This is a genomic window from Paraburkholderia susongensis, assembly GCF_900177725.1.
GTDB lineage: Bacteria > Pseudomonadota > Gammaproteobacteria > Burkholderiales > Burkholderiaceae > Paraburkholderia > Paraburkholderia susongensis.
This window is the reverse complement of record NZ_FXAT01000009.1, coordinates 1-56,704: the sequence shown is the minus strand read 5'-3', so window position 1 is coordinate 56,704 and position 56,704 is coordinate 1. Positions and strand designations below refer to the sequence as shown.

Genomic DNA, 56,704 nt, shown 5'->3' with positions numbered 1-56,704 from the left:
AACGGATTGGCGTAGCGCGCATCGCGCGCCTCGTCGAGGTCCGCCGCGTGCGCCGTAGCGCGGTCAGCGCGTGCGGACATGGCTGGCCTCTATTTGTAGTGGTGGCTCGCCGGCATCGCGGCGGATGGCTGCACGGCGGCTGAGGTGGGCGGCGAGGCGGATGACGCTGCCGATGCGGACGGATTGGGCCCGGCGGGGGCGGTGGCCGTGGGCCCCGCGGTGGTATTGGGATTCGCGCTGGCGCTGGCGCTGCCGCTGCCGCTCGCGCTTGCCGCGCTCGTGTTCGCGGGCGCTTTTTCGAGGCAGTAGCCGAGCCCGCGCACGGTGATGATGCGCACGCCGCTCGGCTCGATCTTCTTGCGCAGCCGGTGCACGTAGACCTCGATCGCGTTGTTGCTGACCTCTTCGCCCCATTCGCACAGGTGATCGACGAGCTGTTCCTTCGAGACCAGCCGGCCGATCCGTTGTAGCAGCACTTCGAGCAGGCCGAGCTCGCGCGCCGAGAGATCGATGACCTGTTCGTTCACGTAGGCGATCCGGCCCACCTGGTCGAACGACAGCGAGCCATGCCGCACGACCGTCGGGCCGCCGCCCGCGCCGCGCCGCGTGAGCGCGCGCACGCGCGCTTCGAGTTCGTTCAGCGCGAAGGGCTTCGCCATGTAGTCGTCGGCGCCGAGATCGAGACCTTTGACGCGTTCGTCGACGCTGTCCGCGGCGGTCAGGATCAGCACCGGCAGGTTGGAATTGCGCGCGCGCAGGCGGCGCAGCACCTCGAGCCCGGACATGCGCGGCAGGCCCAGATCGAGGATCAATAGGTCGAACGTCTGCATTGACAACGCGGTATCGGCTTCCACGCCGCTTTTGACGTGATCGACGGCATAGGCCGATTGGCGGAGTGATCGAATCAGACCGTCCGCGAGTATGCTGTCGTCTTCGGCAATCAGAATTCGCATGATGCGCCAGCCTGGCTTCGCCGGCACCGTGGGGTCGCCCCGGCGCGCAGCGGTCTCCGAACATTTGTGGGTAGTTGAGGCGGCGCGACAGTAAAAATGCGCGTTCGCATGACAATCGTGCTTGCCAAAACTACTGTTTTTTTATACAGTGTCTGCGTTTCGTGTGCTGTTCTTGACGGGCAACTCAAGAATGCCTTGAATCCGGTTGAAATTCGGGCCGCACACCTGCCTCAGACGCCGTTCATCATAGCAAAGGACGATTCATGGAAGAAAGCAAGAAAGGCCCAGCTGGACTGACTGCTGAAAAGAGCAAGGCACTGGCCGCCGCGCTCGCGCAGATCGAAAAGCAGTTCGGCAAGGGGTCGGTCATGCGGCTCGGCGCGGGTGAGGTAGTCGAAGACATCCAGGTGGTCTCGACCGGCTCGCTCGGTCTCGACATCGCACTGGGCGTCGGCGGTTTGCCGCGTGGCCGCGTGGTCGAAATCTACGGTCCGGAATCGTCCGGTAAAACCACGCTGACGCTGCAGGTCATCGCCGAAATGCAGAAGCTCGGCGGCACCGCGGCGTTCATCGACGCGGAACACGCGCTGGACATTCAATACGCGGGCAAGCTCGGCGTGAACGTGTCCGACCTGTTGGTCTCGCAGCCGGACACCGGCGAGCAGGCGCTCGAAATCGCCGACGCGCTCGTGCGCTCGGGCTCGATCGACATGATCGTGATCGATTCGGTCGCGGCGCTCGTGCCGAAGGCGGAAATCGAAGGCGAAATGGGCGACTCGCTGCCGGGTCTGCAGGCGCGCCTGATGTCGCAGGCGCTGCGCAAGCTCACCGGCACGATCAAGCGCACCAACTGCCTCGTGATCTTCATCAACCAGATCCGTATGAAGATCGGCGTGATGTTCGGTAACCCGGAAACCACCACGGGCGGCAACGCGCTGAAGTTCTACGCGTCGGTGCGTCTGGACATTCGCCGCATCGGTTCGATCAAGAAGAACGACGAAGTGATCGGCAACGAAACGCGCGTGAAGGTCGTCAAGAACAAGGTGTCGCCACCGTTCCGCGAAGCGATTTTCGACATCCTGTACGGCGAGGGTATCTCGCGTCAGGGCGAAATCATCGACCTCGGCGTGCAGGCGAAGATCGTCGACAAGGCTGGTGCATGGTACAGCTACAGCGGCGAGCGGATCGGCCAGGGCAAGGACAACGCGCGTGAATTCCTGCGCGAAAATCCGGACATCGCTCGCGAAATCGAAAACCGTATCCGCGAATCGCTGGGCGTCAATGCGATGGCGGATGCCGTGGCCGGCGCAAACGCTGAAGTCGCGGGCGAAGAAGAGTAAGCATCACGTGATACGCAAAGGCCGGCCGCTGTCCCACTCCGGACGTTATCCGGACGGCCCGCGCGACGCAGCGGATGGTTCGGGCGATCCATTCGATCCGTTCGAATCATTCGACGCACACGATCGCGCTGCGAGCCACGGCCCGCAGCGCACGCAACCGCAATCACACCCATCGTCTTCCGGCCCGGATTTTTCCGGGAACGCTTCCGGGCCCGCCTCCGAAGCTATCCCGGAAGTTACTTCGGAAGTCACCTACACCCGCTCTCGGCGCCAACCCGGCGAAGCGAGGCCGGGGCAGCAGGACCCGCTGGACCGTGACGAAACCAGAAAATCCCAACGCCCAGCCCGTTCGCTGAAAGCGCGCGCACTCGGCTATCTGTCGCGCCGCGAATATAGCCGCGCTGAACTCGCGCGAAAGCTGAAGCCCTACGTCGAGGAAACCGATTCGCTCGACACGGTGCTCGACTCGCTGGAAGCCGAGAACTGGCTATCCGATTCGCGTTTCGCGGAAAGTCTGATGCACCGGCGCTCGTCGCGATTGGGCTCGACCCGGATTCTCGGAGAGCTGAAGCAGCACGCGCTCAATCCGGAGCTCGTCGAAGAGGTCGGCGCGCAGCTGCGCGAAACGGAACTCGCGCGGGCACAGGCCGTCTGGCGCAAAAAATTCGGCCAGCTTCCCAGCACGCCGGCCGAGCGCGCGAAGCAGGCGCGCTTTCTCGCGTCGCGCGGTTTTTCCGGCACGACGATCGGCAAGATCCTCAAGGGCATCGACGAGACGTGGGACGGCGGTTAGCAGCGCGGTGAGCGGACAGCAGGCAGACACCAAGCGGACAACGCGGGGAGAGGCCGGGCAGGGCATCGCTCCCCGCGCCATAGCCCGCCGGCCGCACGTGCGCATTCCGGGCTGTCCCAAATACCCGTTATGCTAAAATCCATAGGTTTTCCAATCCGGCCTTTCCTTCCCGCATGTCGCTTTCCCCGCCAGTGTCCCGCCAGTTGCGCCATCGTCGCGCAATCAGAGCGGAAGCCTATGAGCGAGCCGACGGCCTGTGGGATGTGGAAGCGTGCCTGACCGACGAAAAGCCGCGCGATGTCGCGCTTGCGTCGGGTGTCCGGCCCAATGGTCAGCCGATCCATGAACTCTGGCTTCGCATCACCATCGATCGCAAGCTCAATGTCGTCGACGCCGAGGCGTCGTCCGACTGGGTGCCCTATCCCGGGTTGTGCCAGGCCAGCAATCCCGCCTACCGTGCCCTCATCGGGCTCAATCTGTTCCACAACTTCCGTCGCGATGCTGCCCGTTTGCTGGCCGGCACGGCCGGTTGCACGCATCTCACCGAGTTGTGCGCGATCCTGCCGACCGCCGCGATCCAGGCGTTCGCCGGCGACGTGTGGAATACCGATAAAGGCACGCCGGGCGCGAACAAGGATTCAGGAGACGAGTCGTCTGACAGCACGGGCGAGCATTCCAACGACAAACCGCCATTCCAGCTGGGACGCTGCCACGCGCTGCGTTTCGACGGCGAGGCGGTGCAACAGTTTTATCCGCGCTGGTATGGCCACGCGCCGCGTTCCGAGCAACGCGCGGCCTCGCCGGGCAATGGAGCGGTTCACGCGGCGGGCGAAAGCGGCAACGCGTCCGGCATGACCGGCGGCAGCGGAAACGAAGTTCAATCCAACTCTCAGACTGAAGGGAATCACGCATGAAGATTCACGAGTACCAGGGTAAGGAAATCCTGCGGAAATTCGGCGTCGCGGTACCGCGCGGCAAGCCGGTCTTCTCGGTGGACGATGCGGTCAAGGCCGCGGAAGAGCTCGGCGGCCCGGTGTGGGTCGTGAAGGCTCAGATCCACGCGGGTGGCCGTGGCAAGGGCGGCGGCGTGAAGGTCGCCAAGTCGCTGGAGCAGGTTCGCGAGTACTCGAACCAGATCCTCGGCATGCAGCTCGTCACGCACCAGACCGGTCCGGAAGGCCAGAAGGTGAACCGCCTGCTGATCGAAGAAGGCGCTGACATCAAGAAGGAACTGTATGTCGGTCTCGTGATCGATCGCGTTTCGCAGAAGATCGTCGTGATGGCATCGAGCGAAGGCGGCATGGACGTCGAAGAAGTCGCGGAAAAGACGCCTGAGCTGATCCACAAGGTTGCGGTCGACCCGTCGACCGGCCTGAAGGACTCGGAAGCCGACGACCTCGCCACGAAGATCGGTGTGCCCGCTGCTTCGCTGCCGCAAGCGCGCGCGATCCTGCAAGGCCTGTACAAGGCATTCTGGGAAACCGACGCATCGCTCGCCGAAATCAACCCGCTGATCCTGACCGGCGACGGCAAGGTCATCGCGCTCGACGCGAAGTTCAACTTCGACTCGAACGCGCTGTTCCGTCACCCGGAAATCGTCGCTTACCGCGACCTGGACGAAGAAGATCCGGCTGAAATCGAAGCGTCGAAGTTCGACCTCGCGTACATCTCGCTCGACGGCAACATCGGCTGCCTCGTGAACGGCGCTGGCCTCGCGATGGCAACGATGGACACCATCAAGCTGTTCGGCGGCGAACCGGCGAACTTCCTCGACGTGGGCGGTGGCGCCACGACCGAGAAGGTCACCGAAGCGTTCAAGATCATGCTGAAGAACCCGAACCTGACCGCGATTCTGGTCAACATCTTCGGCGGCATCATGCGCTGCGACGTGATCGCAGAAGGCGTGATCGCGGCGTCGAAGGCTGTGTCGCTGAAGGTGCCGCTCGTGGTCCGCATGAAGGGCACGAACGAAGACCTGGGCAAGAAGATGCTCGCCGAATCCGGTCTGCCGATCATCTCGGCCGACAGCATGGAAGAAGCGGCTCAGAAGGTCGTCGCGGCCGCTGCGGGCAAGGCGTAAGCCAGCCACAGCGCATACCAGACTACGAATGGCGGCGCGCGAGCGACGCGGGCGGGCTTCACGACGCCGCGCGGCGCCAAGGCGCGACGCCAAACGAACAGAGGTTAATACATGTCGATTCTGATCAACAAAGACACCAAGGTCATCACGCAGGGCATCACCGGCAAGACCGGTCAGTTCCACACGCGTGCTTGCCGTGAATACGCAAACGGCCGCGAAGCGTACGTCGCGGGCGTGAACCCGAAGCGGGCCGGCGAAGATTTCGAAGGCATTCCGATCTACGCGAGCGTCGCTGAAGCCAAGGCTGAAACGGGCGCGACCGTGTCGGTCATTTACGTTCCGCCGGCAGGCGCTGCTGCTGCGATCTGGGAAGCGGTCGAAGCCGACCTCGACCTCGCGATCTGCATCACGGAAGGCATTCCCGTGCGCGACATGATCGAGCTCAAGGCCCGCATGCGCGCGGAAAACCGCAAGACGCTGCTGCTCGGACCGAACTGCCCGGGCACGATCACGCCGGACGAACTGAAGATCGGCATCATGCCGGGCCACATCCACCGCAAGGGCCGCATCGGCGTCGTGTCGCGTTCGGGCACGCTGACGTATGAAGCAGTCGGCCAGCTGACCGCGATCGGCCTCGGCCAGTCGTCGGCAGTCGGTATCGGCGGCGACCCGATCAACGGTCTGAAGCACATCGACGTGATGAAGATGTTCAACGACGATCCGGAGACGGACGCCGTCATCATGATCGGCGAAATCGGCGGTCCGGACGAAGCGAACGCTGCCGAGTGGATCAAGGGCAACATGAAGAAGCCGGTCGTTGGCTTTATCGCCGGCGTCACGGCGCCTCCGGGCAAGCGCATGGGTCACGCCGGCGCGCTGATCTCGGGCGGTGCGGACACGGCTGAAGCGAAGCTGGAAATCATGGACGCCTGCGGCATCAAGGTCACGAAGAATCCGTCGGAAATGGCGCGTCTTCTGAAGGCCATGCTGTAAATCGAAATTCGCGCGCCCTGACGGCGCGATTTTGATACGCTTGCGAAATCCTTTCGTGAGCGGGCGGTCCCGAAAAGCGGGGGAGTGCAGACTCCTCCGCTTTTTTTACGTCCGTGCTCGTGACGTGCTTCTGCCTGCCCGGCAGATTTTTCTTATCGTGTCCGTCATGCTCGAATTCTTCGCCACCCTTCACTGGGGTGCGGTCTTCCAGATCATCATCATCGACATCCTGCTGGGTGGCGATAACGCGGTCGTGATCGCGCTCGCCTGCCGCAACCTGCCGCCCTCGCAGCGCGTGCGCGGCGTGCTGTGGGGAACGGCCGGCGCGATCGTGCTGCGCGTCGTGCTGATCGCGTTCGCGGTCGTGCTGCTTGATGTGCCGCTGCTGAAGTTCACGGGCGGTTTGTTGCTGCTGTGGATCGGCGTGCGTCTGCTGGCACCGGCGCACGACGCGCATGAGAACGTCAAGCCGGCCGACAAGCTGTTGTCGGCGATCAAGACCATCATCGTCGCTGACGCGGTGATGAGCCTCGATAACGTGGTCGCCATCGCCGGCGCAGCCGAGGCCGCCGAACAGCAACATCGCCTCGTGCTGGTGATCTTCGGCCTCGTGGTGAGCATTCCGCTGATCGTGTGGGGCAGCCAGTTGATTCTCAAGCTGCTCGACCGCTTTCCGTTCATCGTGCTGTTCGGCGCGGCGCTGCTCGGCTGGATCGCGGGCGGCCTGATGGTGAACGACCCGGCCGGCGACCGCTGGCCGATCCTCGACACGCCCGCCGCCGAATACGGAATGAGCATCGCGGGGGCGCTGTTCGTCGTGATCGTCGGCTATCTGCTGAAGCGCCGCAACACGAGACGCGCGGCGGTGTGACGGGTACCGCTGGCGCTGTGTGCCGGAGCGCGTGAGTGCCCGAGTCGGTGAATCGGCGGCTCACGCAGTCCAGGACCGCATCGGCGCAACGTTAGCCATCTGGCCGACTGTGAGCCGCGAGCCTCGCTGGCTACGATTGAAACGCCTGTTCCCGATCCGCGGGGCAGGCGTTTTTCGTATCAGGAGTCTGCCGATGATCTTTACGCTGCCGTATTCCCCTTATTCTCAAGCCACGCCTTCCTCGTGCTGCGCGCGGGGGCGGTCGAACTGGCCCGCGCGGCTTGCGCGCATTTGCGCTCGCTTCGGCGTCGGCTTTACGCTGATCGAACTGATGATCGTGCTCGCGATCGTCGGTGTGATCGCGGCCTATGCGATTCCCGCGTACCAGGATTATCTGGCGCGCAGCCGGGTCGGCGAGGGGCTGTCGCTCGCGGCCTCGGCGCGCCTCGCGGTGGCCGAGAACGCCGCGAGCGGCAACGCGTTCAGCGGCGGCTATGCGTCACCGCCCGCCACGCGCAATGTCGAGTCCATCCAGATCGACGACGCCACGGGTCAGATCACGATCGCGTTCACGACGCGCGTCGCGCCGGCGGGCGCGAACACGCTGACGCTTGTGCCCTCGGTGCCCGACAACGCAGACGCACCGACCGCGCGCGTCGCCCTGAGCCAGAATGCGGTGCAGGCCGGCGCACTGACGTGGGAGTGCTTCGCGAACGGCAAAACGGCGTCGTCGCTGCCTGCGCCGGGAGCCGGTCCTGCGCCGGGCGAAGCGCCGACGCTCGCGGCGAATCTCGCGCCACCGGAATGCCGCTCGTGAGCGGTCAGTGACCGAATGACCGAATGAGTCCGGGCCGCAACGTAAAAGGCTGATTTTCTGTCTATTTCGGCGGAGCCGGCGCACAGTGCAAGGAATTTTTTGTATAGTGCGCCGGTTGCTGACGCCCACCGTTGATTCAATGCCCACCCCTTTCGCGCGTTACCTGTCTCTCGTTCTGTTGGCGCTCGCGTTGGTGCTGCCTTACGCAGTCTCCAACCATACGTATCCGATCCCGACCTTCTACGCCGAATTCACCGCGCTCGCGCTGTATCTGCTGACGAGCGCCGCGGTCGCACTGCTGGTCACGAGTGCGCGGCCGCGAGTGCCGTTCGCGTCGCCGGCAGTCGCCTTGGTGCCCTTGCTGTTCGGGCTCGTGCTGGTCGTGCAGACGCTGGTGCTGCCGGTCGAGCAGCCGTCGATGAACTGGCTCGGCGCCGGCTTCCTGCTCGCCGCGTTCATGGCTGCCCACGCGGGCTACGGCTTTACGCGCGTGAAGCTCGACGAAACCGCGTTGCGCTGGGCGGCGGGGGCGTTGATCGCGGGCGGCCTGTTCGCGGTGTTCAGCCAGGTGATCCAACTCTTTCACCTCGAGACGCGTGTGGCTCCGCTCGTCGTCGCGTACAACGTGACCGTCGAGCGCCGGCCGTTCGGCAATATGGCGCAGGCGAATCATCTCGCCACGTATATCGCGTTCGCGACGGCGGGTGCGCTGTATCTCGTGCAGACGCGGCGCATCGCCGTGCCGGTCTGGCTGCTCGTGTCGACGATTTTCTCGGCGGGCCTCGCGCTGACCGTGTCGCGCGGTCCGTGGCTGCAGATGGGCGTGATCGTCGTGGCCGGCTTCTGGATGGCTTTCGCGCAGACGCGCAACGAGCCGCGCCTGCGCCGCAGCAACCGCGAATGGCTGATTCCGATCGTGCTCGGCGTACTGTTCTTCGTGGTCAATGCGTTGATTCGCTGGGCCAATGTGCGCTATCACCTCGAACTCGGGCAGTCGGCGGCCGAGCGCTTTCATGACGCCGGCCAGATCGCGCCGCGCCTCGCGCTCTGGAAATACGGCTGGACGATGTTCAAGGAACACCCGCTGCTCGGCGTCGGCTGGGGCGAATTCCCGAACTATCAGTTCGAACTCGTGAAGACGCTGGGCGGCGTCGAGATCGCCAACAATTCGCACGACATCTTCATCGACCTGCTCGCGAAGACCGGCCTGATCGGTCTCGCGATCGTGCTGCTCGGTCTCCTCGCGTGGCTCGTGCGGGTCGTGCGTGCGCCGCAGAGCGCCGCGCGCGTGTTCGGCGTCGCGCTGATCGGCGTGTTGACGATGCATGCGCTCGTCGAATATCCGCAGCAGTACATGTTCTTCCTGTTGCCCGCGATGTTCGTGTTCGGCCTGCTCGAAACGCGGCCGTTGCGTATCGTGCCCGCGGGCGTGTCGCTCGGCGCGTTCGTGGTGGTCGTGTTCGGCGGACTGGCCGCGCTGTACCCCGTCTATCGCGACTACGCGCGCGCCGAGGTGCTGTACTACGGCGCGCGTCCCGCCGAGCAGTACAGCGCCGATCCGTCGGTTCTGTTCGGCGCGTGGGGCGAATATGGCCTCGCGACGCTGCAGCCGATGAATCCGTTGAACCTGCAGCGCAAGCTCGCCATGCACCGACGGGCGATCGCGCTGCTGCCGGGCGAAACCGTGCTGCGCCGCTATGCGGTATTGCAGGCGTTGAATGGCGATACCGCGGCGGCGCTCGACACGGTCGAGCGGCTGAGGATTTTTGCCGAGGAGCTGAAGGACTGGCCCACGCAGTTGGGCTATCTCTACCAACTGGTCGGGGAGCAGAAGTCGCTCTCCGGCTTCAGGGAGGAACTGGTCAAGCGCTACGGCACGCCGCCGGCCGACGCGGCGCAAGATGACGACGATAGCGAGGATTGATGGCGGCGCGCTGGCTTCTTCGGTCTCCTTCGTAGGACGTGCATCGGTTGTCCGACGAAGGGTTCACGAGGGCTTGGGCATTTCGCCGCGAAAGCCCCCGGCCGTCAAAGTTCGGAATATTTCGTGGCAGTTCCTTTGGCCTTGTCCACCGGATAGCGTTCCTTGTTCAGCTCGAGCTTTTCCGCCGCTGCGTCGACGAGATCGAACCCCGCGGTATGGGCGACCAGTAACAGGTACATGAACACGTCGGCGCATTCGTGCTTGAGGTTGCGCGTTTGCGTGGGATCGCGGAGCAGGGCCTCGATTTCCGAATCGGTCTTCCACTGAATCGTTTCGAGCAACTCGCCCGCCTCGATGCTCGTGGAGACGATCAGGTTGCGGAGCGTGTGAAATTGCTTCCAGTCGCGGGCGCCGCGGAATGCCAGTAGCTGCTCGAGCAACGCGTTGATGGTGGTATCCATACGCTGCTCAACCCTGCGCGACCCAATCTCCCGATTTGCCGCCGTGCTTTTCAAGCACGCGCACATCGGTGATCGTCATGCCGCGGTCGACGGCCTTGCACATGTCGTACACGGTCAGGAGCCCTACCTGCACGGCCGTCAGCGCCTCCATCTCGACACCCGTGCGTCCCAGCGTTTCAGCCTGAACCGTGCAATGCACGCCGGGCAGCGTTTCGTCGAGTTCGAAATCGGCCTTCACGCGAGTTAGCGCCAGCGGATGACACAGCGGAATCAGATCGGCGGTGCGCTTCGAACCCTGGATTGCCGCGATGCGCGCAATGCCGATCACGTCGCCTTTTTTGGCGTTGCCGTCGCGGATCAGCGCGAACGTTTCCGGCAGCATGCGGATCGAACCGCGCGCGATCGCGATGCGCTTCGTCTCCTGCTTGCCGCCGACGTCCACCATATGCGCCTCGCCGGCCGCATTGAAATGTGTGAGTTCAGGCATGGTTGGCTCCTTCAGAGGGCGCCTATCATAGCAGCGGGCTGGCCGCGCGGCGTGGCGCCGGAATCGCCTCCGATTCGCCGCGGCGACTGATTACAATTGCACTGAACGTTGCTCTGCGCTGCCTCATGCCCGCTATCTTAGTCCGGGCGGTGCGCGTCGCTTTCCGACTTGGTCAGACCGACTCCGCGATGTATTCAAAACGGTTTCTCGCTGCGTTGTTGTCCGTCGCGCTGGCTGCGCCGCCGGGCGCGTTCGCGCAATCGGGCGGCGCTTCAGGGAGCGTGTCAGGCACTGCATCGGGTATTACGTCCGGCACCGCGTTGGGTGCTATGCCCGGCAGCACCTCAGGCAGCACTTCAGGCAGCACCTCAGGCACCACGCTCAATCCACCATCCTCCGAAGCACCACTTGTCAGCGGCCCGATGGACGCGTATGCCGATCCGATCCTGCCGCCGAACATCGCGCAAGGCGTATTCGGCACGTACGGCGGCGCGCAGAGCCGTTTCTCGAGCGGCAACGACGGCAAGGACGGCAACGCAGGCCGCGCCGGCAGCAACGGCTGGCGCGCGCCGATCGCCACGCAGCAATTGCCCGACCTCGGCAGCGGCGGCGCCGGTTCGCTGACGCCCCAGGCCGAGCGCAAGCTCGGCGAGCGCGTGATGCGGCAACTGCGCCGCGACCCCGACTATCTCGACGACTGGCTCGTGCGCGACTACCTGAACTCGATCTCGGCCAAACTCGCGGCGGCGGCGAGCGCGCTGTACATCGGCGGCTATCGTCCGGATTTCGACCTGTTCGCGGTGCGCGACGCGCAGATCAACGCGTTCTCGCTGCCGGGCGGTTTTATCGGCGTGAACACGGGGCTGATCGTGGCGACGCAGACCGAATCCGAACTCGCTGCGGTGCTCGGCCACGAGATGGGGCATGTCCTGCAACGCCACATTTCGCGGATGATCTCGAACGGCGAGCGCAGCGGCTACGCGGCGCTCCTCGGCGTGCTGGTCGGCGTGCTGGCGGGCGTGCTCGCGCACAGCGGCGACCTCGGCAGCGCGATCGCGCTCGGCGGCGAGGCGTATGCGGTCGACAGCCAGTTGCGCTTCTCGCGGTCAGCCGAGCAGGAAGCGGACCGAGTCGGCTTCCTGCTGCTCGCCGGCGCCGGCTACGATCCGTATGCGATGCCGGCGTTCTTCCACCGGCTCGATCGCGCGGCGATGAACGACAACGGCATTCCGGCCTACGCGCGCACGCATCCGCTGACCGGCGAGCGGATCGCCGACATGGAAGACCGCGCGCGGCGCGCGCCGTACCGGCAGCCGCATCAGGATCCCGAATACGGCTTCGTGCGGGCGCGCGCGCGTCTGTTGCAGGACCGCTCGCGCAGCGAATACGCGGATGAGATTTCGCGGCTGCACTCCGAAATCGACGAGCGCACGGCGCTCAACGTGGCGGCGAACTGGTACGGCATCGCTTATGGGCAGATGCTGCTCGAGCGTTACGATGACGCGGCGGCCGCGCTGGCGAACGCTCGCACGACGTTCGCGGCGGGGGCGCGCGCCGAGGGCGAGCCCGAGCGCAGTTCGCCGAGCCTCGACGTGCTCGCGGCCGACATCGCGCGGCGCGCTGGTCACGACGACGAAGCCGTGCGTCTCGCCGATCTCGCGCAGAAGCGCTGGCCGCAGTCGAATGCCGCGATCGACATGCATATCCGCACGCTGCTGACCTTGCGGCGTTTCATCGAAGCGCAGGCGCTCGCGAAGCGCGAGACCCAGGCGCACCCGGATCAGCCCGCGTGGTGGCTATACCTTGCGCAGGCGAGCGCGGGCAGCGGCGATGCGTTGACGCAGCATCGGGCGATGGCGGAGAAGTTCGCGCTCGAGGGCGCGTGGCCGTCGGCGATCCGGCAACTCAAGGATGCGCGCGATATGAAGACGATCGGCTATTACGATCTCGCGACTGTCGACGCGCGTCTGCATGAGATGGAGAACCGCTACAAGGAAGAGCGGCTCGACGAGAAGGGTTAGGGCTTGCTCATGCTCATGACCCGCCGCCGCGCGTCAAACCTGCGCCGCGGGGCTCGCCACGAACCCGAAACGCGCGGCCACCTCGGCGCGCCGCACGCTCTGCAGCGGCAGCGTGACCTGCGCGTTCCAGTGGAAGTCGCCGCTCAACGAATCGTCGCCAGCGAGCGCCGCGTGATCGGAGAAGATGTCCAGATCGTGATCGTGCAGCACCGCGATTCGCGCGGGCTCGGAGCGATCGGCGAACAGAATCCCGCCGTCTTCGTCGACGAACACCGCCGCGGGCTCGAACGTGCAACCGCCCTGGTCGCGCAACGCGAGCGCTCCATCCTCATTCGCGGACAACCTCACCACCCACGGCGTATAAGCAAGCTCGACATACACGCGCTGCGGACCGTTCTGGAAAAACCACTGCCCGCGCTCATCAGCCTCGTAATTGCGGTTGATGAAGCCGAGCAGCGCTTCATGCCGGATCGGCGTGCCAGCCGAGCCGCTCGCCTGGGCCACTTCGTCGCGCATGCGCCAGTTGCCGCGCCGATCGAGCATGAGCCAGCCGGTGCAGCTCGGTACGTTCGGCCATTTGGCGAGAGCCTGCCTGACGATGTCATCCATGATCGACGTGACGCTCCAGATAGCCGAACACGCGCCGCGACAGCCAGTCGATGCGGCCCGGGAACGGCCCGGTCATGAAACCTGCGTGGCCGCCGTGCGCGGGCTGATCGAGTTCCACCGCCGCCGACACCTCGTGCCTCGACGGCAGCGCCTTGGCCGGCAGGAACGGGTCGTTGCGCGCGTTGAGCACGAGCGTCGGCACCTCGATGTGCGGCAGGAGCGGGCGCGTGGTCGCGGTGCTCCAGTAGTCGTCGGTATTGCGAAAGCCGTGCAGCGGCGCGGTCACGACGTTGTCGAACTCGTACATCGTGCGGCTCGCGAGCATCGCGTCGCGATCGAACAGGCCAGGAAACTGCTCGAGCTTCTGGCTGGCTTTCTGCTTGAGCGTCTTCAGGAAGCTGCGCGTGTAGACGAGGCCGAAGCCCTGCGACAACGCGCGGCCGCCGGCATGCACGTCGATCGGCGTGGACACCGCGGCGGCGGCCGACACCACGTGCGCCGCGTCCTCGCGCCGCTCGCCGAGCCAGCGCAGCAGCACATTGCCGCCGAGCGACACGCCCGCCGCGACGAGCGGCCCGCGATGCGCGGCGCGCAGGCGGCGCAGGATCCAGTCGACCTCGGCGCTGTCGGCGAGATGGTAAAAGCGCGGCAGGCGATTCATCGGACCGCTGCAACTGCGAAAGTGCGGCACCACGCCGTGCCAGCCGTATTCGCGCGCGGCCGCCATCAGCGAGGCCGCGTAATGCGAGCCCGAACTGCCTTCGAGGCCGTGAAACAGCACGAAAACCGGTGCGCTCCCGGCGGGCGGGCTGTCATGCTCGACCCAGTCGAGATCGATGAAATCGCCGTCGGGCGTGTCCCACCGTTCGCGGCGAAACGACACCGCGGGGCGGCGCGCGAAGAGCGACGGGACGATGGTCTGCGCATGCCGGTTCGGCAGCCACAGTGGCGCGCGGTACAGCAGCTCGACGCTCGCCTCGACCGGGGCCACGGCCTTGATCGAGGCCGGACCAGGGGAAGCGGGCTTGTGGGGCGTCGAGCTCATACCGGCTTATGCAGCAAAATGAGGCAGCAAAAATAAGGCAAAAAACAAAGCGTGAACCCGGACCTGATGCGCGTTCAGTGCAGCGACCCCTGGCCATGCCGCATCTTCGTCGCAAACTGGCTCGCGGTTTCGTTCGGCATCGGGCTTGCGTGAATGTGTGCGATGCGCCACTCGCCGCGCTCGTGGACCATCACGTAGGTCGAGAAGACCATCGCGGGCGTGGCGGTCGGGTCGGCGGGACGATGCGCTTCGGCAATCGCGTAGACGACGGTGCCGAGGCTGTCGTAGACGCGGATGTCGAGCGGCTCGATCGACACCGGCATCGCCTCGAGCTGGGTCTGCAAGCCGGTGCGGATGCTGTCGAGACCGTGCAGATGCGAGCCGTCCGCGCAGATGCAGCTCACGAACTCCTCATCGATCCACAAGCCCATCAAGCTGTCGATATTGACCTCGGCGACGGCCTGATAGTAGGCGCTCAGGGTGTCGGCGGCGGCTTCGAAGATATGGGCAAAACGTGGCATGGCTCGTCGGTCTCTTGTGCGCGGCGCGCGGTTGCGGATCAGCGGTCAGCGTGACGGTCCGGCGCGCCGGACCATCGCTCCCGGGCGCCAGCTTGCCCGCGCCGCAAGGCGCGAACATGACGCGACGCGCTCTGGGGCGTGCGGTGTTGCGTGCGAGTCTCAGCCGGCTCAGCGCTGCGCGAGCAGCATGCCGCGCAAATCGCCGAAAACCTGTTCGGCGCTCAGTTGCTTCAGGCAGTTCAGATGACCGAGCGGACATTCGCGCTCAAAACAGGGGCTGCATTCGAGATGGAGCCATTGTACCTTCGCGAGCTCGGACAAGGGCGGCGTGTGGCGCGGATCGGTCGAGCCGTACACGGCCACGAGCGGGCGGCGCAGCGCGGCGGCGACGTGCATGAGGCCGGAGTCGTTGGTGACGATCGCGTTGGCCCGCGAGATCAGCGCGCACGCCTCTCCGAGCGCGGTCTGGCCGCACAGGTTGCGCACGTTCGGCGCCTTCTCGGCGATCGCCTGGGCGAGCGGCGCGTCTTTCGGCGAGCCGAGCGCGACGATCTGCGTGTACGGGAACGACTGGCCGACCATCTGCGCAAGCGCCGCGAAATGCTCGGGCGGCCAGCGTTTCGCGGGACCGTACTCGGCGCCGGGGCAGAACACGAGCAGCGGCACGCGCGTATCGAGATTGAAGCGCGCCGACACGCGCGACGCCTCGTTCAGGTCCGTGTCGAGGCGCGGCATCGGCAGGTCCTCGGGGACCTTGGCGCCGGGTGCGTAGGCCAGGGCGGCGTAGTGGCCGACCATCGGCGGACGCTCGTCCTTGCGCGGATTCGCGTGGCGCACGTTTAGCACGCCGTAGCGGCTCTCGCCGGCGTAGCCGATGCGCAGCGGAACGCCCGCCATCCACGGAATCAGCGCCGACTTGAACGAGTTCGGCAGCACGTAGGCCGCGTCGTAGCCGACGTCGCGCAGATCGCTCGACAGTTGCCAGCGGCGCAGCATCTGCAGCTTGCCGTGCGCGAGGTCGGTCGAGTAGACGTCGCGGATTTCCGGCATGCGTTCGAGCACGGGCGCGACCCATGTGGGCGCGACCGCGTCGATCGCGATGCGCGGATGCAATTTCACGAGGCGCGCAAACAGCGGCTGCGCCATCAATGCGTCACCGATCCAGTTCGGTGCGATAACCAACGCGCGACGCATCAGAGTGAGTGTCCGGTGTCGAAAAGGAGCGCCGCGCGCGCAGTGCGCGTGGCGTTCGGATTGGTGAAAAGGGAAAGGCCGCGCATTGCGTGGTGCATGTCCGGTTTAGCGGCCGGATGCACCGCGCTGGCGACCCTGCTGTGGCCCTGTCGCTGCGGGGCTGCCGTCGAGCGTGCCTGCGCGGATACGCTGGCTTCACGTGCCCTTGCCGTGCAACCGGCGCCAGCCCGCCTGACGGCGAAGCGGCCCGCGGCGTATGCAGCCGCTCGGCAAGCGAATGACCCGATGGAGCCAACGAAAAGAGGCGCGGCGTCAAATCCGGCAATACGTCCAGCAACACAGCCGGCAACACATCCAGCAATAAGCCGCGCACGATCCCCCGGCAGGCAACGCCGTAGACGAGGCAACGCCAGGCGCGCCGTGCTCAGTGGCCTTTGACCACTTCGCCGTCGCGCAGCTTGTAACGCGTGCTGCAGTACGGGCAACGCGCCTCGCCGTGCGTGACGTCGATGAAGACGCGCGGATGCGCGCTCCAGCGCGGCATGGCCGGGTTCGGACAATATGCCGGAAGGTCTTTTGCCGACAGTTCGACCAGCGGCATTTCCTTGATTTCGCTCATGAGACTCTCGTTGTATGCGGGGTGCAGGCAATGCGCCGCCTGTGGGCGGCACAGCGCATCTCAGAACTTCGCTCAGATCTTCGTGAGCCAGTGCGCGTACTTCGCGCTCTTGCCGTTCACGACGTCGAAGAAGGCCGACTGCAGCTTCTCGGTGATCGGGCCGCGCGCGCCGGCGCCGATCGTGCGGTTGTCGAGTTCGCGGATCGGCGTGACTTCGGCGGCGGTGCCGGTGAAGAATGCTTCGTCGCAGGTGTAGACCTCGTCGCGCGTGATGCGCTTTTCGATGACCTGCAGGCCCATGTCGCGCGCGAGCGTGATGACCGTGTCGCGCGTGATGCCGTCGAGGCACGACGACAGGTCGGGCGTGTACAGCTTGCCATTGTTGACGAGGAAGAAGTTCTCGCCCGAGCCTTCCGACACGTAGCCGTCGACGTCGAGCAGCAGCGCTTCGTCGTAGCCGTCGGCGATCGCTTCCTGGTTCGCGAGGATCGAGTTCACGTACCAGCCCGACGCCTTCGCGCGCACCATCGACACGTTCACGTGATGGCGCGTGAACGATGAGGTCTTCACACGGATGCCCTTCGTCATGCCGTCCTCGCCGAGGTACGCGCCCCACGGCCATGCGGCGATCGCGACGTGAATCGTGTTGCCCTTGGCCGACACGCCGAGCTTTTCCGAGCCGACCCAGATGATCGGGCGCAGGTAGCACGACTCGAGCTTGTTCTCGCGGACCACTTCGCGTTGCGCGGCGGCGAGCGTTTCATGGTCGAACGGCACGTCCATCTGGAAGATCTTCGCCGAGTTCAGCAGGCGCTTGGTGTGCTCCTGCAGACGGAAGATCGCGGTGCCGCCGTCGGCCGTCTTGTAGGCGCGCACGCCTTCGAAAACGCCCATGCCGTAGTGCAGCGTGTGGGTGAGCACGTGGATTTTGGCATCGCGCCAGTCGATGAGCTTGCCATCCATCCAGATCTTGCCGTCGCGGTCGGCCATTGACATACGATTCTCCAGCGGGTGCGTTTGTGAGGTGTGGCGAGGTGTGGCGATGAGCGCCAGAGCATAGCCAGGAGCGCTATTTTAGCGTCATTTGCACACGCAACGGGCATTTGAGCGCATCCTCGCGCGCGGCGCTGACGCTATAATCCAGCGCACGCATAAATCAAATCCGGATGCGCCAGCGGGTGCCTGACGACCTGGCGCCGACTTCGCCTTCCTGACGGCGCTCCTTGCGCCTGCGCTTTTCTCTCCATGCTCGCTCGACTGTCCGATACCGATCGCCGTGCTTTTCGCGAGGGCGCGCGCGACTATTCGCCCACGCTGATGGCGATTTTCTCGTGGGGCCTCGTCACCGGCATCGCCATGAGCAAGTCCGTGCTCACGCTGCCGCAGGCGCTCACGATGTCGCTGCTGTGCTACGCCGGTTCGTCGCAACTGGCGGTGCTGCCGCTCCTCGCCGCCAAGCTGCCGGTCTGGACGGCGCTGCTCACCGCGGCGATGGTCAATCTGCGTTTCGTGATCTTCGGCGCCGGCCTCGCGCCGCATTTCTCGTATCTGCCGATGTGGCGGCGCGTCGTGCTCGGCTACTTCAATGGCGACGTGATCTACCTGCTATTCCAGAAGAAGAGCTTCCCGGGCGGCTACGTGCCGGGCAAGGAGGCGTATTTCTGGGGCATGGCGGTGGCGAGCTGGCTCTCGTGGCAGGTGTCGTCGATCGTCGGCATCCTGCTCGCGAGCCTGATTCCCGATAACTGGGGGCTCGCGCTCGCGGGCACGCTCGCGCTGCTGCCCATCATGGTGTCGGCGATCGCAACGCGCTCGACGCTCGTCGCGGTGAGCGTCGCGGGCATCGTGTCGCTGCTCGCGTTCGACCTGCCGTACCGGCTCGCGCTGCCGCTCGCGGTGATTGCAGCGATCGTCGCCGGCAGCGCGGCCGACCTCATGATCGAGCGCGCGGACCTGCGCCGCATCCGCAACAGCGCCGGAGACTCCCGATGACATCCACGCAGATCTGGTTCGCCATTGCCGGCATGACCTTCGTCACCGCGCTCACGCGCGCGCTGTTTCTGATCGGCGGCGAGCGCACGGTGCTGCCGGCGCGCGTGCAGCGCATGCTGCGCTACGCGCCCGCCGCGGCGCTCGCCGCCGTCGTGCTGCCCGACGTGCTGGCGACGCCGGAGGGGCTGTCGTTCGCGCCGTCGAACCACGAGTTTTACGCGACGCTCGCCGGTCTCGGATGGTTTTTGTGGCGCCGCACCATGCTCGGCACGATCGTCACCGGAATGGTCGTGTTCACGTTGTTGCGCCTCTTCGTGTGACAGGGCGCGGCGCGGATGCTGCGTTGCGGCATGGGCGGCGCCGCGATCAAATACGGGACATTCGCCGCGTCGCGGGTCAGAAGGCGGTTTGGATCAGTTAAAATGCCCTTTTCCGGGTTGAACGCGCCGCAGCAAGGCGCACGTGCCGCGGCATGGCCGCCGGCGCCCGATCCGCGGAGCCGCCGGGCCGAAGCGCTGGAGTTCGCTGCGCGCCGCCCCGCGCGCAGTCCGCCACCGCCTTCTCATCAACTCGCCTACTCAAGCCCATGAACAAGGTATTGCGTCTCTCCGACCTGATCGCCGAAGGCAAGCTGTCCGGCAAACGTGTGTTCATCCGCGCCGATCTGAACGTGCCGCAGGACGATCAAGGCAACATCACCGAAGACACCCGCATCCGCGCCTCCGTGCCGGCCATCAAGGCCGCGCTCGACGCCGGCGCCGCCGTGATGGTCACCTCGCATCTGGGCCGTCCCACCGAAGGCGACTTCAAGCCGGAAGATTCGCTCGCGCCGGTCGCGAAGCGACTCGCCGAACTGCTCGGCCGCGACGTGCCGCTCGTGGCGAACTGGGTCGAAAACGGCGTGAACGTCGCGCCGGGCGCGGTCGTGCTGCTCGAAAACTGCCGCGTCAACAAGGGCGAAAAGAAAGATTCCGACGAGCTCGCGCAGAAAATGGCGAAGCTCTGCGACATCTACGTGAACGACGCGTTCGGCACCGCGCACCGTGCCGAAGCGACCACGCACGGCATCGCGAAGTACGCGCCGGTCGCGTGCGCGGGCCCGCTGCTCGCGGCTGAGCTCGAAGCGCTCGGCAAGGCGCTCGGCGCGCCGAAGCGTCCGCTCGTGGCGATCGTCGCGGGCTCGAAGGTGTCGACCAAGCTGACCATCCTCAAGTCGCTCGCGGAGAAGGTCGACCAGTTGATCGTCGGCGGCGGCATCGCCAATACGTTCATGCTCGCGGCCGGCCTGAAGATCGGCAAGTCGCTCGCCGAAGCCGATCTCGTGAGCGAGGCGAAGGCGATCATCGACGCGGCGAAGGCCCGCGGCGCCTCGGTGCCGATCCCGACCGACGTGGTCACGGCCAAGGAATTCTCGCCGACCGCCAAGGCGGAAGTGAAGGCCGTCGCCGATGTTCAAGACGACGACATGATCCTCGACATCGGCCCGGAAACGGCCAAAGCGCTCGCCGCGCAGCTCGAGAAGGCCGGCACGATCGTGTGGAACGGTCCGGTCGGCGTGTTCGAGTTCGACCAGTTCGGCAACGGCACGAAGACGCTCGCGGACGCGATCGCGCGCTCGTCGGCGTTCTCGATCGCCGGCGGCGGCGACACCCTCGCGGCAATCGCCAAGTACGGCATCCACGACCAGGTCAGCTACATTTCGACGGGCGGCGGCGCCTTCCTCGAGTTCCTCGAGGGCAAGAAGCTGCCGGCGGTCGAAGTGCTGGAATCGCGGGCTTAACGTGGCGACGCGCTCCCCAACGGCGAAGTCGACCAGGACGCGGGGCGTGAAGCCGCCGCGTGGTACCACGGCAGCGACGGCAGGGGAGCACGCGGCGCGTGCCGCTGCCCCGGCGGCAGCGGTGGACAAGGCACCGGGCGTGACCGCGGCGGAATCGGCCGCAGCCGACACCCGCCCCTCGGCGCCCACGGCGCCGGTATCGAATACCGCTTCATTTCATAAAGCGACGCCGGTTACAACCGGCGCGCGTTCTCCCACTGCATCTTCCGATGCGCAGACTCCACAACAGCCCCCCAGCGCTCTTTCCAGCGATTCCATTCAGACGAGGAGACTCATGCATCGCGCTACCAAGATTGTCGCTACCATCGGACCGGCTTCCAGTACACCGGAAATCCTGCTGCAAATGATTCAGGCGGGGCTGGACGTGGTGCGGCTCAATTTTTCGCACGGCACGGCCGACGACCACCGCCAGCGCGCCGAATTCGTGCGCGAGGCGGCCCGCCAGGCCGGCCGTGAGGTCGCCATCATGGCCGACCTGCAAGGCCCGAAGATCCGCGTCGGCAAGTTCGAGAACGGCAAGATCATGCTGGTCGCGGGCGAGCCGTTCATTCTCGACGCCGGTTGCGAACTCGGTAACGAGGAGCGCGCCGGTCTCGATTACAAAGATCTGCCGCGCGACCTGAAGCCCGGCGACGTACTGCTGCTCAACGACGGCCTGATCGTGCTGAACGTGCAGCGCGTGATCGGCAGCGAGATTCACACGGTCGTGAAGATCGGCGGCGAGCTGTCGAACAACAAGGGCATCAACCGCCAGGGCGGCGGTCTGTCGGCGCCCGCGCTGACCGCGAAAGACATGGAGGACATCCGCACGGCGATGTCGCTCGGCGTCGATTTCATCGCGGTTTCGTTCCCGAAGAACGCGACCGACATGGAAATGGCCCGCCAGCTTGCGAATATCGCCGGCGCGCCGTACGGCATCAAGCCGAAGATGATCGCCAAGATCGAGCGCGCCGAAGCGATTCCAGCGCTGCAGGGCATCCTCGACGCGTCGGACGGCATCATGGTCGCGCGTGGCGATCTGGCCGTGGAAGTGGGCAATGCCGCGGTGCCGGCGCTGCAAAAGCGCATGATCCGGATGGCGCGCGAATCGAACAAGTTCGTGATTACCGCGACCCAGATGATGGAGTCGATGATCCACGCGCCGGTGCCGACCCGCGCGGAAGTGTCGGACGTCGCGAACGCAGTGCTCGACGGCACGGACGCGGTGATGCTGTCGGCGGAATCGGCGGCGGGCAAGTACCCGGTGCAGACCATCGAGACGATGGCCGCGATCTGCGTCGAAGCGGAAAAGTCCGAGCAGTCGGAACTCGACAAGGATTTCCTCGACCGCACGTTCACGCGGATCGACCAGTCGATCGCGATGGGCGCGCTCTTCACGGCCTATCACCTCGGCGCGAAAGCGATCGTCGCGCTCACGGAGTCGGGCTCGACCGCGCTGTGGATGTCGCGCCACTGGACGCACGTGCCGATCTTCGCGCTCACCCCGCGTGTCGGCAGCGAGCGCGCGATGGCGCTGTATCGCAACGTGACTTCGCTGCATCTGGACACCAACACCGACCGCGACACCGCGTTGCAGCAAGCGTTGGAAACCGTGGTGCGCAAGGGTTACGCGTCGCGCGGCGACATGGTGGTGCTGACCGTCGGCGAGCCGATGGGGCAGGCTGGCGGCACCAACACGTTGAAGATCGTACGGGTCGGCGAGCCGTATTGATCAGGCAGCAACCGTCCTGTGTGGGTTCGGCGTAAGTGCTTTGCATGGGACCGTAGCAGGCGCTCAAGCGCCAGCTACGGATCGACAGAAAGCGCTGACTCTCCCGACACAGGACCGCTCGATCGGCACAGGCTCGATTGAGCGAAGCAGGCCGGCACATCCCGCAGCCCATGTGCGACGGCGCACCAAAGCGCCCGGTGTGAACCGGGAACGCGCTCTGCTTCGCGATAAAATCGCCGCAAAAGATGCCGACGGCACGAGAATTCGTTTCAATCTAAGGAGTTAAGCATGCCTCTCGTATCAATGCGTCAACTGCTGGATCATGCCGCCGAACACGGTTATGGTCTTCCGGCATTCAACGTGAACAACCTGGAGCAGGTGCAGGCGATCATGGCCGCGGCCGACAAGGTCAACGCCCCGGTCATCATGCAGGCGTCGGCCGGCGCGCGTAAGTACGCGGGCGAGCCGTTCCTGCGTCATCTGATCGAAGCGGCGGTCGAGTCGTATCCGCACATTCCGGTCGTGATGCACCAGGACCATGGCCAGTCGCCGGCGGTGTGCATGGCGGCGATCCGCAGCGGCTTCACGAGCGTAATGATGGACGGCTCGCTCGAAGCCGACGGCAAGACGGTCGCATCGTACGAGTACAACGTCGAAGTGTCGCGCAAGGTCGTCGAGGCGGCGCACTCGATCGGCGTCACCGTGGAAGCGGAGCTGGGCGTGCTCGGTTCGCTCGAAACGATGAAGGGCGACAAGGAAGACGGCCACGGCGCCGAGGGCACGATGACGCGCGAGCAGTTGCTGACCGATCCGGAGCAGGCCGCCGATTTCGTCAAGCTGACCCAGTGCGACGCGCTTGCCATCGCGATCGGCACTTCGCACGGCGCGTACAAGTTCAGCAAGAAGCCGACGGGCGATATTCTCTCGATTGCGCGCATCAAGGAAATCCATCAGCGCATTCCAAACACGCACCTCGTGATGCACGGCTCGTCGTCGGTGCCGCAGGAGCTGCTCGCGGAAATCCGCGAATTCGGCGGCGACATGAAGGAAACCTACGGCGTGCCGGTCGAGGAAATCCAGGAAGGCATTCGTCACGGCGTGCGCAAGGTCAACATCGACACCGACCTGCGTCTCGCGATCACGGGCGCGATTCGCCGCTACATGGCGACCAACCCGGGCAAGTTCGATCCGCGCGATTACCTGAAGCCGGCGCGTGAAGCGGCGATGAAGATCTGTATCGACCGTTACACGCAATTCGGTTGCGAAGGCCAGGCTGGCAAGATCAAGCCGGTTTCGCTTGATAAAATCGCGGAGAAGTACAAGTCGGGCGAGCTCGCGCAAGTCGTCCGTTAAGCTGTAGTTCTGGCTGGCTTCGCGCCTGGCCCCCTGGCCATCCGGCCAGGTTGTCGTTAGATCGCCGTTCCCGCATCATCGGGGGAACGGCGTTTCCCTTTTGTTCCGGTCACACTTTTTGCCCCACTTTTAGCGAACCACGACGATGTCTACCCTCTACGAATCCACGCTCCGCTCGCTGCCGCTGCTCGGCCGCGGTAAAGTCCGCGACAACTATGCGGTGGGCAACGACCAGTTGCTGATCGTCACGACCGACCGTCTGTCGGCGTTCGACGTCATCATGGGCGAGCCGATTCCGAACAAGGGCCGCGTGCTCAACGCGATGGCGAACTTCTGGTTCGAGAAACTGAAGCACCTGGTGCCGAACCACCTGACGGGCGTGGCGCCCGAGTCGGTGGTCGCGCCGGACGAAGTCGAGCAGGTCAAGGGCCGCGCGGTGGTCGTGAAGCGCCTCGAGCCGATCCTCGTCGAGGCGGTGGTGCGCGGCTATCTCGCCGGCAGCGGCTGGAAAGACTACCAGGCAACCGGTGCGGTTTGCGGCGTGCAGTTGCCGCCGGGTTTGCAGAACGCGCAGAAGCTGCCCGAGCCGATCTTCACGCCGGCCGCCAAGGCCGAAATGGGCCACCACGACGAAAACATCACGTACAACGAGATGGAGCGCCGCATCGGCACTGAGTTGTCGGCCACGATCCGCGACATCTCGATCAAGCTGTACAAGGAAGCGGCGGATTACGCGGCGACGCGCGGCATCATCATCGCGGACACGAAGTTCGAGTTCGGTCTGGACAATCACGGCAAGCTGTACCTGATGGACGAGGCGCTCACTGCCGACTCGTCGCGCTTCTGGCCGGCCGACCAGTACCAGGTCGGCACGAACCCGCCGTCGTTCGACAAGCAGTTCGTGCGCGACTGGCTCGAAACCCAGCCGTGGAAGAAAGAGCCGCCGGCGCCGAAGCTGCCGGACGAGGTGGTTGCGAAGACGGGCGAGAAGTACGAGGAAGCGCTCGAGCGCCTGACCGGGCACAAGCTCGCCTGATCCGCGTGAATCACACAAGAGTCGCCCGGGAAACAAGGAAGCCGTAAAGATGAGTGAAGCACACACCGCCCATACGCATGACGCGCCGGTCGTCGGCGTGTTGATGGGCTCCAGTTCCGACTGGGAAGTCATGAAAAACGCCGTCGCGATTCTGCAGGAGTTCGGCGTGCCGTACGAGGCGAAGGTCGTGTCCGCGCACCGCATGCCGGACGAAATGTTCGCCTATGCTGAAAGCGCGCGCGAGCGCGGCATCCGCGCGATCATCGCGGGCGCGGGCGGCGCGGCGCATCTGCCGGGCATGCTGGCCGCCAAGACCACGGTGCCGGTGCTCGGTGTGCCGGTGGCAAGCAAATACCTGAAGGGCGTCGATTCGCTGCATTCGATCGTGCAGATGCCCAAGGGCGTGCCGGTCGCGACGTTTGCGATCGGCGAGGCGGGTGCGGCGAATGCGGCGCTGTTCGCGGTGTCGCTGCTCTCCGGCACGAGCGCCGAGTATGCGGACAAGCTCGCTGCATTCCGCGTGCGCCAGAACGAAGCGGCTCACGCCATGGTGTTGCCGGCGCTGTAAGCGCGCCGTTTTTTGTTTCAAGACGTCCCCCTGTCCGACCCCCGGCCGGGCGCCCGCTGCTGCACGAACGCGAGCGCACCCGGCCGCGACCGACCACTAAGATGAACCCAGACAACACACCGGTTTCACCGATTCTGCCCGGCGCATGGCTTGGCATGGTCGGTGGCGGCCAGCTCGGCCGCATGTTCTGCTTTGCCGCCCAGGCGATGGGCTATCGCGTCGCCGTGCTCGATCCGGACGAAAACAGCCCGGCGGGCGCGGTCGCCGACCGCCATCTGCGTGCGGCTTACGACGACGAAGCGGCGCTGACCGAACTCGCGCGGCTGTGCGCGGCGGTGTCGACCGAATTCGAGAACGTGCCGGCCGCGAGCCTCGATTTCCTCGCGAAAACCACGTTCGTGAGTCCGGCGGGCCGTTGCGTTGCGGTCGCGCAGGACCGGATTGCCGAGAAGCGTTTTATCGCGTCGTCTGGCGTGACGGTGGCGCCGCACGTGGTGATCGAATCGTCGGGCGCGCTCGCCGCGCTCGGCGATGCGCAGCTCGAAGCCGTGCTGCCGGGGATCCTGAAAACGGCGCGCATGGGTTACGACGGCAAAGGCCAGATCCGCGTGCGCAACGCCGAGGAAGTGCGCGAGGCGCACGCTTCGCTCGGTGGCGTGCCGTGCGTGCTCGAAAAGCGCCTGCCGCTGAAGTTCGAGGTGTCGGCGCTGATCGCGCGTGCGGCGAGCGGCGCGTCGGCGGTCTATCCGCTCGCGCAGAACACGCATCGCGACGGCGTGCTGTCGCACACGATCGTCCCCGCGCCGGACGCGACGCCCGCGCTCGTCGAGCAGGCGCAGCAGGCCGCGTTGCAGATCGCCGACAAGCTCGGCTACGTCGGCGTGCTGTGCGTCGAGTTCTTCATTCTCGAAGACGGCTCGCTCGTCGCCAACGAAATGGCGCCGCGCCCGCACAACTCCGGCCACTACACGGTCGACGCCTGCGCGACCAGCCAGTTCGAGCAGCAGGTGCGCGCGATGACCAGCATGCCGCTCGGCGACACGCGCCAGCATTCGCCGGCGGTCATGCTGAACATTCTCGGCGACGTGTGGTACCCGGACGGCCCGAAGCGCGCCGCGGTCACGCCGCCGTGGCAGGCGGTCGCCGCGATGCCGGCGGCGCGTCTGCATCTGTACGGCAAGGAAGAGGCGCGCTGCGGCCGCAAGATGGGTCACGTGAACTTCACGGCGCCGACGCTCGAAGAAGCCCGCGCGACGGCGCGCGATTGCGCGCGGCTGCTGCATATCATCACGAGCTGACACGCGCACGCCATGCCGGACCAACAGAAACCCGCCGCAAACGCCACGAGCGCGTCGCCTCCGGGCGCAGCCAGCGCGTTGCCGGTCAGCGCCGCGCAGATCGAACACGCGGCGGCCTTGCTCGACGCCGGCGGTCTGGTCGCGTTTCCCACGGAGACCGTGTACGGCCTCGGCGGCGACGCCGGGAACCCGGACGCGGTCGCGCGCATTTACGCGGCGAAGGGCCGGCCGGCCAATCATCCGGTCATCGTGCATCTGGCGCCGCAGGGGGACCCGAACTACTGGGTCGAGCACTTGCCGGCCGAAGCGCAGCGCCTGATCGACGCGTTCTGGCCGGGGCCGCTCACGCTGATCCTCAAGCGCGCCGCGCATATTCACGCAGCGGTCAGCGGCGGCCAGGATTCGGTGGGCTTGCGCTGTCCGTCGCATCCGGTCGCGCAGGCATTGCTGGAAGCATTCAGCGCGTTGCGTAGCGGGCACGGCGGTGTTGCCGCGCCGTCGGCGAACCGTTTCGGGCATGTGAGTCCGACCACCGCGCAGCACGTGCGCGACGAGTTCGGCAGCGCGATTCACGTGCTCGACGGCGGCGCGTCGGATGTCGGGATCGAGTCGACGATTCTCGATCTGTCGCGCGGCTTCCCGGCGCTGCTAAGGCCGGGTCATGTGACACCGCAGGATATCGCCGACGTGCTCGGCGAGGCGCCGCGTCTGCCCGACGGGTCGGACGCAACCGCACCGCGCGCGTCGGGCACGCTGAAGGCGCATTACGCGCCACGCACGCCGCTTGCGCTGCTGCCGTTCGGCGAACTGGAGCCGCTGTTGGCGGTGCGCGAGGCAGGCGAGCGCGTTGCTCTGGTCGCGCGCGCGTCGCGTGCCGGCCGTTGGGCCGATGCCGAGGGCGTGTATTTCGTCGCGGCACCGGAGGACCCGCATGCTTACGCTCGCGAGCTGTACGGCTTGCTGCGGGCGCTCGATCGCGCGAACGTCACGCGGATTCTGATCGAGAAGCTGCCCGATACGATCGAATGGATCGCGCTCAACGATCGGCTTGGACGCGCGGCGGCGGCTTTCGAGGCGCAGCGCTGAGTGTGCTGCCTGCTGCGCTGCATCGCGCAGCCGGTTTGCGCGGCCAACCAGCAAAAGACAAAGGCCCGGCTCGTTGAACGAGCCGGGCCTTTTGCGTTTTTCAGCCGGAGAACGGCCGTCAAAGTAACGGCCTCAAAGCAACAGCCTCACAGCCGCGAAGTGGCCGACAACCTCGCCAGCCCCGCGACCGAAGCCCCTTTTTACTTCCCGAGCCCGCTCGCCGCGACCTGCTTCTCGACCTGCTGCGCAAACAGCGCATGCAGATGCGTGGTCGGATGCACGAGGTCCGCGAACATGTAGGTCTGGTCCGCGCCGGCCACCGTGTAGGTTTGCGGCGAGCAGAACAGTGAAGAGCCGAACGCGCTGCCGAACGACTCGGCTGTCTGACCCGGAGCGAGCGCGCTCGGATTCTTCGTTGCGTAAGCCGTCGCGTTGGCGACCATCGACGCCAGGTTACATGCGGTGCCCGTATTCGACACCGTGAAGCCCTGCGACTGATAGCTCGCCATCGTCTGGTCCTGCCACGCGTAGGCGCTCACATAGATGACCTGCTTGTTCGACGCGAGCCCCTGCTGCAGCACCCCGTTGTAGGTTTGAACCAGCGCGGTGAAGAGCGCCTGGCCTTGCGCGCCGGCCTGGAGCCCCTGCGGCGTTTGCGCGATATCCGGGATGTCCGACACCACCACATGCGTCGCACCGGCCGCGACCACCTTCTGGACCGTGCCGACGAACGTGGTCGCCGCGGTGGTGATCGCCTGCAGCGCGGTCACGGTCGCCGCCTGCGATGCGGCCGCGGCGGCCGTCTGCGCGGCCGTCGCGGTGCCGCCGCCTTGCAGCACCGCGGCCGCCGCCGCCGTGCCGGCATCCGAGACCGCTTGCGCCTGGATGAAGATGTCGTTCGCGCCGCCGTTCATCAGCACGAGCTGGTTCGCATTGAAGCTGCTGTGCGCGGTCAGATACTCCGAGACCTGCGTCGTGATCGGCACCGTCGTCGCGGCCATGTTGTTCGGCGCGTAGCCTTCGCCCGGCTGCAGATCGACACGCGAGCCGCCCTGCGCATAACCGAGGCCGCCGGTTGCCGTCAGAGGCTGGCCGAAGCCGCCCACATACGCGGCGCTCAGCGTGCCGCCGTAGTACTCGGCGACCTTCTGCGTCCAGACTTCGCCCGGATTCGTCGTGAAGCGCCCGCCGCCGAAGCTCGACTGGATGACCGGCGCGTAGGTGCCGACGTCCGACAGACTGTCGCCGAACGACACGATCTGCAGCTTGACGCCCCCCGGCGGCCCGCTGCTCGCATTGTTGTTGTCGTCGCCACCGCCGCCGCACGCTGCCAATGCGGCGAATGCCGCGCTCGCCACGGCGATCTGCGTGACGCGCAACCATTGCTGTTTTTTCGAAGCTGCTTGATTCATGTTGACGACATCTCCTCGTATGTGTGGCCCTTGTGCCATGTGTTGCAGGCCGCGTCCACCGCTTCGGCGGCGTGACGACAGCTTACAGAATCTTCTACGGCCCGCGTGGCGTCCGAAACGCGGTCGTATGATTGGTGTTCAGGCCGGGCTGATCCCCGATTTCCGGACTCATCGTATTGCCGGGCTCCGTGCCCGGATGCGCGTGCGATCGCGTATGCGCCTGTGTCTGCACTCGTGTCTGCGCACAGACCTTCTGCGTGCCCAACTCCGTTTGCCTGACCCCTCGCTGCCGCGCGTGATAAGCGGTGGCCCATTCGGGCGGTGCGAACAGCGCGCGCCACTTGTTGCGCCAGCCGCGCACGCGCGCGAAGTCGGCGGCCATCGAGGCCCATTCGTGAAACGTGGCCTTCAGCGGGTTGTAAGTGTGAAGCGGCTCGACGATGCCGTAGACCGGCGTGTCGTGCGGATTTTCCTCGACATAGCTGCCGAACAGGCGGTCCCAGATCACGAGCACGCCCGCGTAGTTGCGATCGATGTAGCGCTCGTTGCGCGCATGATGCACGCGGTGGATCGACGGCGTATTGAACACGTATTCGAGCCAGCCGAGCTTACCGATCGCCTGCGTATGCACGAAAAACTGGAAGCCGAGGTTCAGGAGCACGATCGCGACGATCTGCTTCGGCGGAAAGCCGAGTATCGCGAGCGGAATCCAGAATAGCCACATGCCGGCGACCGGGTACATCAGGCTCTGGCGGAACGCGGTCGAAAAATTCATCCGCTTCGACGAGTGATGCACGACATGCGCGGCCCACAGCCAGCGCACGCGATGGCTGCAGCGATGAAACACGTAATAGAGCAGGTCCTGCGCAATGAACAGGACGACGAACGACATCCAGCTCGCCTGCCAGGTGTAAATGCGGTAATGCTCGTAGAAAAACGCGTAGACAGGGATGATCGCGAGCCACGCGAGCTTGTCGGCAGCCTGCTGCATCAGCGCGAGCGCGGCGTTGCAGAGCGTGTCGCGCCAGCTGTAGAGCCGCTCGGCCGGACGCGTGCGCCTGACGTGCCACGCCTCCCAGCCGATGCAGGCGAGAAAGACGGGCGCCATGGCGAGCAGCAGCAATTCGGCATCGAATTGCATGGTGTCTCCCTTCCTGGTCCCTGAGCGCCGCGCGGGGTGCGGCGGGCGCTGTCGTTATCGTTCGTGAGCGCCGCTCGGTCTCGATGACCGGGCGGCCTGCGCGGCACGCGAGGCAAATCGCGCGCCGTACGTTGCCCGACAGCGTACACGGTTAGAAGGTTGCCGCGCGCGGCTTCGCTAGAAGAAATCCTCAGTGGGCGGCGCGCTTGCGCGGGTTTTTCCTGGGCTTCGCGCGCGGCTCTTCGATGGGAGCGGAGACCTTCGTAAAGCCCTGCGACGGACCTTCGTAGACCCATTCGAGCAGCGCGTCGTGCGCCGCGCGCGCCGCTTCCGAATGCGGATCGTTGATGAGGCTGACCACCACGTAGCTGTTGCCGTCGGCCGACGCCACATAGCCAGCGATCGCGCGCACGTCGCGCAAGGTGCCGGTCTTGATGTGCGCGTTGCCGCCCGCGCCCTGGTTGGCCAGGCGGTTGCGCATCGTGCCGTCGACGCCGGCGATCGGCAGCGACTCCACGAACACCTGCGCGACCGGGCTCGCGTTGGCCCGCTGCAGCACATCGGCGAGCGCGAGCGCGGTGATGTGCTCGTCGCGCGAGAGGCCCGAGCCGTTGTCGAGCGTCAGGTATTCGGGGTTGAGGCTGTCGCGGCGCAGGAAGTCCTCGACCGCGCGCGCGGCTTTGGCGGTCGTCGCGGGCGGCCTTTCCTCGGCGGCGCCGATGGTCAGGAACAGGTTGCGCGCCATCGTGTTGTTGCTGAACTTGTTGATGTCGCGAACGATATCGGACAGCACCGGCCCCTCGTGCGTCGCGACGAGCTTCGCGCCGGCCGGCACCGCGCCTTCGCGCGTCGTGCCGCTGAAGGTGCCGCCGGTTTGCTGCCACAGCGCGAGAAAGCCGCCCGCGAAGAATGCGGAATGATCGAGCACGGCGACGTTGACCGTGCGCGGGTCACAGCGCATCGAGTAGTCGCCGGTGAACAATGCGACGACGGTGCCGTCCGGTTGCGGCGTGACGGTCGGCGAGATCGATGCTGCGTCGCCGCGGCACGGGCCGTTCGTCGCGTGCAGCTGGTTGTCGATGCGCAGCTGCGCGAGCGCGGGCAGCACGTCGATCGCGACGGTGCCGTCCGGCGACGGCGTCAGCGTGAACGACAGCGACTTGAACGCATAGAGCAGCGGATCGGGGCCGACGTTGTACGGTGCGGTGGAATCGTCGTCGAACGGCGGCAGATCGCGTGTCGACGGATCGAAGTAGCGCTTGTCGAGCACGAGCGCGCCGTCGATGCCGTTGATGCCCGCCTTGTGAATCTTCTGCACGAGATCGATCAGCTCTTCGGGCACGAGCTTCGGATCGCCGGTACCCTGGATGTACAGATTGCCGTGCAGCACGCCGCTCGCATCGAGCGTGCCGTCCGCGTACGCGCTCGTACGCCAGCGGTAGTCGGGGCCGAGGATCGACAGGCCGGAGTAGGTGGTGACGAGCTTCATCGTCGAGGCGGGCATCATCGGCTTGCCGGCGTTGAGCGCGAGAATCGGCGTGCGGTCGCCGACTTTCTCCACTACCACGCTGACCGACGAGAGCGGCACGTGCGCGCGCTGCAGGCCGGCCATCACCGGTTGCGGCAGCACCGTGGTGACGTTGACGCTCGGATGCGCGGCCTTGACGCGCGCTTCCGCCGCCTGCGGCAGCAGCGCACCCGCGCCAAGCGTGGCGGCGATGAGCCAGGTGGCCGTGCGCGGCGCGAGGCGGCTCGGCGTGAATGCGACGAAGGCGGCGAAGGCGGGGGAGCGGCGCGGTCGCGGCATCAGCTGGCGTGCGACGGAAGATAGAAAAGCGTGCGTCATGAACGGGTGAATAGACAAACAAACGGGCAGGATTTCAGGGCGTGCTGCGTGTGCGGAACAACGGAACGGCTATCCGGGATATTCGACGACGAGGCCGCGCACCGCGCGGTCCCACGACCCTTCGACCGCCGCGCGACGCAAAGCGCCCATTGTAGTGACATGCCACCGCGCTGCGGTGAAAAAAGCGTCACGCGGCGCGCAGCCTGTAGGCGGGCGCTAGAATGCGGCATCATCAAACGTTTCGGAACGGATAACCATGCGCATCCTGCTTGTCGAAGATGACCGGATGATCGCCGAGGGCGTGCGCAAGGCGCTGCGCGGCGAAGGCTTCGCGGTCGACTGGGTCGAAGACGGCGAGGCTGCGCTGCGCGCGGCGGCTGCCCAGCCTTACGATCTGGCGCTGCTCGACCTCGGCCTGCCCAAGCGCGACGGCCTCGAGGTGCTGCGCACGTTGCGCGCGCGCGGCCATGCGCTGCCGGTGCTGATCGTCACCGCGCGCGACGCGGTCGCCGATCGCGTCAAGGGCCTCGACGCCGGCGCTGACGATTACCTTGTCAAACCTTTCGATCTCGACGAACTCGGCGCGCGTATGCGCGCGCTGATCCGGCGCCAGTCCGGCCGCAGCGATTCGACGATTCGCCACGGCACCCTGACTCTCGATCCGGCGTCGCACCTGGTCACGCTCGACGGCGCGCTGGTCGCGTTGTCCGCGCGCGAGTTTGCGCTGCTCGAGGCGTTGCTGGCGCGGCCGGGTGCGGTGCTGTCGAAGAGCCAGCTCGAGGAAAAGATGTATGGCTGGGGCGAAGAGATCGGCAGCAATACCGTCGAAGTCTATATCCACGCGCTGCGCAAGAAGCTCGGGGCCGAGCTGATCCGCAACGTGCGCGGACTCGGCTACATGATCGCGAAGGACGCCTGAGCCGATGCGCTCGATTCGCCGTCAACTGCTGTTCTGGCTGCTGGCGCTCGTGCTGCTCGGCGTCGGCATCGCGGGTTGGCTGATCTACCGGCAGGCGCTGGCCGAGGCGAACGAACTGTTCGACTACCAGCTCGAGCAGATCGCCGCGGCGCTGCCGGCCGAGCCGTTCTCGCAGGTGCTCGGGCGCGATACCGGCGACGAAGGCATCGTGCTGCAGATCTGGAATCGCAACGGCATGTTGATGTACTACTCGCGGCCGCGTGCGCCGCTCGCGCCGCGCGCCGAACTCGGCTTTTCGACCGAGCGCACGGATCGCGGCGAATGGCGTGTGTATGGCGCGATCGTCGGCGACAACGTCGTCCAGCTCGCGCAGCCGCTCTCGGTGCGCAACCGGCTTGCCGCCAACGTGGCGCTGCGCACGCTGTGGCCGCTGATCGTGCTGCTGCCGTTGCTCGGGCTCGCGGTGTGGGTGATCGTCGGGCGAGGGCTGAGGCCGTTGCGGCGCGTGACGAGCGCGCTCGACGCGCGTCATCCTGAGGCGCTCGATCCGTTGCCGGACAAGCGCTTGCCGCTCGAAGTGCAACCGCTCGTGCGCGCGTTGAACGGACTGCTCGAACGGCTCGCAACCGCACTCGATATCCAGAAAGCGTTCGTCGCCGATGCCGCGCACGAATTGCGCACGCCGCTTGCCGCCGTGCAGATTCAATCGCAACTGGTGGCGCGCGCGAAGGACGAGACCGCGCGCAGCGAGGCGCTCGCCGATCTGCAGGCGGGCGTGACGCGCGCCACGCGGCTCGCCGAGCAGTTGCTCGCGCTCGCGCGCGCCGAGCCGGATGGCGTGGCGGTGACCGAGGCGCTCGATCTGCACGCGCTGCTGCAGGACTGCGTCGCGACCTACGCGCCGCTCGCGATGAGCCGCGGTGTCGATCTCGGCATCGAGGCGAGCGAGGCCGCCACCGTGACCGGCGATACCGAAGCGCTGCGCGTGATGTTCAACAATCTACTCGATAACGCGACCAAGTACACGCCGAATGGCGGCCGTGTCGATGTGAGCCTGCGTGTCGAGGACGAGCGCCCAGTCGTGCGGATCGCCGATAGCGGGCCGGGGATCGCGCCTGCTGATCGTGAGCGTGTGTTCGACCGCTTCTATCGCGCGGGCGCCGGCGCGGATCGCCCGCGCACCGATGTGGCGGGTAGCGGTCTCGGCCTCGCGATCGTGCGCCGCATCGCCACGCAACTGCATGCCGACGTGTCTCTCGACGAATCGCCGGCGGGTGGTTTGCAGGTCACGGTGCGCTTCTGAGAAAGGCGTTTCGCTCCGCCAGAACGCGCGTAACGACGCGCCGGACAAGCCCTGTCGATAAGGTTCCCTTGATCTGTCGCTGCTTAAGTCTCTTTTAAGCGATGCCACGTACGCTCCTCGACATCCAAAGTCACTTTTCTCCAGTCAGGAGTCCACGATGAACGCGAAAACCTTGTCCCGCAGCGCTGTTGCAGTAGCTGTCGCCGCTGCGCTTTCCGCCGGCTATGTGGCGGGTCATCGCGACGTGCCCGCACCGCAGATCATCTCGCCGGCGCAAGCCGCGATGATGCCTGCCGAAGCCGCCGCCAAGACCGGCATCCCCGATTTCTCCGGCCTGGTTGAAACCTATGGTCCGGCCGTCGTCAACATCAGCGCGAAACACGTGGTCAAGCAGACCGCGATGCGCAGCAATGGCGGCAACTTCAACGGCAACCAGTTGCCGATCGACCCGAGCGATCCGCTCTATCAGTTCTACAAACGTTTCTTCGGCGGTATGCCGGGCATGCAAGGCGGTGATGGCGGCGACGCGCCCGATCAGCCGAGTGCGAGCCTCGGTTCCGGTTTCATCATCAGCAATGACGGTTACATCCTGACCAATGCGCACGTGGTGGACGGCGCGAACGTCGTCACCGTGAAGCTCACCGACAAGCGTGAGTTCAAGGCAAAGGTGGTCGGCGCCGACAAGCAGTCCGACGTCGCCGTGCTGAAGATCGACGCGAGCAATCTGCCGACCGTGAAGATCGGCGATCCGCGTCAGAGCAAGGTGGGTCAGTGGGTGGTCGCGATCGGTTCGCCGTACGGTTTCGACAACACGGTGACCTCGGGCATCATCAGCGCGAAGTCGCGTTCGCTGCCCAACGAGAACTACACGCCGTTCATCCAGACCGACGTGCCGGTGAACCCGGGTAACTCGGGCGGCCCGCTCTTTAACCTGCAAGGCGAAGTGATCGGCATCAACTCGATGATCTACTCGCAGACCGGCGGCTTCCAGGGCCTGTCGTTCGCGATTCCGATCAACGAGGCGATCAAGGTCAAGGACGATCTCGTGAAGACGGGCCACGTGAGCCGCGGCCGTCTCGGCGTCGCGGTGCAGGGCATGAACCAGACGCTCGCCGATTCGTTCGGCATGCAGAAGCCGCAAGGCGCGCTCGTCAGCTCGGTCGATCCGGGCGGTCCGGCAGCCAAGGCGGGCCTGCAGCCGGGCGATGTGATTCTTTCGGTGAACGGCGACGCCGTCAACGATTCGTCGGATCTGCCGGCACAGATCGCGGGCATCGCCCCGGGCAGCTCGGCGACCCTGAAGGTGTGGCGCGACAAGGCCAGCAAGGACGTGAAGGTGACGATCGGCTCGTTCTCGGATGCGAAGGTTGCTTCGGCGGGCAAGGCCGATCAGCAGACCCAGCTGCAAGGCCGTCTCGGTGTGGCGGTGCGGCCGCTGACGCCGGAAGAGAAGAGCGGCGCGTCGGTATCGCACGGTTTGCTCGTGCAGCAGTCGGGCGGCGCGGCCGCGACCGCGGGCATCCAGCCGGGCGACGTGATTCTCGCCGTCAACGGCCGGCCGGTTACGAACGTCGATCAGCTCAAGCAGATGATTTCGAGCGCGGGCAACAGTATCGCGCTGCTGATCCAGCGCGATAACGCGCAGATCTTCGTGCCCGTCGATCTGGGCTGATCGTTCACCCGGGCGAATCGACCATGTCGCCCGATCCGTACAGAGCTGTAGTAGCGATTGCCGGTCCTTTGCATTTACTGCAAGGGACCGGTTTTTTTTCGCCTGACCGACTTGACGACCGGCAAGCGCGACGCGCGCCAACGTCAAAGGAAAGCGCTTTTCCGTCGACGCAACCGGACGGTTGGCACGCAGGTTGCATCGTCCTTGATTCGGGCCCATCGAGGGATACTGGGCAAGGACTTTAACAAGGAGCGAACCGATGAAAACCCAACGCAATCAGCGAAGGATCGTAGCCGCTGCGTTCTGCGCGGCGCTCACGCTCGGACTGGCGGGCGGTGCGTACGCGCAGCAGGCAGGCGGCGTGAGCGGCGGCTCGACCACCGACAACACGAGCGCCGGCAACGTCAACGGCGGCGGTCTGCCGCAAATCCAGCAGCAGGGCGACGTGTCGTACGTGTCGGGCGGCGTGGGTCTCGACGAGTCGAGGGCGCTGCAGCGGGCGCAGAGCCAGTGGCCGTTGGCGCTGCGCTTTACCGGCCCCCATGGCGAGTTTCTCGCCGACGTGCACGTTCGCATCGTCGATGCGCATCGCAGCGAGGTGCTGAATTCGACGTCGCGCGGACCGTTCATGCTGGTCAGACTGCACCCCGGCCGTTATACCGTGCACGCGAAGTACAACGACAGCGAGCAGACACGCGCGGTGACGGTACCGGCGCGCGGCAACGTCAAATCCGCGTTCATATGGAACATGAACTAAGCGGTCCGATTGCCGCTATTGCCGCCGCGTATGGCCGGGTTTGATGGCTGGGCGCGCGGCACTCCCCGCGCACCTCAGGAAGGCCGCGCAATTGGCTGAAGTTTGGCCGATAATGAAGCCACGGGCGTGTCTCGTGGCTTCGCCGTTCATGCGGCGGCACCTTGCATCACGCGCCCACACCATCACGGAGCCTGGACATGAGCGATGCGGCGACACCTGAGGCAAGCCCCGGCGGCCATACCATCGCGATTCGCGACAACCGCCATCGGGTGCGCGTGATTCACGGCGGCGTGACGATGGCCGACACGCAGGCTGCGCTAACGCTCTCCGAAACCGGCTTGCCGGACGTCGTCTATTTCCCGCGCGAGCATGTGAACATGGCGCGGCTCGAACGCTCGACGCACACGTCGCACTGTCCGTTCAAGGGCGACGCGTCGTACTTTCATCTGCGCACGGAAAACGGCTTGATCGAAAACGCGGTGTGGAGCTACGAAGAGCCGTTCGAGCAGGCGAAGCGAATAAAAGGGTATCTCGCGTTTTACGCATCGCGCGTCGACCGCATCGATCAGACATCCTGATCCTGTCGTCGCGCGTTCATCGGGGGGAGGTTGCCATGGAACTGAACGACGCGTTACGGATTCCGCTTGCACCGACCGACGTCTGGGACGCGTTGCAGGATCTCGCGCTGTTGCGTGCCAGCCTCGACAACTGCGAATCGTTCACGCGCCTCGCCCACAGCGAATACGCGCTGACCATGACGGTGCCGCTCGGCCCGTTGCGTGCGCGTTACGAAGCGCGTGCCCACGTGGCCGGCCAGGACTCCGGACCGGCGGACGCGCAGCGCCGCACCATCAACTTCAAGGCTCGGGCCGAGGGTATCGGTGCGTTGCGCGGGCAGATCGAAGTGCGTTTGCGCGCGGACGAAAGCGCGCACGGCGGCGGCCGGGAGCGCAGCACGCGCATCGACTACACAATCTGGGCGACGTCGTCGGGACCGCTCGCCGAGCTGCCCACGCGCCAGCTCGAAAACGCGCTGCATCAACTGGCCGACGACTTTTTCACCGAATTCGACGCGGTCGTGCGCGCGAAGCACGGCAAAGGGCCGAACCGCGTGCATGGCTCGACGGCGCGCCGCCAGCATGTGTTTCTGCGGCCGATCACGCTCGGCGGCATCGCGCGGCGTACACGCATCGATCATGGCAATGCGCTGACGGGCCGCGCGGCGAGCGCGTCGCATAGCTGGTCGCATGGGGTATCGCACGAGGAGCCCGGGCAACACGCCGTTCCGAACTGGGCGTGGGCCGGGATGATTTTTCTGGTCGCGCTGCTGCTGTACGTCGTGCACTGGATCAGCGAGCAGTGAACCACCGGCAGTGGACCATCGAGCCGCGCGGGGGCTCGATGGGAGCGCCGTTGTCGTGTGGATGCGACTACGAAATCCCGGGGCAGAGCTACGAAACGTCGGCTGAGCCACAATGCCGTCATCGCTGCCATGCGTTCCGGCAGCCATTCGCCGGAACGCACCGCGCCGACTCCCATTTCCAGCAAGGAGCTTTGCCATGACCACGCCGCGCCGCGCGCTGATCGTCATCGACGTACAGAACGAATATGTGACCGGCGATCTGCCGATCGAATTTCCCGATGTGCAGACTTCGCTCGCCAACATCGGCCGGGCGATCGACGCGGCGCGGGCCGCCGGTGTGCCGGTCGTGGTCGTGCAGAACATCGCGCCGGCTACTTCGCCGCTGTTTGCGCGCGGCAGCGCGGGAGCGGAGTTGCATAGCGTCGTGACTTCGCGCACGCACGACCACTACGTCGAAAAATCGCTGCCGAGCGCATTCGCCGGCACCGATCTGGCCGACTGGCTCGCCGCCAGGCAGATCGACACGCTGGCCATCACCGGCTACATGACGCACAACTGCGACGCGTCGACCATCAACCACGCGGTGCATGCAGGACTTGCCGTCGAATTCCTGCACGACGCGACGGGCTCGGTGCCGTACGAAAACAGCGCGGGTTTCGCGAGCGGGGAAGAGATTCATCGTGTGTTCAGCGTGGTGCTGCAGTCGCGCTTCGCTGCGGTGGCCAGCACGGACGAATGGCTCGCGGCGGTGAAGGGCGGGGCGCCGCTCGAGCGCGGCAACATCTATACGTCGAATCAGGCGGCGCGAGCAAGGCGGGTTGCCGTCTGAATGCCGAGAGCGAGGGCGGGTGATAAACGACTCGCAAACGAGGCCCGCAAACGAGGCCCCCAAACAGAAACGGGCGGTTCACCGAACCGCCCGTTTCTTTTGCCCGTAGCCGTCCGTCCGCTGGCCCGCTACGCCGTCTTCCTGCGCAACGCCGGACTCAGCCGCAGCGCATCGAACATCCCTTCCACCATCTGCTGCGCGTGCGTGCCGAAGTCGGTGGCATCGGGCAGGAACAGCATGTCCCGCAGCGATCCGCCGACAAACGCATGCACCATCGCCGCGGCGAGCTTCGTGTCAAGATCCGCGGGTATTTGCCCTTTGGAGATCGCATTGCGCAGACCACCTTCGATTTTCGCGAGCCCCTCGCGCATGTTGGTCTGATAGCGCGCCATCATCGGGCCCATGTCCTCGACCAGCTCGCATTTCAGAAACAGGATGTCGAACACGCGGCGGCGGCGCGGGTCGTTAGCGGTGTCGCGCAGACAGACCATGCAGACTTCCATGATGCGCCCGAGCGGATCGGCCTCGTTGGGGTCGAGCGAGGCGGCCTTCAGTTCGTCAAGCGGCAGCAGCACGCGGTCGAACATCTCGGTGAACAGCTCGCTTTTGTGAGCAAAGTGCCAGTAGATTGCGCCGCGCGTGACACCCGCGGCCTGCGCGATATCGGCCAGCGAGGTGCGCGATACGCCTTTCTCGAAGAAAACCTGTTCGGCCGCGTCGAGAATCCGGTTACGCGTCTCCAATGCCTCTTCTTTGGTTCTTCTGACCATATTGGAATGACCTGCCCTGATTGTGGGGTTTCCCCGGGCCGTTTTAAGTCAGCCCGATGACAATCTGACTACTGTTAAGCGAATTGCGAAGCGATCTTGTGAGCCCCCTGCCCGCAAGAGAACTAAATGCACTTTTACATCCATTCGTGGATGTATATATAATAGCACCCCACGAACGGATAGCCCAAGATAGCCCAAGCCGGGATGACCGGTTAATATCCGTGACTGTTGCCTTTCAAAACGCTATTGCGCCGTGCCGGAAAGCGCGGCGCCGTGCGGCATTCCCGGGTATCGCACATCTCGTACAGGGTGCCCTTGCAGGCGCGGTTCGCTTTCACGGGCTACCTGGTCGAGCGTCGCAAGACGCTTGTGTGCGCTGTTGTCCCCGGGGTAGGGATGCGCGCACTTTTTCTTCTCAGTCTTTGACAGAGGTCGCTCCATGCGCGTCGAACGGGTTCCATTCCGCTTAATTAGTGCCGCGACGGCTGCCATTTTGCTGGCGGCATGCGGACCAAAACAATCTGCCCCGCCGCCACAGGCGCCCGAAGTCGGCGTCGTCACCCTCCAGCCGACCACCGTGCCGGTCGTCACCGAACTGCCCGGCCGCACCAGTGCGTTCCTCGTCGCGCAGGTGCGCGCGCGGGTGGACGGCATCGTGCTGCGCCGCGAGTTCACCGAGGGCAGCCAGGTCAAGGCAGGCCAACGCCTGTACAAGATCGATCCGGCGCCTTACATCGCCTCGCTGAACAATGCGAAGGCAGCGCTCGCGAAGGCGCAGGCGAACCTCGTGACGACCACCGCGCAGGCGAACCGCTACAAGGTGCTGGTCGCCGCCAACGCGGTCAGCAAGCAGGACTACGACAACGCGGTCGCCGCCGAAGGCCAGGCCGCCGCCGACGTCGCCGCGGGCAAGGCTTCGGTCGACACCGCGCAGATCAACCTCGGCTATACCGACGTGACCTCGCCCGTGACCGGCCAGATCGGCGTGTCGCAGGTCACGCCGGGCGCGTACGTGCAGCAGAGCGCGGCCACGCTGATGGCGACGGTCCAGCAGCTCGATCCGGTCTACGTGGACCTCACGCAATCGAGCCTCGACGGCCTGAAGCTGCGCCGCGAAGTGCAGGAAGGGCGTCTGAAGACGACCGGCCCGGACGCGGCCCAGGTGTCGCTCGTGCTGGAAGACGGCCGGGTCTATCCGGAGAAGGGCAAGCTCCAGTTCACCGACGTGACCGTCGACCAGGGCACCGGCTCGGTCACGGTCCGCGCGATCTTCAAGAACGCCGACCACGTGCTGCTGCCGGGCATGTTCGTGCGCGCGAAGATCGAGGAAGGGGTGAACCAGAACGCGCTCATCGTCCCGCAAGTGGGCGTCACGCATGACCAGAAGGGCCAGCCCACCGCGCTCGTCGTCGGCAACGACAACAAGGTCGAGCTGCGTCAGCTCGCGACGAACGGCACGTTCGGCACGTACTGGGTGATCGCGGACGGCCTGAAGGCCGGCGATCGCGTGATCGTCCAGGGCACCGACAAGGCGCGTCCCGGCCAGCAGGTCAAGCCCGTGGCGGCGCAACTGCCCGGCACGCCGGCTTCCGACGCGGCCGCAGGCGGTGCACCGACGGCTCAACCCGCCGCGGCTCAACCTGCCTCCGCTGCATCGGGCGCGTAATAACAGGGAGCCCGCTTCATGGCAAAGTTCTTTATCGATCGCCCGATTTTTGCATGGGTGATCGCCATCATCCTGATGCTCGCGGGTATCGCGTCGGTGTTCACACTGCCGATCGCGCAATACCCGACCATCGCGCCGCCGTCCATCCAGATCAGCGCAACGTATCCGGGCGCATCGGCGAAGACGGTGGAAGACACCGTCACGCAGGTGATCGAGCAGCAGATGAGTGGTCTCGACCACTTGCTGTATCTGGCGTCCACGTCGGATGACTCGGGTACGGCAACCATCACGCTGACGTTCGCGGCCGGCACCAACCCCGACATCGCGCAGGTGCAGGTGCAGAACAAGCTGCAACTCGCCACGCCGTTGTTGCCGCAAGCGGTGCAGCAGTTGGGCACCAAGGTCACGAAGTCGAGCAGCAGCTTCCTGCTGGTGATGGCGTTCGTGTCCGAAGACGGCAGCATGAACAAGTACGACCTCGCGAACTATGTGGCGTCGAACATCGAGGATCCGGTCAGCCGTATCGACGGCGTGGGCACGGTGACGCTGTTCGGCTCGCAGTACGCGATGCGGATCTGGCTCGACGCGACCAAGCTGAACAACTTCGGCTTGACGCCGGTGGACGTGCAGAACGCGATCCAGGCGCAGAACGTGCAGGTCGCGGGCGGCTCGCTCGGCGGCACGCCGTCGGTGCCGGGGCAGGTGCTGCAGGCCACGATCACGCAGGCTACGCTGCTGAACACCCCCGAGGAGTTCGGCAACATCCTGCTGAAGGTGAACCAGGACGGCTCGCAGGTGCGTCTGCGTGACGTATCGCACATCGAGCTCGGCGGCGAAAACTACAACTTCGACACCAAGTACAACGGTCAGCCGACGGCAGGCTTCGGTATCCAGCTCGCCACCGGCGCGAACGCGCTCGCCACCGCGAAGGCGGTGCGCGCGAAGATCGACGAACTGTCGAAGTACTTCCCGCACGGTCTCGTCGTCCAGTATCCGTACGACACTACGCCGTTCGTGCGCCTGTCGATCGAGGAAGTGGTCAAGACGCTGCTCGAAGGTATCGTGCTGGTGTTCCTGGTCATGTACCTGTTCCTGCAGAACCTGCGCGCCACGCTGATCCCGACGATCGCCGTGCCGGTGGTGCTGCTCGGCACGTTCGCGATCATGAGCGTGGTCGGTTTCTCGATCAACGTGCTGTCGATGTTCGGTCTCGTGCTCGCCATCGGTCTGCTGGTGGACGATGCGATCGTGGTCGTGGAAAACGTCGAGCGGGTGATGCAGGAGGAGGGCTTATCGCCTCGAGATGCAACCCGCAAGGCGATGGACCAGATTACCGGCGCGCTCGTCGGCGTCGCGCTCGTGCTGTCGGCGGTGTTCGTGCCGGTGGCGTTCTCGGGCGGCTCGGTCGGGGCGATCTACCGGCAGTTCTCGCTGACGATCGTCGCCGCGATGGTGCTGTCCGTGCTGGTCGCGTTGATTCTGACGCCGGCGCTGTGCGCGACGATCCTCAAGCCGATTCCGAAGGGGCATCACGAAAAAGCCACCGGCTTCTTCGGCTGGTTCAACCGTACGTTCAACAGCAGCCGCGACAAGTATCACTCGGGCGTGCACCACGTGATCAAGCGCTCGGGCCGCTGGCTCATCATCTACATGGTGGTGATCTTCGCGGTGGGCCTGCTGTTCGTGCGTCTGCCGAAGTCGTTCCTGCCCGACGAAGACCAGGGCACGATGTTCGTGCTCGTGCAGACGCCGGCCGGCTCGACCCAGGAAACCACGGCGCACGCGCTGAAGGACGTGTCCGACTACCTGCTCAAGGACGAGAAGGCAATTGTCGAATCCGTCTTCACGGTGAACGGCTTCAGCTTCGCGGGCCGCGGCCAGAACGCGGGTCTCGTGTTCGTGCGGATGAAGGACTACGGGCAGCGCCAGCATGCGGACCAGAAGGTGCAGGCGCTCGTGGGCCGGCTCTTCATGCACTTCAGTTCGTACAAGAACGCGCTCGTGTATCCGGTCAATCCGCCGTCGATTCCTGAACTCGGCACGGCAGCGGGCTTCGACTTCCAGCTGCAGGACCGCGCGGGTCTCGGTCACGAGAAGCTGATGGAAGCGCGCAACATGCTGCTCGGTCTCGCCGCGAAAGATCCGACGCTTGCACAGGTGCGTCCGAACGGCCTGAACGATACGCCGCAGTTCAAGGTGAACATCGATCGGGAGAAGGCACAGGCGCTCGGCGTGTCCGTGTCCGACATCGACCAGACGTTCTCGATCGCGTGGGCATCGGCATACGTGAACAACTTCCTCGATACCGACGGTCGGATCAAGAAGGTGTACCTGCAGGGCGACGCACCTTTCCGGATGCAGCCGGAAGACGTGAATGCCTGGTTCGTGCGCAACAGCGCGGGCGGGATGGTGCCGTTCTCGTCCTTCACGAGCACCGCGTGGACGTTCGGCTCGCCGAAGCTCGAGCGCTACAACGGTATCTCGTCGGTGGAAATCCAGGGTGCGGCCGCGCCGGGCAAATCGACCGGCCAGGCGATGGCGGCGATGGAAGCGCTCGTCACGAAGCTGCCCGCGGGTGTCGGCTACGAGTGGACGGGTCTGTCGCTGCAGGAGCGCCAGTCCGGTTCGCAGGCGCCGATCCTGTACGGCATCTCGATCCTGGTCGTGTTCCTGTGTCTCGCGGCGCTGTATGAAAGCTGGTCGATCCCGTTCTCGGTGATCATGGTGGTGCCGCTCGGCGTGATCGGCGCACTGCTGGCCGCGACGCTGCGCGGGCTCGAGAACGACGTGTTCTTCCAGGTGGGTCTGCTGACCACGGTCGGTCTGTCGGCGAAAAACGCGATTCTGATCGTGGAATTCGCCCGCGAGCTGCAGCAAGGGCAAGGCATGGGGCCGATCGAGGCCGCGCTCGAAGCGGCGCGTCTGCGGTTGCGTCCTATCCTGATGACCTCGCTCGCGTTCATTCTCGGCGTGCTGCCGCTCGCGATCAGTAACGGCGCGGGCTCGGCAAGCCAGCACGCGATCGGCACCGGCGTGATCGGCGGTATGTTGACGGCGACCTTCCTCGCGATCTTCATGATCCCGATGTTCTTCGTCGTGATCCGCGCGAAGTTCGGCGGCGAGAAGGAAGACCCGGACGAGGCGCTGCGACACTACGAACAGCACCATCCGCATGATCCGCAAGGTGGCGGCTCGGCAGGCGGGTCGGCTGACAATGACTCGGGCAAGGATGGACATTGAGATGCAAAAACATTCTTTGATTGCAGTGGCGGTCGCGCTGCTCGCCGCGGGTTGCACGCTGGCGCCGCGCTACGAGCGCCCCGCCGCGCCCGTGACGACGAATTTCCCGACGGGCGGCGTGTACGACACGCAGCCGGCCGCTCCGGGCGGGCGCAGCGCGAACGGACAGGCCGCTGCCGACATCGGCTGGCGCGAGTTCTTCGTCGACCCGCGTTTGCAGCAGCTCATCGAAATCGCGCTGAAGAACAACCGCGATCTGCGTGTGTCGGTGCTGAACATGCAGGCGTCGGCGGCGCAGTACCGGATCGTTCGCGCGGGCCTCTTGCCGACGCTCGACGCCGCGGGGTCGCTAACCCGGCAGCGCACCCCGCTCGACCTGTCGACCACGCCCCAGACGATCGCGAGCACGTATTCGGTGGGTCTGAACGCGTCGTGGGAAATCGACTTCTTCGGACGGATCCAGAGCCTCAAGGACCAGGCGTTGGCGACGTACCTGGGCACCGCTCAGGCGCGCAAGGCGGCGGAGATCTCGCTGGTCTCGCAGGTCGCGAACCAGTACCTGACGCTGCTCGAACTCGACGATCTGCTGAAGGTCACGCAGGACACGTTGACGAACGCGCAGGAGTCGTTCCGGATCACGAAGCTGCAGTTCGACAACGGCACCGGCTCGGAACTCGATCTGCGCCAGGCGCAAACGGTCGTCGAGACCGCGAACGCCAATATGCAGGCGCAGGCGCGCTTGCGGGCACAGGCCGAGAACGCGCTCGTGCTGCTGGTCGGCGAGCCGTTGCCGGGCGATATGCCGCAGGGGCTGCCGCTGAACGACCAGAATCTCCTCACGGACATTCCGGCGGGCCTGCCGTCCGACCTGCTCACGCGCCGTCCCGACATCATGGAGGCCGAGGAGAATCTGCTCGCGGCCAACGCGAATATCGGCGCGGCGCGCGCGGCGTTCTTCCCGAAGGTCACGCTGACCGGCAGCGTCGGCACGCTGAGCCCGACGCTCGGCGGGCTGTTCAAGCCGGGCTCGGCGGCGTGGAGCTTCGCGCCGTCGATCACGCTGCCGATCTTCGAGGGTGGCCAGAACATCGCCAACCTCAATCTCGCCAACATCGAGAAGAACGTGCAGATCGCCACGTATGAAAAGGCGATCCAGACGGCCTTCCGCGAAGTGGCGGACGGGCTTGCGGCGCGCGGCACCTACGATCAGCAGATCCAGGCGCTCGAGCGCAACACGTCGGCCGAGCAGCGCCGGCTCGATCTGTCGAACCTGCGTTACAAGAACGGCGTCGACAGCTATCTGTCGGTGCTGACCGCGCAGACCGATCTGTACTCGTCGCAGCAGTCGCTGATTACGGCGCGCATGCAGCGCCTCGAGAACCTGGTCACGCTGTACCAGGCACTCGGCGGCGGCTGGATCGAGAACACCGGCGACCAGCCGCGTCCCGCGGACGCGCCGGTCGACTACGGTGCGGCGAGCGCACCGGTCGCGGCTTCGGCGGCGACGGCGGGGTGAGTGCTGGAAGAAGCTGGGAAGCGCTGACTGCGGCGCTTGCGTGAAGCGGCTTCCGCTCGGTTGTGCAGGGAGTTCACCGCTAGCGTAAGCGCCGAAGTAGACAACGAAGCAAGCAACGAAGCAAACGAAACAGCCCGATCAGCGTGAGCCGATCGGGCTGTTTCGTTCAGGGTCGACCAACAGAAACGCCACGGCATGCCGTGGCGTTTCTGTTCAGGCGCGGCATCCGTCACCGCGCAAGCCTCAATGCGGACATCGGCGAATCGCGAATGGACGGCGCCGATGCCTCATGACGCTCAGTGCATATCCGCTGCGCGCAGCATCTCGTTGTGCTGCGGCTCGCTGCCCGCGCTTTTATCGAGATCGTGCCCGGCGCGGCGAAGTTCGCGCCGTGCCTTCCTTTCGCTATTCACGCCGTTGAAGATCAGGTTCAGCACGACCGCCGACACCGACGCCAGCAGAATCCCGCTATGCAGCAGCGGCGACAGCGCCGGCGGCAGTTGCGAGAAGAAGTGCGGCGAGACGACCGGCACGAGGCCGAGCCCGATGCTCACGGCGACGATGAACAGGTTGTGGTGATTCTTCACGAAATCGACCCGCGAGAGCACCTTGATGCCGTTCGCCGCGACCATGCCGAACATCACGATGCCCGCGCCGCCGAGCACGAAGGCCGGCACCGAGGCCACCACCTGCGCCATTTTCGGAAACAGGCCGAGCAGCACGAGGATCACGCCGCCCGTCGCGCAGACGAAGCGGCTCTTCACGCCGGTCACGCCGATCAGGCCGACATTCTGCGAAAACGACGTATGCGGAAACGAGTTGAAGATGCCGCCGATCAGCGTGCCGAGACCGTCGACGCGCAGGCCGCGCACGAGCGTCTTCTGATCGACCGGACGATCGACCATGTCGCCGACCGCGAGGAACATGCCGGTCGATTCGATGAAGGTGACGAACATCACGGTGACCATCGTCGCGATCGAAAGCGGATCGAAGTGCGGCAGGCCGAAGTGGAACGGCATCACGAAGCCGACCCACGGCGCGTGCGTGACGCCGTCCATGTTGACGCGGCCGAGCATGAGCGCGATCACGAAGCCCGCGACGATGCCGAGCAGCACCGAGATATTGGCGATGAAACCCTTCCCGAACTTGTTGATGAGCAGGATCAGCGTGAGCACGACGAGCGACAGGCCGAGGTAGACCGGATTGCCGTAGTCGGGATTGCCGACGCCGCCCGCCGCCCAGTTGATGCCGACTTCCATCAGCGAGAGGCCGATCACCGAGATCACGACACCGATCACGACCGGCGGGAAAAAGCGCAGCAGCTTGCCGACCGCGGGCGCGGCCAGTATGCCGATCACGCCGGCCGCGATCGTCGAGCCGAAGATGTCGAGAATGCCGAGTGAGGGATTGGTGCCGATCGCGACCATCGGTCCGACGGCGGCGAAGGTGCAGCCCATGATGACGGGCAGGCGGATGCCGAAGATCCACAGTCCAAGCGTCTGGATCAGCGTGGCGATGCCGCAGGAGAACAGATCGGCGCTGATGAGGAACGCGATCTGGTCCTTCGGCAGCTTGAGCGCCGCGCCGATGATGAGCGGCACCGCAACTGCGCCGGCATACATGACGAGAACGTGCTGGATGCCGAGGGTAAGCAACTGGCCCGCGGGTAGGCGTTCGTCGCACGGGTGAACCGTGTTCGCTTGCATATTGTCTGTCTCCACCATCTGTTTTGGGATGGCTCCAAGGTATCGGGGACGAAAAGCTGCAACAAGACCACTCACGGCTATTCCCGCATTCCCGGCGACGATATGCGCGCGCGCCGTTTGTAAGGGAAATCGAAGCCGCGAGCGTGGCTAATCGGCCGCGCATCCGTCGCGAGCCCTGTGCGGTGGCGAGTTCGGGCGCCGCACCGTGCGTATGGTGTACGTGCGGCGCGCGCGGGGATATATGCAAGAGTCCATGACGTGTATCAGGATAGCCGCATAGTCCTGTTTTGGCGCAACTCGCGACGTGGCGGGGTTAACCCGCGTTTGGCGGATTTTCGGCGCCTCGCTGGTCCGCGTTCTGTTCCGAGGTTTGTCCGTTTCGGGCGATATCGCGACGCGCTTTGCAATACCATTACGCTTCCCGCGCGCTACGCGATACCCGGCGCGCGATGCGCCCCGCGCCATCAAACAGACCCACGGATTCACAGGAGCATTGACGATGAAAACCAAAGCAGCAATCGCATGGAAAGCCGGCGCCCCGTTGACCATCGAGGAAGTGGATCTCGAAGGGCCGCGCGCCGGTGAAGTCCTGATCGAGGTGAAGGCGACGGGCATCTGCCACACCGATTACTACACGCTCTCGGGCGCCGACCCCGAAGGCCTCTTCCCGGCGATTCTCGGCCACGAAGGCGCGGGCGTGATCGTCGATGTCGGGCCGGGCGTCGGCACGCTGAAGAAGGGCGACCACGTGATTCCGCTCTACACGCCCGAATGCCGCCAGTGCAAGTTCTGCCTGTCGCGCAAGACCAACCTGTGCCAGGCGATCCGTTCGACGCAGGGCAAGGGTCTGATGCCCGATGCGACCTCGCGCTTCTCGCTCGACGGCAAGCCGCTCTTTCACTACATGGGCACGTCCACGTTCTCGAACTACATCGTCGTGCCGGAAATCGCGGTCGCGAAGGTGCGCGAGGACGCGCCGTTCGACAAGATCTGCTACATCGGCTGCGGCGTGACGACGGGCGTGGGCGCGGTCGTGTATTCGGCGAAGGTCGAGGCGGGTGCGAACGTGGTGGTGTTCGGTCTCGGCGGCATCGGCCTCAATGTGATCCAGGGCGCGAAGATGGTCGGCGCGGACAAGATCATCGGTGTCGACCTCAACCCGGGCCGCGTCGAACTCGCGAAGAAGTTCGGCATGACGCACTTCATCGACCCGAACGAAGTCGGGAACGTCGTCGATCACATCGTGCAACTCACCGACGGCGGCGCCGACTATTCGTTCGAATGCATCGGCAACACGAAGGTCATGCGCCAGGCGCTGGAGTGCACGCACAAGGGCTGGGGCCAGTCGTTCATCATCGGCGTCGCGGCTGCCGGTGAGGAAATCAGCACGCGGCCGTTCCAGCTCGTGACGGGCCGCGAATGGAAGGGTTCGGCGTTCGGCGGCGCGCGCGGCCGCACCGATGTGCCGAAGATCGTCGACTGGTACATGGAAGGCAAGATCAATATCGACGACCTCATCACGCACCGTCTGCCGCTCGAGCGCATCAACGAGGGTTTCGATCTGATGAAGAAGGGTGAGTCGATCCGCTCGGTCGTGCTGTATTGAACCGCGTACCTGAAGAGTCGAGGAGTTTTTGACGATGCTCGAACTACTATCGTCCCATGCCTGCCACGGCGGCGAGCAACGCTTCTACCGCCACGAGTCGCGCACGATTGGTCTGCCGATGCGCTTCTCGGTCTATCTGCCGCCGCAGGCATTGCAGGCGAACGCGAAGGTGCCCGCGCTGTTCTATCTCGCGGGCCTCACCTGCACCGAAGAGACGTTCGCGATCAAGGCCGGCGCGCAGCGCTTCGCGGCACAGCATGGCATCGCGCTGATTTCGCCGGACACGAGTCCGCGCGGCGCGGGCGTGCCGGGCGAAAGCGATGCGTGGGACTTCGGCGTGGGCGCGGGCTTTTACGTCGACGCAACCGAAGAGCCGTGGGCGCGCCACTACCGCATGTACTCATACGTGCGCGACGAGCTGCGCGAAACGGTGCTCGCGGGCCTGCCGATCGACGGCGCGCGCCTCGGCATCTTCGGCCATTCGATGGGCGGGCACGGCGCGCTGATGCTGGCGCTGCGCAATCCGGAGATCTATCGCTCGGTGTCGGCGTTCGCGCCGATTGCCGCGCCGATGCGCTGCCCGTGGGGCGTGAAGGCGTTCAGCGGCTATCTCGGCGAGAACCGCGAGACGTGGAAGCAGTATGACGCGAGCGAGCTGGTCGCACAGGCATCGCGCAAGTTCCAGGAAGGCATTCTCGTCGATCAGGGACTCGCGGATCAGTTCCTGCCGACGCAGTTGAATCCGGACGTGTTCGAAGCCGCGTGCAAGGCCGCGGGGCAGCCGCTGACGTTGCGCCGTCACGCGGGTTACGACCACGGCTACTACTTCATCTCGACGTTCATCGAGGATCACATCGCGCATCACGCGAAGGTGTTGCTCGGCTGAAGACGCTCGCAGAGCGCGCAATGGAAAAACGGCGGCACGCAATGTGCCGCCGTTTTCATTTGATGGACCTCGCTCAATGCCGCCGCAGCAAACTCCCGCCATACACCACCGCCGAGAGCACGGTGATCCAGAAGCTCGTCGGCCAGTCGGTATAGAACGCGAGCGTCAGACCGAGCCACGCCTGCGCAAGCGCGAACACGGCCGCGAGCACGACGCCGGTGGACAGGCGTGTGCTCAGGTTCTGCGCGGCGGCGGCCGGGCCGACCATCAGCGTGAACACGAGCAGCACGCCGACGATCTGCGTGCATGCCGCCACCGCGAGTGCGGCAATCGCGAGAAACAGCATCGACACGCGGCGCAGCGACACGCCCTTCGCTTCGGCGAGTTCCGGTTGCAGCGAGGCGAACAGCAACGGCCGCATGATTGCCGCAAGCGCGATCAGACTGACCACACCGAGCGCCGCGAGCACGCCGAGCGTCGATGCATTGACACCGAGCACGTTGCCGAACAGGAGCGCAGTGACCTGCGTCGCGTATGCGGTGAAGAAATGCAGAAACAGCAAACCGAAGCCGAGCGAGAGCGACAGGATCACACCGATCGCCACGTCGCGTCCGGCGAGCCGTTCGCCGAGCGCACCCATGCCGACGCCCGCCGCGAGCGTGAAGCCGATCATCCCCCAGATCGGCGAGATGCCGACCAGCACCGCGCCGGTCGCGCCGGTGAAGCCGACGTGCGAGAGCGCATGGCCGGCGAAGGTTTGTCCGCGCATCACCAGAAAATAGCCGACCACCCCGGCCAGCACCGCGACGATCCCCGACGCCGCGAATGCGTTCACCATGAAATCGTATTCAAACATCGTGCGTGTGTCCGTCGCGTGAGTCGTGCCGGTGCGAGTGGCCGTGTGAAGGAGCGTGCGCATGGTCGTGTGCATGACCATGGGCGTGCCCGTGCGAATGCGCGTGGCCGTCGTCCTCGTCGTGTTCGTGCTCGTGATCGTGTTTCTCGACTTCGACACCGCCCGACATCACGAAGATGCGGCCGTTCACGCGCATCACGTCGATCGGCGAGCCGTAGAGGCGCGAGAGCACGGGCTTCGTGATGACTTCGTCGACGGTGCCGAGCGCCGCGACGCCGCTGCCGAGATACAGCACGCGATCGAGCGAGTTGAGCAGCGGATTCAGTTCATGCGCGGAGAACAGCACGGCGATGCCGAGTTCGCGCTGCACGCGGCGCACGAGTTCGACGACGCTCTTCTGATGATGCGGATCGAGACTGATGAGCGGTTCGTCGAGCAGCAGCAGCTTCGGATTGCCGAGCAGGCATTGCGCGAGCAGCAGCCGCTGACGCTCGCCGCCGGACAGTTCCGAAAGCGGCCGTTTGGAGAGATTCGTGCCGCCGACGAGGTCGAGCACCCGGTCGACGTCGGCGCGGGTTTTCGCATCGGCATGCGGCAGGCCCCAGCGGTGACCGTCGGCGGCCATCGCGACGAAGTCGCGCCCGCGCACGCGGCGGCCGGCGAGCGCGCTGCGCGTCTGCGGCATATAGCCGATCGACGCGTTGCCGCGCTCGACCGTCTGCCCGAGCACGCGGACCGCGCCGCTGGCGGCCGGCACGAGGCCGAGCACGGCGCGCATCAGGGTCGTCTTGCCCGCACCGTTCGGCCCGAGCACGCCGATGAATTCGCCCTGGTTCACGACGAAGCTCGTGTCACGCAGGATCGTGCGGTCGCCGAGTTCGAGCGTCACGCGCTCGAGTTCGAGCACGGGCGTGCCGTTTCCGGCGGTGGTGGATGCGCCCCCTCGCGCACCCTCTGGCACATTGCGGCCAGTCTCAGTCATGGCGTTTTTCCTTTGGCGGCCGCGCCATTCGCGTCGCCCGCGGCGAGTGCCTTGTCGAGCGCGTCGAGCTGCGTGAGCATCCACGTCTGATAGGTCTTGCCGGCCGGCAGGGTTTCGGTGACGCTCATCGTCGGCACCTTCGATTGTTGCGCAAGCTTCAACATGCGTTTGGTCAGGGCCTCGGTTGCCTGGCTGTTATAGATCAGAACGCGCACGCGCCTCTCGCGCAGATCGCGTTCGAACGCGGCGATATCGGCCGCGCTCGCTTCGGTGTCGTTCATCGTGGCGAGCTGGAAGCGCTGATTGCGCATCGAGAGGCCGATCGCGTCCGACATGTAGCCGAACACCGGTTCGGTCGCCGTGACCGGCACGCCGGCGTAGCGCCCGTGCAATTCGGCGACCTTCGCGTCGATCGGCTTCAGCGAATCGAGAAACTTCGCGAGGTTCGCATCGTACGCCGACTTGTGCGCCGGGTCAGCCGCGCTGAGCGCGTCGCTGATCGCGTGCGCGACTTTCGGCATCGTCGCCGGGTCGTACCAGAGGTGCGGATTGTCGCCGCCTTTCCTGCCGACGAGGTCGGCCGCGACGATCACCGTGCGCTGCGTGCCTTTCGAGGCGGCCAGCAATTTCGCCATCCACGGATCGTAGTCGGCGCCGTTGTAGACCACAAGGCTCGCATGATGCAACGCGCGCGCGGTGGCCGGGCTCGCTTCGAACAGGTGCGGATCCTGGTCCGGATTGCTGAGGATGCTCGTCACCTCGACGTGATCGCCGCCGAGTTGCTGCACCACGTCGCCGTAAAAATTCTCCGCGGCGACGACCGGGATTTTCGCGCCGGCCTTGGCTTCCTGCGCGTCGGCGGCGAACGCGCCGTGACCGAACGCGAGTGCGGCTCCCGCCAGCAAACACACGCCCAGACGTGCGGGCAGATACTTCGACAGCTTCAGCGCGCGCCGCGCCCCGGTCAACATCGAGCCGATTCTTTTCATCGTTTTTCCTGCTGCGTGAGAGTTGAATGAACCACCATCGTGGAAGTGACGAAGACGCCCGCGGTTTGCGGCAGGCGTCGCGTGTGCAGGCGCCGGTTATGTCTGCGCCCCCGCGGGCTTTGCTGCGCGGGCGCAGAGCGCGCACAGGCCGCTTAGCTCGATCACCTGACGGTGCACTTCGAAGCCATGCGCTGGTGCGCTATGCGAGAGCTGGTCGGCGAGTTCGTCGCCGGGAATCTCGACGGTCGCGCCGCAGTGGTCGCACATGAGGAACTGGCTGCGATGCGGCACGCCGATCTCGCAACAGGCGACGAACGCGTTCTTCGATTCGATCCGGTGCACGAAGCCGTGCGCGACGAGGAAGTCGAGCGCGCGGTACACGGTGGTCGGCGGCATGCGGCCGCGCTCGGGCGCGAGCGTGTCGAGCAGTTCGTAGGCGCCGATTGGCCGCTCGCTCGCAAGGATCGCCGCGTATACCTGACGGCGCAGCGGCGTGAGCGCGAGCCTGTGCGACGCGGCATGCGCTTCGGCATGCGCGAGCCGCACGGCGTGCTGTTCGGCGAGCAAGGTAGTCATCGGCATGGGTCTCCTGACGGATAACGGCGGCGCATCCGGATTGCGGCGGGCTGCGGGGCGAGGTGGCGGATGGCAAGGACTCGACGCGCAGCCAGGTCGCAATGATATAACGTATCGCTATTTTTTGTCAGCGGGCCGAACCTTCAGGCAACCGGAACCTTTGACTCTGCCGCCTGCCGCCTGCCGTCGCACATGCCGCCCGCACGGTGCCCGCAATCCATCCTGCCGCGCTGCACCATCGAAATCTGGCCGTGCGCCTTGACATGGCCCGGTCCGTATCCGATCATTCGATCACTCACAGAGCAATTGTTCGCGCGATGAGCGTTCGCTCACTGCGCGCCAGAATGCAGAACGAACCGGAGACATGCAGTGGCGGCACGATTGCAGGACAAGGTGGCCATTCTGACGGGCGCGGCAAGCGGGATCGGCGAGGCCGTGGCGCGCCGCTACCTCGATGAAGGCGCGCGCTGCGTGCTGGTCGACGTGAAGCCGGCCGACAGTTTCGGCGACGCGCTGCGCGCCACGTACGGCGAGCGCGCGTTCAGCGTGAGCGCCGACGTCACGCGCCGCGAGGACATCGCGCGCATCGTGGCGAGCACGCTCGAGCGCTTCGGCCAGATCGACATCCTGTTCAACAATGCGGCGCTTTTCGATATGCGCCCGCTTCTCAACGAATCCTGGGACGTGTTCGACCGGCTCTTCTCGGTCAACGTGAAGGGCATGTTCTTCCTCATGCAGGCCGTGGCTCGCCAGATGGTCGAGCAAGGCCACGGCGGCAAGATCATCAACATGTCGTCGCAAGCCGGGCGGCGCGGTGAAGCACTCGTTTCGCACTACTGCGCAACCAAGGCGGCGGTGTTGAGCTATACGCAATCGGCGGCGCTCGCGCTTGCGCCGCACAAGATCAACGTGAACGGCATCGCGCCGGGCGTCGTCGATACGCCGATGTGGACCGAGGTCGACGCGCTCTTCGCGCGCTACGAAAACCGGCAACCCGGCGAGAAGAAGCGCCTCGTCGGCGAGGCGGTGCCGCTCGGCCGCATGGGCGTGCCCGAGGACCTGACCGGCGCCGCACTGTTTCTCGCGTCGGCCGATGCCGACTACATCACCGCGCAAACGCTGAACGTCGACGGTGGCAACTGGATGAGCTGAGAGCGGGCACGCCGTTTGCTCTTGGTCGCGTGTCATTTCGTAGAACGAACGCAGCACTACATAACGTACGAAAAGGAGACAGCAAGATGAAACCAGCTTTCAAATCCGCGCTGAAGGTGGCCAGCGCCGGCGCGGCCGCATGCTTTGCGCTGAGCGCCTCGGCGGCGACGGTGACGATCGCGACGCTGAACAATCCGGACATGATCGAGCTGAAGAAGCTCTCGCCCGCCTTCGAAAAGGCGAATCCGGACATCAAGCTGAACTGGGTGATTCTCGAAGAAAACGTGCTGCGTCAGCGCGCGACGACCGACATCACGACTGGCAGCGGCCAGTTCGACGTGATGACGATCGGCGCGTACGAAACGCCGCAATGGGGCAAGCGCGGCTGGCTCGCGCCGATCACCAACCTGCCCGCGAGCTACGACCTCGACGACGTCGTGAAGACGGCGCGCGACGGCCTGTCCGCCAACGGCCAGCTCTACGCGCTGCCGTTCTACGTCGAAAGCTCGATGACCTATTACCGCAAGGATCTGTTCGAGAAGGCCGGCCTGAAAATGCCTGACCAGCCGACCTACGACCAGATCGCGCAATTCGCCGACAAGCTCACCGACAAGTCCAAGGAACAGTACGGCATCTGCCTGCGCGGCAAGGCGGGCTGGGGCGAGAACATGGCCTATGCGACGACGGTCGCGAACACGTTCGGCGGCCGCTGGTTCGACGAGCAGTGGCACGCGCAGCTCACGTCGCCGGAATGGAAGAAGGCGATGACGTTCTATGTCAATCTGTTGAAGAAAGACGGGCCGCCGGGAGCGAGCTCGAACGGCTTCAATGAAAACCTCACGCTGATGTCGTCGGGCAAGTGCGCGATGTGGATCGACGCGACGGTGGCGGCCGGCATGCTCTTCAACAAGCAACAGTCGCAGATTGCGGACAAGGTCGGCTTCGCCGCGGCGCCGATCGAGGTCACACCGAAGGGTTCGCATTGGCTATGGGCCTGGGCGCTGGCGATTCCGAAGTCGTCCAAGCAGGCCGACGCGGCCAAGAGGTTCATCACGTGGGCCACGTCGAAGGAGTACATCGAACTGGTCGCGAAAGATCAGGGCTGGGCGTCGGTGCCGCCGGGAACGCGTCAATCGACCTATGCGCGCCCCGAGTACAAGCAGGCCGCGCCGTTCGGCGAGTTCGTGCTGAACGCGATCAAGACCGCCGACCCGGACCATCCGACGTTGAAGCCCGTGCCGTACACCGGTGTGCAGTTCGTCGGGATTCCTGAGTTCCAGTCGTTCGGCACCGTGGTCGGTCAGAGCATCTCGGGCGCGATCGCCGGTCAGATGACGGTCGATCAGGCGCTGGCGGCCGGCAACGCGGCCGCGGATCGCGCAGTGAAGCAGGCCGGGTATCAGAAGTAACGCATCCCGTCACGCACCCAGTCACGCGAGAGCTATCGCGAGCGCTGCCCTGGGGCGTGAAGCGGCAACCCCGCCGCGCTAACCGATGCGTCGCGCGCCGGCCGATGCATGTCGCGTATCGGCCGGCCCTTGCAGTACAGCGGGCCGTTCGCCTGCACCGCCCTTCGTGGGGCTCGCGCGGCTCACGTGGCGCGTCATCGCACATGATGCCGGTGGCGCCCACGCGGCTCAGGCGAACGCTCCGCGCATTACCGAACAGGTGGTCAATCATGCGTCCTTTGCGCCTACCTCTCATGCACGCCCATCCCCAGACAGAAAAAGAACGCGAAGCCCGCAAAGCGAACTCGGCCCGTTGGCTCGTCATGCCCTCGGTCTCCGTGCTCGTGCTGTGGATGGCGATCCCACTCGCGATGACGATCTGGTTTTCGTTCTCGCACTACAACCTGCTGAATCCGGATCTGCGCGGCTTCGCCGGCTTCGACAATTACCGCTATCT

General features: G+C 65.5%; 51 protein-coding genes and 1 pseudogene (1 of these 52 cut by a window edge). 33 read left to right on the top strand and 19 right to left on the bottom strand.

The window, feature by feature from the left end; translation table 11 throughout:
• Both B9Z01_RS23890 and B9Z01_RS23885 read right to left on the bottom strand, forming a co-directional pair.
• Positions 1–80, bottom strand: the start of a protein-coding gene (locus tag B9Z01_RS23890) for a sensor histidine kinase (protein ID WP_085487630.1). It extends 1,459 nt beyond the left edge of the window; only the first 80 of its 1,539 coding nucleotides appear in the window; its start codon is at positions 78–80; the stop codon falls past the left edge of the window.
• A 9-nt stretch (positions 81–89) separates the two neighbouring features.
• The gene (locus B9Z01_RS23885; protein ID WP_085487960.1) at positions 90–953 is read right to left on the bottom strand and encodes a response regulator transcription factor; all 864 of its coding nucleotides are present in this window, start codon (positions 951–953) and stop codon (positions 90–92) included.
• Between the two features lie 263 nt (positions 954–1,216).
• On the opposite strand from B9Z01_RS23885, the gene recA reads away from it, so the two are divergent.
• The 8 genes from recA to B9Z01_RS23845 all read left to right on the top strand — a co-directional run bounded on the left by recA (position 1,217) and on the right by B9Z01_RS23845 (position 9,771).
• Positions 1,217–2,293 (top strand): recombinase RecA, encoded by a 1,077-nt coding sequence (gene recA, locus B9Z01_RS23880; RefSeq protein ID WP_085487629.1) that lies wholly within the window; start codon positions 1,217–1,219, stop codon positions 2,291–2,293.
• A 7-nt stretch (positions 2,294–2,300) separates the two neighbouring features.
• A complete protein-coding gene (gene recX / locus B9Z01_RS23875; protein WP_167387565.1) occupies positions 2,301–3,086 on the top strand; it encodes a recombination regulator RecX in 786 nt (261 codons plus the stop codon).
• A gap of 173 nt (positions 3,087–3,259) precedes the next feature.
• Positions 3,260–4,000, top strand: coding sequence for a DUF2889 domain-containing protein (locus B9Z01_RS23870; RefSeq protein WP_085487625.1), 741 nt, complete (start codon positions 3,260–3,262; stop codon positions 3,998–4,000).
• Complete coding sequence (gene sucC / locus B9Z01_RS23865) at positions 3,997–5,166, top strand: ADP-forming succinate--CoA ligase subunit beta (protein ID WP_085487623.1); 1,170 nt, start codon at positions 3,997–3,999, stop codon at positions 5,164–5,166. The genes B9Z01_RS23870 and sucC overlap by 4 nt, the downstream gene beginning before the upstream one ends.
• 111 nt (positions 5,167–5,277) lie before the next feature.
• Positions 5,278–6,159 carry a succinate--CoA ligase subunit alpha gene (gene sucD / locus B9Z01_RS23860; RefSeq protein ID WP_085487621.1) on the top strand — a complete coding sequence of 294 codons (882 nt, stop codon included), beginning with the start codon at positions 5,278–5,280 and terminating at the stop codon, positions 6,157–6,159.
• A gap of 166 nt (positions 6,160–6,325) precedes the next feature.
• Positions 6,326–7,030, top strand: a complete 705-nt coding sequence (locus B9Z01_RS23855) for a TerC family protein (RefSeq protein WP_085487619.1) — start codon at positions 6,326–6,328, stop codon at positions 7,028–7,030.
• A 193-nt stretch (positions 7,031–7,223) separates the two neighbouring features.
• Complete coding sequence (locus tag B9Z01_RS23850) at positions 7,224–7,847, top strand: pilin (protein WP_085487617.1); 624 nt, start codon at positions 7,224–7,226, stop codon at positions 7,845–7,847.
• A gap of 139 nt (positions 7,848–7,986) precedes the next feature.
• Positions 7,987–9,771: a PglL family O-oligosaccharyltransferase gene (locus tag B9Z01_RS23845; RefSeq protein ID WP_167387564.1), complete on the top strand. Its 1,785-nt coding sequence runs from the start codon at positions 7,987–7,989 to the stop codon at positions 9,769–9,771.
• Between the two features lie 104 nt (positions 9,772–9,875).
• On the opposite strand, the gene B9Z01_RS23840 is transcribed toward B9Z01_RS23845, so the two are convergent.
• Together B9Z01_RS23840 and moaC are read right to left on the bottom strand one after the other, a co-directional pair.
• Complete coding sequence (locus tag B9Z01_RS23840) at positions 9,876–10,232, bottom strand: nucleotide pyrophosphohydrolase (RefSeq protein WP_085487613.1); 357 nt, start codon at positions 10,230–10,232, stop codon at positions 9,876–9,878.
• Between the two features lie 7 nt (positions 10,233–10,239).
• Entirely contained in the window at positions 10,240–10,719 is a 480-nt protein-coding gene (gene moaC / locus B9Z01_RS23835) for a cyclic pyranopterin monophosphate synthase MoaC (RefSeq protein ID WP_085487611.1), read from the bottom strand.
• Positions 10,720–10,907: 188 nt separating this feature from the next.
• On the opposite strand from moaC, the gene B9Z01_RS23830 reads away from it, so the two are divergent.
• Positions 10,908–12,740: a M48 family metalloprotease gene (locus tag B9Z01_RS23830; RefSeq protein ID WP_085487609.1), complete on the top strand. Its 1,833-nt coding sequence runs from the start codon at positions 10,908–10,910 to the stop codon at positions 12,738–12,740.
• Between the two features lie 33 nt (positions 12,741–12,773).
• Here B9Z01_RS23830 and B9Z01_RS23825 read toward each other — a convergent pair whose 3' ends face one another.
• From B9Z01_RS23825 to B9Z01_RS23800, 6 genes are all read right to left on the bottom strand, one after another.
• Entirely contained in the window at positions 12,774–13,349 is a 576-nt protein-coding gene (locus B9Z01_RS23825) for a DUF2946 family protein (protein WP_085487607.1), read from the bottom strand.
• Positions 13,342–14,394 carry a hydrolase gene (locus B9Z01_RS23820; RefSeq protein ID WP_085487604.1) on the bottom strand — a complete coding sequence of 351 codons (1,053 nt, stop codon included), beginning with the start codon at positions 14,392–14,394 and terminating at the stop codon, positions 13,342–13,344. Before B9Z01_RS23820 ends, B9Z01_RS23825 begins: the two co-directional genes overlap by 8 nt.
• Before the next feature lie 74 nt (positions 14,395–14,468).
• On the bottom strand, positions 14,469–14,915 hold the full coding sequence (locus B9Z01_RS23815) for a nuclear transport factor 2 family protein (RefSeq protein ID WP_085487602.1): 447 nt from the start codon (positions 14,913–14,915) through the stop codon (positions 14,469–14,471).
• 168 nt (positions 14,916–15,083) lie between these two features.
• Positions 15,084–16,109, bottom strand: coding sequence for a lipopolysaccharide heptosyltransferase II (gene waaF / locus B9Z01_RS23810; RefSeq protein ID WP_085487600.1), 1,026 nt, complete (start codon positions 16,107–16,109; stop codon positions 15,084–15,086).
• A 424-nt stretch (positions 16,110–16,533) separates the two neighbouring features.
• Entirely contained in the window at positions 16,534–16,728 is a 195-nt protein-coding gene (locus tag B9Z01_RS23805) for a zinc-finger domain-containing protein (RefSeq protein ID WP_064268765.1), read from the bottom strand.
• A gap of 72 nt (positions 16,729–16,800) precedes the next feature.
• A complete protein-coding gene (locus tag B9Z01_RS23800) occupies positions 16,801–17,724 on the bottom strand; it encodes a branched-chain amino acid transaminase (protein WP_085487598.1) in 924 nt (307 codons plus the stop codon).
• A gap of 249 nt (positions 17,725–17,973) precedes the next feature.
• Between B9Z01_RS23800 and B9Z01_RS23795 the strand changes: the two genes are divergently transcribed.
• From B9Z01_RS23795 to B9Z01_RS23755, 9 genes are all read left to right on the top strand, one after another.
• Positions 17,974–18,720 (top strand): AzlC family ABC transporter permease, encoded by a 747-nt coding sequence (locus B9Z01_RS23795; RefSeq protein ID WP_085487596.1) that lies wholly within the window; start codon positions 17,974–17,976, stop codon positions 18,718–18,720.
• Positions 18,717–19,040, top strand: a complete 324-nt coding sequence (locus B9Z01_RS23790; protein WP_085487594.1) for an AzlD domain-containing protein — start codon at positions 18,717–18,719, stop codon at positions 19,038–19,040. Before B9Z01_RS23795 ends, B9Z01_RS23790 begins: the two co-directional genes overlap by 4 nt.
• 266 nt (positions 19,041–19,306) lie before the next feature.
• Positions 19,307–20,500, top strand: coding sequence for a phosphoglycerate kinase (locus B9Z01_RS23785; RefSeq protein ID WP_085487592.1), 1,194 nt, complete (start codon positions 19,307–19,309; stop codon positions 20,498–20,500).
• A 334-nt stretch (positions 20,501–20,834) separates the two neighbouring features.
• Positions 20,835–22,271 carry a pyruvate kinase gene (gene pyk / locus B9Z01_RS23780; protein ID WP_085487590.1) on the top strand — a complete coding sequence of 479 codons (1,437 nt, stop codon included), beginning with the start codon at positions 20,835–20,837 and terminating at the stop codon, positions 22,269–22,271.
• 288 nt (positions 22,272–22,559) lie between these two features.
• Complete coding sequence (fba, locus tag B9Z01_RS23775; protein WP_085487588.1) at positions 22,560–23,624, top strand: class II fructose-bisphosphate aldolase; 1,065 nt, start codon at positions 22,560–22,562, stop codon at positions 23,622–23,624.
• A 145-nt stretch (positions 23,625–23,769) separates the two neighbouring features.
• Positions 23,770–24,660 (top strand): phosphoribosylaminoimidazolesuccinocarboxamide synthase, encoded by an 891-nt coding sequence (locus B9Z01_RS23770; protein ID WP_085487586.1) that lies wholly within the window; start codon positions 23,770–23,772, stop codon positions 24,658–24,660.
• 49 nt (positions 24,661–24,709) lie between these two features.
• A complete protein-coding gene (purE, locus tag B9Z01_RS23765) occupies positions 24,710–25,228 on the top strand; it encodes a 5-(carboxyamino)imidazole ribonucleotide mutase (RefSeq protein WP_085487584.1) in 519 nt (172 codons plus the stop codon).
• A 101-nt stretch (positions 25,229–25,329) separates the two neighbouring features.
• Positions 25,330–26,526, top strand: coding sequence for a 5-(carboxyamino)imidazole ribonucleotide synthase (locus B9Z01_RS23760; protein ID WP_085487582.1), 1,197 nt, complete (start codon positions 25,330–25,332; stop codon positions 26,524–26,526).
• 12 nt (positions 26,527–26,538) lie between these two features.
• Entirely contained in the window at positions 26,539–27,612 is a 1,074-nt protein-coding gene (locus tag B9Z01_RS23755; protein WP_085487580.1) for an L-threonylcarbamoyladenylate synthase, read from the top strand.
• A 200-nt stretch (positions 27,613–27,812) separates the two neighbouring features.
• Here the strand turns inward: B9Z01_RS23755 and B9Z01_RS23750 are convergent, their stop codons facing one another.
• The 3 genes from B9Z01_RS23750 to dacB all read right to left on the bottom strand — a co-directional run bounded on the left by B9Z01_RS23750 (position 27,813) and on the right by dacB (position 32,011).
• The gene (locus B9Z01_RS23750) at positions 27,813–29,024 is read right to left on the bottom strand and encodes an SGNH/GDSL hydrolase family protein (protein ID WP_085487578.1); all 1,212 of its coding nucleotides are present in this window, start codon (positions 29,022–29,024) and stop codon (positions 27,813–27,815) included.
• Between the two features lie 94 nt (positions 29,025–29,118).
• Positions 29,119–30,165, bottom strand: coding sequence for a sterol desaturase family protein (locus B9Z01_RS23745; RefSeq protein WP_085487576.1), 1,047 nt, complete (start codon positions 30,163–30,165; stop codon positions 29,119–29,121).
• Between the two features lie 190 nt (positions 30,166–30,355).
• Positions 30,356–32,011: a D-alanyl-D-alanine carboxypeptidase/D-alanyl-D-alanine endopeptidase gene (gene dacB / locus B9Z01_RS23740; RefSeq protein ID WP_085487575.1), complete on the bottom strand. Its 1,656-nt coding sequence runs from the start codon at positions 32,009–32,011 to the stop codon at positions 30,356–30,358.
• Positions 32,012–32,267: 256 nt separating this feature from the next.
• Between dacB and B9Z01_RS23735 the strand changes: the two genes are divergently transcribed.
• From B9Z01_RS23735 to B9Z01_RS23705, 7 genes are all read left to right on the top strand, one after another.
• Positions 32,268–32,930: a response regulator gene (locus B9Z01_RS23735; RefSeq protein WP_085487573.1), complete on the top strand. Its 663-nt coding sequence runs from the start codon at positions 32,268–32,270 to the stop codon at positions 32,928–32,930.
• Between the two features lie 4 nt (positions 32,931–32,934).
• Positions 32,935–34,233 carry an ATP-binding protein gene (locus tag B9Z01_RS23730; protein WP_085487571.1) on the top strand — a complete coding sequence of 433 codons (1,299 nt, stop codon included), beginning with the start codon at positions 32,935–32,937 and terminating at the stop codon, positions 34,231–34,233.
• A 157-nt stretch (positions 34,234–34,390) separates the two neighbouring features.
• The gene (locus B9Z01_RS23725) at positions 34,391–35,905 is read left to right on the top strand and encodes a DegQ family serine endoprotease (protein ID WP_085487569.1); all 1,515 of its coding nucleotides are present in this window, start codon (positions 34,391–34,393) and stop codon (positions 35,903–35,905) included.
• A 259-nt stretch (positions 35,906–36,164) separates the two neighbouring features.
• On the top strand, positions 36,165–36,662 hold the full coding sequence (locus B9Z01_RS23720) for a hypothetical protein (protein WP_085487567.1): 498 nt from the start codon (positions 36,165–36,167) through the stop codon (positions 36,660–36,662).
• 197 nt (positions 36,663–36,859) lie between these two features.
• Positions 36,860–37,240 carry a DUF427 domain-containing protein gene (locus tag B9Z01_RS23715; protein ID WP_085487565.1) on the top strand — a complete coding sequence of 127 codons (381 nt, stop codon included), beginning with the start codon at positions 36,860–36,862 and terminating at the stop codon, positions 37,238–37,240.
• A 35-nt stretch (positions 37,241–37,275) separates the two neighbouring features.
• Complete coding sequence (locus B9Z01_RS23710) at positions 37,276–38,025, top strand: SRPBCC family protein (protein ID WP_085487563.1); 750 nt, start codon at positions 37,276–37,278, stop codon at positions 38,023–38,025.
• 196 nt (positions 38,026–38,221) lie between these two features.
• The gene (locus B9Z01_RS23705) at positions 38,222–38,854 is read left to right on the top strand and encodes a cysteine hydrolase family protein (RefSeq protein ID WP_085487561.1); all 633 of its coding nucleotides are present in this window, start codon (positions 38,222–38,224) and stop codon (positions 38,852–38,854) included.
• A 128-nt stretch (positions 38,855–38,982) separates the two neighbouring features.
• Here B9Z01_RS23705 and B9Z01_RS23700 read toward each other — a convergent pair whose 3' ends face one another.
• A complete protein-coding gene (locus B9Z01_RS23700) occupies positions 38,983–39,624 on the bottom strand; it encodes a TetR family transcriptional regulator (protein ID WP_085487559.1) in 642 nt (213 codons plus the stop codon).
• Positions 39,625–40,063: 439 nt separating this feature from the next.
• Here B9Z01_RS23700 and B9Z01_RS23695 point away from each other — a divergent pair, with 439 nt between their 5' ends.
• From B9Z01_RS23695 to B9Z01_RS23685, 3 genes are read left to right on the top strand one after another with little or no spacing between them, the layout of a single operon-like run.
• Positions 40,064–41,290 carry an efflux RND transporter periplasmic adaptor subunit gene (locus B9Z01_RS23695; protein WP_085487557.1) on the top strand — a complete coding sequence of 409 codons (1,227 nt, stop codon included), beginning with the start codon at positions 40,064–40,066 and terminating at the stop codon, positions 41,288–41,290.
• A gap of 18 nt (positions 41,291–41,308) precedes the next feature.
• A complete protein-coding gene (locus B9Z01_RS23690) occupies positions 41,309–44,530 on the top strand; it encodes an efflux RND transporter permease subunit (protein WP_085487555.1) in 3,222 nt (1,073 codons plus the stop codon).
• A 1-nt stretch (position 44,531) separates the two neighbouring features.
• Entirely contained in the window at positions 44,532–46,046 is a 1,515-nt protein-coding gene (locus tag B9Z01_RS23685) for an efflux transporter outer membrane subunit (protein WP_143809046.1), read from the top strand.
• A 296-nt stretch (positions 46,047–46,342) separates the two neighbouring features.
• Here B9Z01_RS23685 and B9Z01_RS23680 read toward each other — a convergent pair whose 3' ends face one another.
• Positions 46,343–47,752: a nucleobase:cation symporter-2 family protein gene (locus tag B9Z01_RS23680; RefSeq protein ID WP_085487551.1), complete on the bottom strand. Its 1,410-nt coding sequence runs from the start codon at positions 47,750–47,752 to the stop codon at positions 46,343–46,345.
• 499 nt (positions 47,753–48,251) lie between these two features.
• Between B9Z01_RS23680 and B9Z01_RS23675 the strand changes: the two genes are divergently transcribed.
• Positions 48,252–49,358 (top strand): S-(hydroxymethyl)glutathione dehydrogenase/class III alcohol dehydrogenase, encoded by a 1,107-nt coding sequence (locus tag B9Z01_RS23675; RefSeq protein WP_085487549.1) that lies wholly within the window; start codon positions 48,252–48,254, stop codon positions 49,356–49,358.
• A 34-nt stretch (positions 49,359–49,392) separates the two neighbouring features.
• Positions 49,393–50,244 carry an S-formylglutathione hydrolase gene (gene fghA / locus B9Z01_RS23670; RefSeq protein WP_085487547.1) on the top strand — a complete coding sequence of 284 codons (852 nt, stop codon included), beginning with the start codon at positions 49,393–49,395 and terminating at the stop codon, positions 50,242–50,244.
• Between the two features lie 73 nt (positions 50,245–50,317).
• Here the strand turns inward: fghA and B9Z01_RS23665 are convergent, their stop codons facing one another.
• From B9Z01_RS23665 to B9Z01_RS23650, 4 genes are all read right to left on the bottom strand, one after another.
• Positions 50,318–51,100, bottom strand: coding sequence for a metal ABC transporter permease (locus tag B9Z01_RS23665; protein ID WP_085487545.1), 783 nt, complete (start codon positions 51,098–51,100; stop codon positions 50,318–50,320).
• Entirely contained in the window at positions 51,093–52,082 is a 990-nt protein-coding gene (locus tag B9Z01_RS23660; protein ID WP_085487543.1) for an ABC transporter ATP-binding protein, read from the bottom strand. The genes B9Z01_RS23665 and B9Z01_RS23660 overlap by 8 nt, the downstream gene beginning before the upstream one ends.
• Entirely contained in the window at positions 52,079–53,071 is a 993-nt protein-coding gene (locus B9Z01_RS23655) for a metal ABC transporter solute-binding protein (protein ID WP_085487542.1), read from the bottom strand. The genes B9Z01_RS23660 and B9Z01_RS23655 overlap by 4 nt, the downstream gene beginning before the upstream one ends.
• 96 nt (positions 53,072–53,167) lie before the next feature.
• The gene (locus tag B9Z01_RS23650) at positions 53,168–53,647 is read right to left on the bottom strand and encodes a Fur family transcriptional regulator (RefSeq protein WP_085487958.1); all 480 of its coding nucleotides are present in this window, start codon (positions 53,645–53,647) and stop codon (positions 53,168–53,170) included.
• A gap of 369 nt (positions 53,648–54,016) precedes the next feature.
• Here B9Z01_RS23650 and B9Z01_RS23645 point away from each other — a divergent pair, with 369 nt between their 5' ends.
• From B9Z01_RS23645 to B9Z01_RS36375, 3 genes and pseudogenes are all read left to right on the top strand, one after another.
• Positions 54,017–54,799, top strand: a complete 783-nt coding sequence (locus B9Z01_RS23645) for an L-iditol 2-dehydrogenase (protein ID WP_085487540.1) — start codon at positions 54,017–54,019, stop codon at positions 54,797–54,799.
• Between the two features lie 86 nt (positions 54,800–54,885).
• A complete protein-coding gene (locus tag B9Z01_RS23640; protein WP_085487538.1) occupies positions 54,886–56,208 on the top strand; it encodes an ABC transporter substrate-binding protein in 1,323 nt (440 codons plus the stop codon).
• Between the two features lie 269 nt (positions 56,209–56,477).
• Positions 56,478–56,704: pseudogene (locus B9Z01_RS36375) on the top strand (sugar ABC transporter permease); the annotation flags it as partial.

Excerpts from the sequence above, each read along its gene's own strand:
- pyk (WP_085487590.1), top strand. The coding sequence starts at position 20,835 with ATGCATCGCGCTACCAAGATTGTCGCTACCATCGGACCGGCTTCCAGT.
- B9Z01_RS23760 (WP_085487582.1), top strand. The coding sequence starts at position 25,330 with ATGAACCCAGACAACACACCGGTTTCACCGATTCTGCCCGGCGCATGG.
- B9Z01_RS23690 (WP_085487555.1), top strand. The coding sequence starts at position 41,309 with ATGGCAAAGTTCTTTATCGATCGCCCGATTTTTGCATGGGTGATCGCC.
- B9Z01_RS23790 (WP_085487594.1), top strand. The coding sequence starts at position 18,717 with ATGACATCCACGCAGATCTGGTTCGCCATTGCCGGCATGACCTTCGTC.
- B9Z01_RS23755 (WP_085487580.1), top strand. The coding sequence starts at position 26,539 with ATGCCGGACCAACAGAAACCCGCCGCAAACGCCACGAGCGCGTCGCCT.
- B9Z01_RS23715 (WP_085487565.1), top strand. The coding sequence starts at position 36,860 with ATGAGCGATGCGGCGACACCTGAGGCAAGCCCCGGCGGCCATACCATC.
- B9Z01_RS23800 (WP_085487598.1), bottom strand. The coding sequence starts at position 17,724 with ATGTCAATGGCCGACCGCGACGGCAAGATCTGGATGGATGGCAAGCTC.
- fghA (WP_085487547.1), top strand. The coding sequence starts at position 49,393 with ATGCTCGAACTACTATCGTCCCATGCCTGCCACGGCGGCGAGCAACGC.
- B9Z01_RS23805 (WP_064268765.1), bottom strand. The coding sequence starts at position 16,728 with ATGAGCGAAATCAAGGAAATGCCGCTGGTCGAACTGTCGGCAAAAGAC.
- B9Z01_RS23820 (WP_085487604.1), bottom strand. The coding sequence starts at position 14,394 with ATGAGCTCGACGCCCCACAAGCCCGCTTCCCCTGGTCCGGCCTCGATC.
- B9Z01_RS23735 (WP_085487573.1), top strand. The coding sequence starts at position 32,268 with ATGCGCATCCTGCTTGTCGAAGATGACCGGATGATCGCCGAGGGCGTG.
- B9Z01_RS23795 (WP_085487596.1), top strand. The coding sequence starts at position 17,974 with ATGCTCGCTCGACTGTCCGATACCGATCGCCGTGCTTTTCGCGAGGGC.
- B9Z01_RS23705 (WP_085487561.1), top strand. The coding sequence starts at position 38,222 with ATGACCACGCCGCGCCGCGCGCTGATCGTCATCGACGTACAGAACGAA.
- B9Z01_RS23885 (WP_085487960.1), bottom strand. The coding sequence starts at position 953 with ATGCGAATTCTGATTGCCGAAGACGACAGCATACTCGCGGACGGTCTG.
- dacB (WP_085487575.1), bottom strand. The coding sequence starts at position 32,011 with ATGACGCACGCTTTTCTATCTTCCGTCGCACGCCAGCTGATGCCGCGA.
- B9Z01_RS23830 (WP_085487609.1), top strand. The coding sequence starts at position 10,908 with ATGTATTCAAAACGGTTTCTCGCTGCGTTGTTGTCCGTCGCGCTGGCT.
- B9Z01_RS23695 (WP_085487557.1), top strand. The coding sequence starts at position 40,064 with ATGCGCGTCGAACGGGTTCCATTCCGCTTAATTAGTGCCGCGACGGCT.
- B9Z01_RS23720 (WP_085487567.1), top strand. The coding sequence starts at position 36,165 with ATGAAAACCCAACGCAATCAGCGAAGGATCGTAGCCGCTGCGTTCTGC.
- B9Z01_RS23675 (WP_085487549.1), top strand. The coding sequence starts at position 48,252 with ATGAAAACCAAAGCAGCAATCGCATGGAAAGCCGGCGCCCCGTTGACC.
- moaC (WP_085487611.1), bottom strand. The coding sequence starts at position 10,719 with ATGCCTGAACTCACACATTTCAATGCGGCCGGCGAGGCGCATATGGTG.
- recA (WP_085487629.1), top strand. The coding sequence starts at position 1,217 with ATGGAAGAAAGCAAGAAAGGCCCAGCTGGACTGACTGCTGAAAAGAGC.
- B9Z01_RS23785 (WP_085487592.1), top strand. The coding sequence starts at position 19,307 with ATGAACAAGGTATTGCGTCTCTCCGACCTGATCGCCGAAGGCAAGCTG.
- sucD (WP_085487621.1), top strand. The coding sequence starts at position 5,278 with ATGTCGATTCTGATCAACAAAGACACCAAGGTCATCACGCAGGGCATC.
- B9Z01_RS23665 (WP_085487545.1), bottom strand. The coding sequence starts at position 51,100 with ATGTTTGAATACGATTTCATGGTGAACGCATTCGCGGCGTCGGGGATC.
- B9Z01_RS23685 (WP_143809046.1), top strand. The coding sequence starts at position 44,532 with ATGCAAAAACATTCTTTGATTGCAGTGGCGGTCGCGCTGCTCGCCGCG.
- B9Z01_RS23840 (WP_085487613.1), bottom strand. The coding sequence starts at position 10,232 with ATGGATACCACCATCAACGCGTTGCTCGAGCAGCTACTGGCATTCCGC.
- B9Z01_RS23745 (WP_085487576.1), bottom strand. The coding sequence starts at position 30,165 with ATGCAATTCGATGCCGAATTGCTGCTGCTCGCCATGGCGCCCGTCTTT.
- B9Z01_RS23825 (WP_085487607.1), bottom strand. The coding sequence starts at position 13,349 with ATGGATGACATCGTCAGGCAGGCTCTCGCCAAATGGCCGAACGTACCG.
- waaF (WP_085487600.1), bottom strand. The coding sequence starts at position 16,109 with ATGCGTCGCGCGTTGGTTATCGCACCGAACTGGATCGGTGACGCATTG.
- B9Z01_RS23870 (WP_085487625.1), top strand. The coding sequence starts at position 3,260 with ATGTCGCTTTCCCCGCCAGTGTCCCGCCAGTTGCGCCATCGTCGCGCA.
- B9Z01_RS23845 (WP_167387564.1), top strand. The coding sequence starts at position 7,987 with ATGCCCACCCCTTTCGCGCGTTACCTGTCTCTCGTTCTGTTGGCGCTC.
- B9Z01_RS23850 (WP_085487617.1), top strand. The coding sequence starts at position 7,224 with ATGATCTTTACGCTGCCGTATTCCCCTTATTCTCAAGCCACGCCTTCC.
- sucC (WP_085487623.1), top strand. The coding sequence starts at position 3,997 with ATGAAGATTCACGAGTACCAGGGTAAGGAAATCCTGCGGAAATTCGGC.
- B9Z01_RS23855 (WP_085487619.1), top strand. The coding sequence starts at position 6,326 with ATGCTCGAATTCTTCGCCACCCTTCACTGGGGTGCGGTCTTCCAGATC.
- B9Z01_RS23815 (WP_085487602.1), bottom strand. The coding sequence starts at position 14,915 with ATGCCACGTTTTGCCCATATCTTCGAAGCCGCCGCCGACACCCTGAGC.
- B9Z01_RS23730 (WP_085487571.1), top strand. The coding sequence starts at position 32,935 with ATGCGCTCGATTCGCCGTCAACTGCTGTTCTGGCTGCTGGCGCTCGTG.
- B9Z01_RS23680 (WP_085487551.1), bottom strand. The coding sequence starts at position 47,752 with ATGCAAGCGAACACGGTTCACCCGTGCGACGAACGCCTACCCGCGGGC.
- purE (WP_085487584.1), top strand. The coding sequence starts at position 24,710 with ATGAGTGAAGCACACACCGCCCATACGCATGACGCGCCGGTCGTCGGC.
- B9Z01_RS23650 (WP_085487958.1), bottom strand. The coding sequence starts at position 53,647 with ATGACTACCTTGCTCGCCGAACAGCACGCCGTGCGGCTCGCGCATGCC.
- B9Z01_RS23770 (WP_085487586.1), top strand. The coding sequence starts at position 23,770 with ATGTCTACCCTCTACGAATCCACGCTCCGCTCGCTGCCGCTGCTCGGC.
- B9Z01_RS23725 (WP_085487569.1), top strand. The coding sequence starts at position 34,391 with ATGAACGCGAAAACCTTGTCCCGCAGCGCTGTTGCAGTAGCTGTCGCC.
- fba (WP_085487588.1), top strand. The coding sequence starts at position 22,560 with ATGCCTCTCGTATCAATGCGTCAACTGCTGGATCATGCCGCCGAACAC.
- B9Z01_RS23750 (WP_085487578.1), bottom strand. The coding sequence starts at position 29,024 with ATGAATCAAGCAGCTTCGAAAAAACAGCAATGGTTGCGCGTCACGCAG.
- B9Z01_RS23710 (WP_085487563.1), top strand. The coding sequence starts at position 37,276 with ATGGAACTGAACGACGCGTTACGGATTCCGCTTGCACCGACCGACGTC.
- B9Z01_RS23640 (WP_085487538.1), top strand. The coding sequence starts at position 54,886 with ATGAAACCAGCTTTCAAATCCGCGCTGAAGGTGGCCAGCGCCGGCGCG.
- B9Z01_RS23700 (WP_085487559.1), bottom strand. The coding sequence starts at position 39,624 with ATGGTCAGAAGAACCAAAGAAGAGGCATTGGAGACGCGTAACCGGATT.
- B9Z01_RS23660 (WP_085487543.1), bottom strand. The coding sequence starts at position 52,082 with ATGACTGAGACTGGCCGCAATGTGCCAGAGGGTGCGCGAGGGGGCGCA.
- B9Z01_RS23655 (WP_085487542.1), bottom strand. The coding sequence starts at position 53,071 with ATGAAAAGAATCGGCTCGATGTTGACCGGGGCGCGGCGCGCGCTGAAG.